Origin of the sequence: Nocardioides baculatus, from assembly GCF_016735675.1 — a bacterium.
GTDB classification, from domain to species: domain Bacteria; phylum Actinomycetota; class Actinomycetes; order Propionibacteriales; family Nocardioidaceae; genus Nocardioides; species Nocardioides baculatus.
Genome location: NZ_JAERSG010000002.1, coordinates 55,254 through 112,098 on the forward strand (window position 1 = coordinate 55,254; position 56,845 = coordinate 112,098).

53 protein-coding genes and 2 tRNA genes (2 of these 55 only partly in view) are annotated in these 56,845 nt (G+C 71.0%); 42 read left to right on the top strand and 13 right to left on the bottom strand.

Annotation, left to right across the window (positions count from 1 at the left end):
• The 4 genes from JI751_RS05960 to ettA all read left to right on the top strand — a co-directional run.
• Nucleotides 1–1,497, top strand: the 3' portion of a protein-coding gene (locus JI751_RS05960) for a dynamin family protein (protein WP_236665812.1). The gene continues 306 nt to the left of window position 1, outside the view; only the last 1,497 of its 1,803 coding nucleotides appear in the window; its start codon lies beyond the left edge, outside the window; its stop codon occupies nt 1,495–1,497.
• 42 nt (nt 1,498–1,539) lie between these two features.
• Entirely contained in the window at nt 1,540–3,195 is a 1,656-nt protein-coding gene (locus JI751_RS05965) for a YfjP family GTPase (protein WP_201934737.1), read from the top strand.
• A 405-nt stretch (nt 3,196–3,600) separates the two neighbouring features.
• The gene (locus JI751_RS05970) at nt 3,601–4,002 is read left to right on the top strand and encodes a single-stranded DNA-binding protein (protein WP_201934739.1); all 402 of its coding nucleotides are present in this window, start codon (nt 3,601–3,603) and stop codon (nt 4,000–4,002) included.
• A 52-nt stretch (nt 4,003–4,054) separates the two neighbouring features.
• On the top strand, nt 4,055–5,737 hold the full coding sequence (ettA, locus tag JI751_RS05975) for an energy-dependent translational throttle protein EttA (protein WP_201934741.1): 1,683 nt from the start codon (nt 4,055–4,057) through the stop codon (nt 5,735–5,737).
• A gap of 29 nt (nt 5,738–5,766) precedes the next feature.
• On the opposite strand, the gene JI751_RS05980 is transcribed toward ettA, so the two are convergent.
• The 5 genes from JI751_RS05980 to JI751_RS06000 all read right to left on the bottom strand — a co-directional run bounded on the left by JI751_RS05980 (nt 5,767) and on the right by JI751_RS06000 (nt 11,090).
• Nucleotides 5,767–6,420: a response regulator transcription factor gene (locus JI751_RS05980; RefSeq protein WP_201934748.1), complete on the bottom strand. Its 654-nt coding sequence runs from the start codon at nt 6,418–6,420 to the stop codon at nt 5,767–5,769.
• Complete coding sequence (locus tag JI751_RS21730) at nt 6,417–8,477, bottom strand: sensor histidine kinase (protein ID WP_201934749.1); 2,061 nt, start codon at nt 8,475–8,477, stop codon at nt 6,417–6,419. Before JI751_RS21730 ends, JI751_RS05980 begins: the two co-directional genes overlap by 4 nt.
• 65 nt (nt 8,478–8,542) lie before the next feature.
• Nucleotides 8,543–9,262 (bottom strand): hypothetical protein, encoded by a 720-nt coding sequence (locus JI751_RS05990; RefSeq protein WP_201934750.1) that lies wholly within the window; start codon nt 9,260–9,262, stop codon nt 8,543–8,545.
• A gap of 109 nt (nt 9,263–9,371) precedes the next feature.
• Nucleotides 9,372–9,860, bottom strand: coding sequence for a MarR family winged helix-turn-helix transcriptional regulator (locus JI751_RS05995; RefSeq protein WP_201934751.1), 489 nt, complete (start codon nt 9,858–9,860; stop codon nt 9,372–9,374).
• Nucleotides 9,861–9,878: 18 nt separating this feature from the next.
• Nucleotides 9,879–11,090, bottom strand: coding sequence for an acetyl-CoA C-acetyltransferase (locus JI751_RS06000; protein ID WP_201934752.1), 1,212 nt, complete (start codon nt 11,088–11,090; stop codon nt 9,879–9,881).
• Nucleotides 11,091–11,164: 74 nt separating this feature from the next.
• Between JI751_RS06000 and JI751_RS06005 the strand changes: the two genes are divergently transcribed.
• Entirely contained in the window at nt 11,165–12,037 is an 873-nt protein-coding gene (locus JI751_RS06005; protein ID WP_201934754.1) for an acyl-CoA thioesterase, read from the top strand.
• Between the two features lie 15 nt (nt 12,038–12,052).
• Here the strand turns inward: JI751_RS06005 and JI751_RS06010 are convergent, their stop codons facing one another.
• Nucleotides 12,053–12,430 (bottom strand): globin, encoded by a 378-nt coding sequence (locus JI751_RS06010; protein WP_201934758.1) that lies wholly within the window; start codon nt 12,428–12,430, stop codon nt 12,053–12,055.
• Nucleotide 12,431: 1 nt separating this feature from the next.
• Complete coding sequence (locus tag JI751_RS06015) at nt 12,432–13,505, bottom strand: mechanosensitive ion channel family protein (protein ID WP_236665813.1); 1,074 nt, start codon at nt 13,503–13,505, stop codon at nt 12,432–12,434.
• Nucleotides 13,506–13,535: 30 nt separating this feature from the next.
• On the opposite strand from JI751_RS06015, the gene JI751_RS06020 reads away from it, so the two are divergent.
• Both JI751_RS06020 and JI751_RS06025 read left to right on the top strand, forming a co-directional pair.
• Nucleotides 13,536–13,922, top strand: a complete 387-nt coding sequence (locus JI751_RS06020) for a hypothetical protein (protein WP_201934759.1) — start codon at nt 13,536–13,538, stop codon at nt 13,920–13,922.
• Nucleotides 13,909–14,289, top strand: coding sequence for a DUF5130 family protein (locus JI751_RS06025; RefSeq protein WP_201934760.1), 381 nt, complete (start codon nt 13,909–13,911; stop codon nt 14,287–14,289). The genes JI751_RS06020 and JI751_RS06025 overlap by 14 nt, the downstream gene beginning before the upstream one ends.
• A 98-nt stretch (nt 14,290–14,387) precedes the next feature.
• On the opposite strand, the gene pepN is transcribed toward JI751_RS06025, so the two are convergent.
• On the bottom strand, nt 14,388–16,955 hold the full coding sequence (pepN, locus tag JI751_RS06030; RefSeq protein ID WP_201934765.1) for an aminopeptidase N: 2,568 nt from the start codon (nt 16,953–16,955) through the stop codon (nt 14,388–14,390).
• 58 nt (nt 16,956–17,013) lie between these two features.
• Here pepN and JI751_RS06035 point away from each other — a divergent pair, with 58 nt between their 5' ends.
• The 10 genes from JI751_RS06035 (at nt 17,014) to tig (ending at nt 25,302) form a co-directional block, all read left to right on the top strand.
• Nucleotides 17,014–17,613, top strand: coding sequence for a mycothiol-dependent nitroreductase Rv2466c family protein (locus tag JI751_RS06035; protein ID WP_201934766.1), 600 nt, complete (start codon nt 17,014–17,016; stop codon nt 17,611–17,613).
• 78 nt (nt 17,614–17,691) lie between these two features.
• Nucleotides 17,692–19,497, top strand: coding sequence for a methionine--tRNA ligase (gene metG, locus JI751_RS06040; RefSeq protein WP_201934771.1), 1,806 nt, complete (start codon nt 17,692–17,694; stop codon nt 19,495–19,497).
• Nucleotides 19,498–19,506: 9 nt separating this feature from the next.
• Complete coding sequence (locus JI751_RS06045) at nt 19,507–20,088, top strand: LURP-one-related family protein (protein ID WP_236665814.1); 582 nt, start codon at nt 19,507–19,509, stop codon at nt 20,086–20,088.
• A 13-nt stretch (nt 20,089–20,101) separates the two neighbouring features.
• Nucleotides 20,102–20,968 (top strand): alpha/beta hydrolase, encoded by an 867-nt coding sequence (locus tag JI751_RS06050; protein ID WP_201935801.1) that lies wholly within the window; start codon nt 20,102–20,104, stop codon nt 20,966–20,968.
• Nucleotides 20,969–20,999: 31 nt separating this feature from the next.
• On the top strand, nt 21,000–21,533 hold the full coding sequence (locus JI751_RS06055) for a ribose-5-phosphate isomerase (RefSeq protein ID WP_201934774.1): 534 nt from the start codon (nt 21,000–21,002) through the stop codon (nt 21,531–21,533).
• On the top strand, nt 21,526–22,431 hold the full coding sequence (locus JI751_RS06060) for an Fpg/Nei family DNA glycosylase (RefSeq protein ID WP_201934775.1): 906 nt from the start codon (nt 21,526–21,528) through the stop codon (nt 22,429–22,431). The genes JI751_RS06055 and JI751_RS06060 overlap by 8 nt, the downstream gene beginning before the upstream one ends.
• Nucleotides 22,428–23,513 (top strand): PP2C family protein-serine/threonine phosphatase, encoded by a 1,086-nt coding sequence (locus tag JI751_RS06065; RefSeq protein ID WP_201934776.1) that lies wholly within the window; start codon nt 22,428–22,430, stop codon nt 23,511–23,513. Before JI751_RS06060 ends, JI751_RS06065 begins: the two co-directional genes overlap by 4 nt.
• Before the next feature lie 108 nt (nt 23,514–23,621).
• A tRNA-Gly gene (locus JI751_RS06070) sits at nt 23,622–23,695 on the top strand.
• 46 nt (nt 23,696–23,741) lie between these two features.
• Nucleotides 23,742–23,814 (top strand) — tRNA-Pro (locus JI751_RS06075).
• 105 nt (nt 23,815–23,919) lie between these two features.
• Entirely contained in the window at nt 23,920–25,302 is a 1,383-nt protein-coding gene (gene tig, locus JI751_RS06080) for a trigger factor (RefSeq protein WP_201934778.1), read from the top strand.
• 70 nt (nt 25,303–25,372) lie between these two features.
• Here tig and JI751_RS06085 read toward each other — a convergent pair whose 3' ends face one another.
• On the bottom strand, nt 25,373–25,885 hold the full coding sequence (locus tag JI751_RS06085) for a hypothetical protein (RefSeq protein WP_201934780.1): 513 nt from the start codon (nt 25,883–25,885) through the stop codon (nt 25,373–25,375).
• 86 nt (nt 25,886–25,971) lie between these two features.
• A complete protein-coding gene (locus JI751_RS06090; RefSeq protein ID WP_201934786.1) occupies nt 25,972–27,141 on the bottom strand; it encodes a phosphotransferase in 1,170 nt (389 codons plus the stop codon).
• A gap of 24 nt (nt 27,142–27,165) precedes the next feature.
• On the opposite strand from JI751_RS06090, the gene JI751_RS06095 reads away from it, so the two are divergent.
• The 5 genes from JI751_RS06095 (at nt 27,166) to JI751_RS06115 (ending at nt 31,269) form a co-directional block, all read left to right on the top strand.
• Entirely contained in the window at nt 27,166–27,594 is a 429-nt protein-coding gene (locus tag JI751_RS06095) for a MarR family winged helix-turn-helix transcriptional regulator (RefSeq protein WP_201934787.1), read from the top strand.
• A 135-nt stretch (nt 27,595–27,729) separates the two neighbouring features.
• Nucleotides 27,730–28,335, top strand: a complete 606-nt coding sequence (locus JI751_RS06100; protein WP_201935802.1) for an ATP-dependent Clp protease proteolytic subunit — start codon at nt 27,730–27,732, stop codon at nt 28,333–28,335.
• Between the two features lie 3 nt (nt 28,336–28,338).
• Nucleotides 28,339–28,947, top strand: coding sequence for an ATP-dependent Clp protease proteolytic subunit (locus JI751_RS06105; RefSeq protein ID WP_129473042.1), 609 nt, complete (start codon nt 28,339–28,341; stop codon nt 28,945–28,947).
• A gap of 148 nt (nt 28,948–29,095) precedes the next feature.
• Nucleotides 29,096–30,376 (top strand): ATP-dependent Clp protease ATP-binding subunit ClpX, encoded by a 1,281-nt coding sequence (gene clpX, locus JI751_RS06110; RefSeq protein ID WP_201934788.1) that lies wholly within the window; start codon nt 29,096–29,098, stop codon nt 30,374–30,376.
• 143 nt (nt 30,377–30,519) lie between these two features.
• Nucleotides 30,520–31,269 carry a hypothetical protein gene (locus tag JI751_RS06115; protein ID WP_201934789.1) on the top strand — a complete coding sequence of 250 codons (750 nt, stop codon included), beginning with the start codon at nt 30,520–30,522 and terminating at the stop codon, nt 31,267–31,269.
• Nucleotides 31,270–31,489: 220 nt separating this feature from the next.
• Here the strand turns inward: JI751_RS06115 and valS are convergent, their stop codons facing one another.
• Complete coding sequence (gene valS / locus JI751_RS06120; protein ID WP_201934793.1) at nt 31,490–34,120, bottom strand: valine--tRNA ligase; 2,631 nt, start codon at nt 34,118–34,120, stop codon at nt 31,490–31,492.
• 40 nt (nt 34,121–34,160) lie between these two features.
• Nucleotides 34,161–34,496, bottom strand: a complete 336-nt coding sequence (locus JI751_RS06125) for a hypothetical protein (protein ID WP_201934794.1) — start codon at nt 34,494–34,496, stop codon at nt 34,161–34,163.
• Here JI751_RS06125 and JI751_RS21735 point away from each other — a divergent pair.
• From JI751_RS21735 to JI751_RS06215, 18 genes are all read left to right on the top strand, one after another.
• Nucleotides 34,491–35,444, top strand: coding sequence for a GNAT family N-acetyltransferase (locus tag JI751_RS21735; protein ID WP_201934796.1), 954 nt, complete (start codon nt 34,491–34,493; stop codon nt 35,442–35,444). The genes JI751_RS06125 and JI751_RS21735 overlap by 6 nt on opposite strands.
• A 9-nt stretch (nt 35,445–35,453) precedes the next feature.
• Entirely contained in the window at nt 35,454–36,452 is a 999-nt protein-coding gene (locus tag JI751_RS06135; RefSeq protein ID WP_201934797.1) for a hypothetical protein, read from the top strand.
• A gap of 20 nt (nt 36,453–36,472) precedes the next feature.
• On the top strand, nt 36,473–37,834 hold the full coding sequence (locus JI751_RS06140) for a bifunctional folylpolyglutamate synthase/dihydrofolate synthase (protein ID WP_201934798.1): 1,362 nt from the start codon (nt 36,473–36,475) through the stop codon (nt 37,832–37,834).
• Nucleotides 37,827–38,225, top strand: a complete 399-nt coding sequence (locus JI751_RS06145) for a DUF4233 domain-containing protein (protein ID WP_307813895.1) — start codon at nt 37,827–37,829, stop codon at nt 38,223–38,225. Before JI751_RS06140 ends, JI751_RS06145 begins: the two co-directional genes overlap by 8 nt.
• A complete protein-coding gene (locus JI751_RS06150) occupies nt 38,222–38,656 on the top strand; it encodes a GNAT family N-acetyltransferase (protein ID WP_201934799.1) in 435 nt (144 codons plus the stop codon). Before JI751_RS06145 ends, JI751_RS06150 begins: the two co-directional genes overlap by 4 nt.
• A 10-nt stretch (nt 38,657–38,666) precedes the next feature.
• Nucleotides 38,667–39,092 (top strand): nucleoside-diphosphate kinase, encoded by a 426-nt coding sequence (ndk, locus tag JI751_RS06155; protein ID WP_201934801.1) that lies wholly within the window; start codon nt 38,667–38,669, stop codon nt 39,090–39,092.
• Between the two features lie 249 nt (nt 39,093–39,341).
• Nucleotides 39,342–40,370: a rod shape-determining protein gene (locus JI751_RS06160; protein WP_201934803.1), complete on the top strand. Its 1,029-nt coding sequence runs from the start codon at nt 39,342–39,344 to the stop codon at nt 40,368–40,370.
• Nucleotides 40,370–41,299 carry a rod shape-determining protein MreC gene (gene mreC / locus JI751_RS06165; RefSeq protein WP_201934805.1) on the top strand — a complete coding sequence of 310 codons (930 nt, stop codon included), beginning with the start codon at nt 40,370–40,372 and terminating at the stop codon, nt 41,297–41,299. The genes JI751_RS06160 and mreC overlap by 1 nt, the downstream gene beginning before the upstream one ends.
• On the top strand, nt 41,296–41,808 hold the full coding sequence (mreD, locus tag JI751_RS06170) for a rod shape-determining protein MreD (protein WP_201934813.1): 513 nt from the start codon (nt 41,296–41,298) through the stop codon (nt 41,806–41,808). The genes mreC and mreD overlap by 4 nt, the downstream gene beginning before the upstream one ends.
• Nucleotides 41,805–43,940 (top strand): penicillin-binding protein 2, encoded by a 2,136-nt coding sequence (mrdA, locus tag JI751_RS06175; protein ID WP_307813897.1) that lies wholly within the window; start codon nt 41,805–41,807, stop codon nt 43,938–43,940. Before mreD ends, mrdA begins: the two co-directional genes overlap by 4 nt.
• A 4-nt stretch (nt 43,941–43,944) precedes the next feature.
• Complete coding sequence (gene rodA / locus JI751_RS06180) at nt 43,945–45,117, top strand: rod shape-determining protein RodA (protein ID WP_201934814.1); 1,173 nt, start codon at nt 43,945–43,947, stop codon at nt 45,115–45,117.
• Between the two features lie 73 nt (nt 45,118–45,190).
• Complete coding sequence (locus JI751_RS06185) at nt 45,191–47,152, top strand: TIGR03960 family B12-binding radical SAM protein (RefSeq protein WP_201934817.1); 1,962 nt, start codon at nt 45,191–45,193, stop codon at nt 47,150–47,152.
• 83 nt (nt 47,153–47,235) lie between these two features.
• A complete protein-coding gene (locus JI751_RS06190; protein WP_201934818.1) occupies nt 47,236–48,330 on the top strand; it encodes a class I SAM-dependent methyltransferase in 1,095 nt (364 codons plus the stop codon).
• On the top strand, nt 48,327–49,997 hold the full coding sequence (locus JI751_RS06195) for a glycosyltransferase family 2 protein (RefSeq protein ID WP_201934819.1): 1,671 nt from the start codon (nt 48,327–48,329) through the stop codon (nt 49,995–49,997). Before JI751_RS06190 ends, JI751_RS06195 begins: the two co-directional genes overlap by 4 nt.
• Nucleotides 49,998–50,228: 231 nt before the next feature.
• Complete coding sequence (locus tag JI751_RS06200; protein WP_236665882.1) at nt 50,229–51,671, top strand: DUF2142 domain-containing protein; 1,443 nt, start codon at nt 50,229–50,231, stop codon at nt 51,669–51,671.
• Complete coding sequence (locus JI751_RS06205) at nt 51,668–52,264, top strand: acyltransferase (protein ID WP_201934823.1); 597 nt, start codon at nt 51,668–51,670, stop codon at nt 52,262–52,264. The genes JI751_RS06200 and JI751_RS06205 overlap by 4 nt, the downstream gene beginning before the upstream one ends.
• Nucleotides 52,264–53,364, top strand: a complete 1,101-nt coding sequence (locus tag JI751_RS06210; protein ID WP_201934825.1) for a DegT/DnrJ/EryC1/StrS family aminotransferase — start codon at nt 52,264–52,266, stop codon at nt 53,362–53,364. Before JI751_RS06205 ends, JI751_RS06210 begins: the two co-directional genes overlap by 1 nt.
• Nucleotides 53,364–54,362: a Gfo/Idh/MocA family protein gene (locus JI751_RS06215; RefSeq protein WP_201934826.1), complete on the top strand. Its 999-nt coding sequence runs from the start codon at nt 53,364–53,366 to the stop codon at nt 54,360–54,362. Before JI751_RS06210 ends, JI751_RS06215 begins: the two co-directional genes overlap by 1 nt.
• On the opposite strand, the gene JI751_RS06220 is transcribed toward JI751_RS06215, so the two are convergent.
• The gene (locus JI751_RS06220; RefSeq protein WP_201934830.1) at nt 54,352–55,470 is read right to left on the bottom strand and encodes a UDP-N-acetylglucosamine 2-epimerase; all 1,119 of its coding nucleotides are present in this window, start codon (nt 55,468–55,470) and stop codon (nt 54,352–54,354) included. The two genes, JI751_RS06215 and JI751_RS06220, sit on opposite strands and share 11 nt — an antisense overlap.
• Nucleotides 55,471–55,637: 167 nt before the next feature.
• On the opposite strand from JI751_RS06220, the gene JI751_RS06225 reads away from it, so the two are divergent.
• Nucleotides 55,638–56,606, top strand: a complete 969-nt coding sequence (locus JI751_RS06225; protein ID WP_201934832.1) for a glycosyltransferase — start codon at nt 55,638–55,640, stop codon at nt 56,604–56,606.
• Nucleotides 56,596–56,845, top strand: the 5' end (the start) of a protein-coding gene (locus JI751_RS06230; protein ID WP_201934834.1) for a hypothetical protein. 1,037 nt of this gene lie beyond the right edge of the window; only the first 250 of its 1,287 coding nucleotides appear in the window; it begins with the start codon at nt 56,596–56,598; the stop codon falls past the right edge of the window. Before JI751_RS06225 ends, JI751_RS06230 begins: the two co-directional genes overlap by 11 nt.

Here is a 56,845-nt window from a genome sequence, read left to right on the forward strand (position 1 = left end):
CCGACGACGCGGTCGCCGGTCCTCGTGCACCACCCCGACGACGCGCAGTGGTTCGGCCAGGAGGGCCTGCTGCCCGATCTCGAACGGGTCAGCCGACAGACCAACGACCCCGCGGCGCTCCAGCTGGTCGCGTCGCCCGCGATGACCCCCGGCCTGGCGATCCTCGACGCCCCCGACATCGACTCCGTCGAGGAGCGCAACCGCGTCCTCGCGTCCCAGCTGCTCGCCGCCGCCGACCTCTGGCTCTTCGTCACCTCGGCGGCCCGCTACGCCGATCAGGTGCCGTGGGACTTCCTGCGCAAGGCGGCCGAGCGCTCGGCCGCCGTCGCGATCGTCCTCGACCGCACGCCGCCCGACGCCGTCGAGACGATCACGACCCACCTCGCGCGGATGCTCGCCAGCCGCGGCCTCAAGGACTCGCCCCTCTTCACGGTGGAGGAGGGCGAGGTCTCCGAGATGGGGCTGCTGAAGTCCTCGGCGGTGATCGAGATCCGGCAGTGGCTCCAGGCGCTCGCCAACGACCAGGAGGCGCGGGCGGCCGTCGTGCAGCAGACCCTCGACGGAGCAGTGCGCACGCTCGCCCGGCGCACCCACCAGGTGGCCGACGCGGCTTCCGAGCAGGCCGACGCCGTACGCCGGCTGCGCGAGGACGCCAACGACGCCTACGACCGCGCCGCCGCCGCGATCACCGAGGCCTCGGCCGACGGCACGCTGCTGCGCGGCGAGGTGCTGGCGCGCTGGCAGGAGTTCGTCGGCACGGGTGAGCTGCTCAAGTCGCTGGAGAACCGCGTCGGCTGGCTGCGCGACCGCGTCGTCAACGCCGTGAAGGGCAAGCCCCAGCAGGCCGAGCGCGTCACCGTCGCCGTCGAGTCGGGGCTCGAGACGCTGATCCTCGAGCACGCCGAGGCGGCCGCCGAGCGCGCCGAGGCGTCGTGGCGCAGCACCGCCGCCGGGCAGATCCTGCTGCGCGACGCGGGGGAGGACCTCGGCCGCGCGTCCCGCGACTTCCGGCGCCGGGCCGAGCGCGTCGTACGCGACTGGCAGTCCGACGTGCTCGAGATGGTCCGCAGCGAGGGCGCCGACAAGCGGTCGACCGCACGCTTCCTCGCCTTCGGCGTCAACGGCCTGTCGGTCGCGCTGATGGTCGTCGTCTTCGCCCACACCGCGGGTGTCACCGGCGCGGAGGCGGGCATCGCCGGCGGCTCCGCCGTGCTCGGGCAGAAGCTGCTCGAGGCCGTCTTCGGAGACCAGGCCGTGCGGTCCCTCGCCGAGCGCGCCAAGCGACTCCTCGAAGCGTCCGTCAGCGAGCTGCTCGACAGCGAGCGCCGCCGCTACACCGACCTGCTCGACAACCTCGGCATCCAGCCCGAGGCCCCTGAGCGGTTGCGCAAGACGGCGCGCAAGGTCGACGACCTGCGCTTCGCGGCCAACCGGGGGCCGCAGGTGTCTCCTCCCGACCCGGAGTCGGTGTCGGACTCGGGTGGCTCCGCCCCCTAGGGTTGGTGGCGCAGCCGCACCACCAAGTTCCGTGAGGGAGTCATGACGTCGTTGCTCGAAGGGGCCAAGAAGCTGGTCACCCGGAGCTCTGACGTCGGCGCACGCGTCGACGGCCTCGAACGCGCCGCAGCTGGTGCGCGCGGCCGGGTCGACGACGCGATCGTGGACGACGCCGCCGCCGTCGCGGCCCGCGCGGCCAGTCGCCTCCGGCTCTCGGCCGACCACACCGTCGTCGCGCTCGCCGGCGCGACCGGCTCGGGCAAGTCCTCCACCTTCAACGCCCTCAGCGGCCTCGAGCTGTCCGCGGTCGGCGTACGCCGTCCCACGACGTCCTGGGCCACCGCCTGCGTGTGGGGCAAGGAGGGCGCCGAGGAGCTGCTCGAGTGGCTCGGCATCCCGGCCCGCCACCAGGTCACCCGCGACTCGATGCTCTCGGCGGCCGACGAGGACGCCGAGCTCCGCGGAGTGGTGCTGCTCGACCTCCCCGACCACGACTCGACCGAGGTGTCGCACCACCTCGAGGTCGACCGGCTGGTGCAGCTCGCCGACATGCTCGTGTGGGTGCTCGATCCGCAGAAGTACGCCGACGCCGCGATCCACGAGCGGTTCCTCAGGCCGCTGGCCGGGCACCGCGACGTCATGCTCGTCGTGCTCAACCACATCGACACCGTCCCCGAGAACCGTCGCGCGAGCATGGTGGAGGACGTACGCCGCCTGCTCGAGGCCGACGGCCTGGCCGGGGTGCCCGTGCTGCCGGTCAGCGCGCGCCACGGCTGGGGCGTCGACGAGCTCCGGGGGATGGTCGCCAAGCGGGTCGCCGAGAAGAAGGTCACCCGGTCGCGGCTCGAGGCCGACGTCCGCGCAGCGGCGGAGCGGCTCCAAGAGGCGACCGGCACCGGGAAGCCGCCGAGCCTGTCCAAGGAGCGGGTGGCCGCGCTCGACGACGCGTTCGCCGAAGCAGCCGCCGTGCCGACCGTCGTGAAGGCCGTCGAGGACTCCACCCGGATGCGCGCCAACCGCGCGACCGGCTGGCCAGTGACGGCCTGGTTCTCCCGGCTCAAGCCCGACCCGCTCAAGCGACTCCACCTCGACCTCGGCTCCTCCGGCAAGGAGCTGACCGGCGCGGCGCGGACCTCCGTCCCCAAGGCGACCGGCGTCCAGCAGGCGCGGGTCGACACCGAGGTGCGCGCCCTGGCCGACCAGGTCGGCGACGGGATGGCCCCCTCGTGGGCCCAGGCCGTACGCGCGGCGTCGGTGTCCCGGCTGCCCGACCTCGGCGACCGGCTCGACAAGGCCGTCGCCTCCACCGACCTCGGCGCCGAGAAGATCCCCGCGTGGGCAGGGCTGGTGAAGGTCCTCCAGTACGTCCTGATCATCTCCGCGCTCGTCGGCGCCGGCTGGCTGGCGCTGCTGGCCTTCGGCTCCTACGCCCGGCTGCCCGAACCGCCGACGCCCGAGGTGCTGGCGTTCCCGCTCCCGACGTTGCTGCTGCTCGGTGGCGTCGGGTTGGGGCTGCTCCTCGCCCTCGTCTGTCGCTGGCTCGTCGCGCTGACCGCTCGGTCGCGGGCGCGCAAGGCCGACAAGCGGCTGCGTGACGCGATCTCCGCGGTGTCGCAGGAGATGGTCGTGACGCCGATCCAGGCGGAGCTGGCGTCCTACGCCGAGGTCCGCGACGGCTTGGCGACCGCCCTGCGCTGACGCCAGACCGGGACACGTGTCCGCGATGTTGCCCTTGTCGGCGCGATTCGAGGGCCATCTCCCGGACACGTGTGGGACCGCTGGGTCGCCAGCCCGCTGGGTGGCGGCATGTGACATCCCCAGCCCGCTGGCTGCCCGTTGGGTGGCGGCATGTGACATCCCCAGCCCGCTGGGTGGCGGCACACGGCATCGGATCGGGCCTGCGACGTGTCGTGTGCCGCCACCCTCGGCGGCAATCACGGCTCAGCGGGCCATCGTCAGGTGAAGGACCGCGAACGGTCCACAGGGCTGCGAGATCCGGTCTTCTCCACAGGGTCGCGTCCTGCCGGGTCCCCCACGTCGGTCGCCCGACCGAGCCTTGGGTGATCGCGGCGGATCCACCGCCGCCTCCCTGAGGAGACGACGATGTACGACACCCAGATCACCCTGGCCGGCTGGATCGGCGGCGAGGTCACCCTCCGCGAGGTCGCGGAGGGCCGCCACGTCGCGTCCTTCCGGATCGCCTGCACGCCCACCCGCTACCGCGACGGCGAGTGGGTCAAGGGCACCACCTCGTGGCACACCGTGAAGGTGTGGAACCGGCTGGCCCGCCACGTCGCCGCCTCGCTGCACAGTGGCGACCCGGTAGTCGTCCACGGCCGGCTCGTCGCGGACGTGTGGGAGCGCGACGGAAAGCCGCAGACGTCCTGGGAGGTGGTGGCCACGTCGGTCGGTCACGACCTCGCACACGGCACGACGTCCTTCACCAAGCCGGAGGTCGTGCAGGTCGCCGTGCCCGACCAGGAAGCCGAGCAGCAGGCCGCGTAGTCCGGGCGGCGCGATTGTCTGCGCAGGAGCGCTTCCCCGTAGGCTCGCCCGCATGGCTGAGTACGTCTTCACACTGCGCAACGTGCGCAAGGCCCACGGTGACAAGGTCGTCCTCGACAACGTCACCCTCTCGTTCCTCCACGGTGCCAAGATCGGCGTCGTCGGACCCAACGGAGCTGGCAAGTCCACGCTCTTCAAGATCATGGCGGGCCTCGAGCACGCCAACAACGGCGACGCGATCAAGGACCCTGAGGCCACGGTCGGGATGCTCCAGCAGGAGCCGCCCCTGACCGAGGGCAAGACCGTCCTGGAGAACGTCGAGGAGGCGGTCGCCGACCTCAAGGCGAAGATGAAGCGCCTCGAGGACGCCTACATGGAGATGGGCGAGCCCGACGCCGACCAGGACGCCCTCATGCAGGAGACCGGCGACCTCCAGACCGAGCTCGACAACGCCAACGCCTGGGACCTCGACAGCCGGCTCGACCAGGCGATGGACGCGCTGCGCTGCCCGCCGCCGGACGTCCTCGTCGACAACCTGTCCGGTGGCGAGCGCCGCCGCGTCGCGCTGTGCAAGCTGCTCCTCGAGCAGCCCGACCTGCTGCTCCTCGACGAGCCCACCAACCACCTCGACGCCGAGTCCGTGCAGTGGCTCGAGGGCCACCTCAAGACCTATCCCGGTGCCGTCATGGCGATCACCCACGACCGCTACTTCCTCGACAACGTCGCCGAGTGGATCGCCGAGGTCGACCGCGGCCAGATCCACGGCTACGAGGGCAACTACTCGACCTACCTCGAGACCAAGCGCGACCGCCTCAAGGTCGAGGGGCAGAAGGACGCCAAGCGCGCCAAGATGCTCGAGAAGGAGCTGGAGTGGGTCCGCTCCAACGCCAAGGCCCGCCAGACCAAGAGCCGGTCGCGTCTCGCGCGCTACGAGGAGATGGCGGCCGAGGCCGACCGGATGCGCAAGATCGACACCTCCGAGATCAACATCCCGGCCGGCCCGCGCCTGGGTGACATCGTGCTGGAGGCCGACGACCTCGAGAAGGGCTTCGAGGGCCGCACCCTCATGCACGACGTCTCCTTCAAGCTCCCGCGCGCCGGCATCGTCGGCGTGATCGGCCCCAACGGCGTCGGCAAGACGACGCTGTTCCGGATGATCACCGGCGAGGAGGAGCCCGACGCGGGCGACCTCAAGGTCGGCCAGACGGTGAAGATCTCCTACGTCGACCAGACCCGGGGCGGCATCGACCCGAACAAGAACGTCTGGGAGGTCGTCTCCGACGGCCTCGACTTCATCAAGGTCGCCAACTTCGAGATGAACTCGCGGGCCTACGTCGCCTCGTTCGGCTTCAAAGGCCCCGACCAGCAGAAGAAGGCCGGCGTGCTCTCCGGTGGTGAGCGCAACCGCCTCAACCTCGCGCTCACGCTGAAGATGGGCGGCAACATGCTGCTCCTCGACGAGCCCACCAACGACCTCGACGTCGAGACCCTGTCCTCGCTCGAGGACGCGCTGCTCGACTTCCCCGGCTGCGCCGTCGTCACCTCCCACGACCGGTGGTTCCTCGACCGCGTCGCGACCCACATCCTCGCGTGGGAGGGCGACGACAAGGACCCCGCCAAGTGGTTCTGGTTCGAGGGCAACTTCGCGGCCTACGAGGAGAACAAGATTGAGCGCCTCGGCATCGACGCCGCCCGCCCGCACCGCGTCACGCACCGCCGCCTGACCCGCGACTGAGCAATCGACGAGCCGGCCGGCCGCGACCTTCAGTCGCGGCCGAAGCCGGCCTCCCGCGCCTTGATGATCGCCTCGGCCCGTCCGGCGGCGTGCAGCTTGGCGTAGATCGACGACACCGCGTTGCGCACGGTCTTGTTGGAGACGTAGAGCTCGCGGGCGATCGCGTCGTTGGTGTGCCCGCGGGCGAGTCGCTCGAGGACGTCCCGCTCGCGCTCGGTGAGCTCGGGGAACGGCGACTCCTCGACCGGTGCGGCGCCGTGCACGAAGAGGCCGGCGACCCGCGCGGCCAGGCTCGCGCCGAACACCATGCCGCCGGCGCGTGCGGCGCGCAGGGCCCCGACGACCTCCTCGGCGCCTGACCCCTTGAGCAGGTAGCCCGAGGCGCCCGCCCGGATCGCGCTGAGGACGGTGTCGTCGTCCTCGTTCATCGTCAGCATCACCACCCGGGTGTCCGGCAGCCTGGTCGTGACCTGGCGGGTGGCCTCGATGCCGTCGAGCTGCGGCATCTGGATGTCCATCACCACGACGTCGGGGCGCTTGCGCAGCACCACGTCGACGGCCTCGCGGCCGTCCGACGCGGTGCCGACCACGGTGAAGCCGTCGAGCGCACCGAGCAGCGCGGTCAGTCCGTCCCGCACGATCTGGTGGTCGTCGGCCAGCACCACCGTGATGTCGTCGCTCATCGCTTCTCCTCGGCTCTGGGGGACGGGACGGGCAGCCACGCGCGTACGACGGTGCCGCCGTCGGGTGGGCAGGTGACCTCGCTGCGACCGCCCAGCTCGGCGGCCCGCTCACGCATCGACATCATGCCGACGCCCGCCTGTGCGTCGTCGGGAATGCCGGCGCCGTCGTCCGAGACCTCGACCAGGAGCACGAGCGGCTCGCGGACCAGCCTGACGGTGCACCGGGTGGCCTCGGCGTAGCGGACCACGTTGGTCATCGCCTCGGACGCGATCCGGTAGGCCGCGACCTCCACGGCTGCCGGCAGGTCGGCGAGGTCGTCGGCGTCGACCTCGACGTCGAGCGGACGGAGCGACTCGGCCAGCTGACGGAGCGCACCGACGAGCCCGCGGTCGTCGAGCGCCGGTGGGCGCAGGTCGTGCACGAGACGGCGTACGTCGGCGACGACCTCCTGCACCTGGTCCCGGGTCGTGGCGAGGTGAGCCTTCACGGCCTCGGGATCGCGGTCGACCAGCAGCCGAGCCGACTCGAGGCCGAAGACCACGCCGCTCAGGGCCGGACCCAGGCCGTCGTGCAGGTCGCGACGGATGCGCCGCCGCTCCTCCTCGCGCGCCACGACCAGTCGTTCGCGGCTCTGCTGGAGCTCGTCGGCGAGACTGCTGGTCCGCGCCGCGGTGGCGGCCTGCCGTACGAGGTCGCCCAGCAGCTGCTCGTCGCTGTGGGACAGCCAACGCAGACCGCGCGCCGGCAGGACGAGCCGGCCGACCGGCTGGTCGCGGTAGGTGATCGGCAGCACGCGGGTCTGCGCAGGACGGGTCCCGTAGGTCGCGGTGAGCACCTCGCCGGCGGGACGGTCCACCTCGACGCTCACGAAGGGCGCGCCGAACGCAGTCGCCACCGACCGAGCCACCGCCGCGAGCTGCTCGGCACCCTCCTCGGCGGTCTCGAGGCTCGTGGCCAGCCCGGCGACGGTGCCGTAGGGGTTGTCCCGCTCGCCGAGCAGCAGCCGGCGCACGACCGCGCGCAACCGGTCGCGGAGGGGGACGTAGAGCAGCACGGCGAGCAGCACCACCGTGAGCACGACCTGCCGCTGGTCCAGGGTGTCGCCGAGCGCCCGGGTGAGGAGGGCGAGGGCAGCGGCGTCGACGGTCAGCAGGGCCGTCCACAGTCCGCCGTAGAGCACGGTGCGCCCGAGCAGGTCCTGGATCGAGACGAGCGACGGGTTCACGACGGCGACGGTCATCGCGACCGGCACCACCGCCACGGTCAGGAACAGCACGGCCGGCTCGAGCGGGCCGAGGTCGACCACCAGCAGCGCGCCGATCAGCATTGCGGCAGCGAGCACACCCCACACGAGCCAGCGCATGCGGTCCCGCTCGACGCCGGCGGACCGGCGGTAGCGCACCAGGACGGTCGCGAGGGGCACCAGGCACGTCACGACGAGAAGCACACGGAGCACGCCGGTGGCCGGACCGACCACGGGAGCGAGGGCGTCGAGCGTCGTGGGGTCGGGGTCGGCACCGGGCGGGACGGGGGTCGACATCCCCGCATCGGAGGGGCCCAGCACGAACAGGAGCGTCCACGCGGCACCGACGGCGATGGTGGACCAGCCGGCGACCCGCCAGCGCCCCGGGAGCATCCGCCCGGTCGGGAAGAGCAGCGGCAGCACGACGACCAGTGGGAGCAGGATCGCGGTGAACCGGAGGAGGAACCACACGGCGAGCGTCATCGCCGGGAGCGGTCGGTCGAGCAGGTAGCCGAGCCGGACGTACGCCTCGGCGACCGCGTCGAGGGACCAGAAGACCGCCGAGGCGGCAAGGACCCAGCCGAAGCGGGCGTAGGCGCCTCGCCGCAGGACGATCGCGGCGAGCACGCCGAAGAGCAGGCCGCTCAGGCCGGTGCCGAGTCCGCTGCCGAAGCCGGACTGGCCGGAGTCGGCCCAGGGCCCGCCCGGGGTGGCGAGGCCGAGCGCGACCGTGACGGCGTACGACGCCAGCGCGACGGCAGGGAACGCCAGAGCGACCGGCAGGGGCTGCCGGTCGGTGGTCGCCTGCCTCACGCGGACATTGTGGCGCCTGGTCCGGCCCCCGAGGGCCGGACCAGGCGGTGAGGCGGAGTTTCGCTTCACGCGGCTCGGCGGTGCGAGCGGTCGCCGAACGCGAAGCCGCTGCCGGTGACCAGCAGCCAGAGAGCTGCGGTGAGGCCGGCCATGTACTGCAGCGGCGAGATCCCCAGCACGACGGTGAGACCGCCGAGCAGAAGTCCGGCGTAGCCGAGCCAGCGGGGGGCACCGCCGCGACGCTGGGCCGCGAAGACGCCCAGCCCGCCCAGGCCCATCAGCATCGTGCAGCCGGGCACGGTGCCGATCCAGTGGCCGTACACGGCTGCTGTGGCCGGCACGAGCGTCTGGGGCGCCGTGGCACCGAAGATGAACTCGGTGTCGAGCGCGCCGGCCATGACCCACACCACGGCGGTGGCGAGCACGCCGGTGCCGGCGACGAGGGGGACCAGGCTGTCGGTGGGCATCGTCGCGCGCAGCCGGCGGACCAGCCCGGCGGCGAAGACGACGAGCAGCACCGCGGCGATGCTGATGGCGACGTGGAAGATCGTCATCGGCACGAGGTCGCCCTCGAGCGAGCCGAGGATCGCGACGTCGTCGCCCATGGTGTCCTCGGCGTAGATGCCGTGGACGAGCCCGGCGCCGACGGTCGCGACGGTCGACGCGACACCTGCGCCGAGACCGGCCAGGGCCCACGCCCGCGACTGCGGGCGGGTCGGCGTGCTCGACGGCTCGGTGGTGACGTCGGAGCGGACGCGGTTGGTGGTGGTGATGGTGGTGGACATCGGGTTCTGCCTTTCGTGGAGTGCGGTGTCCACACAGTGCTGGGCCCGATGTCCCACGGCACAGGGACAGGTGGGCAACACCTGTCCCGGCTCTCCGGTCGTGCTGGTGCTAGCGGATCTCCGCCTCCGGGTGTCGCGTGACGAGGTGGTCGGCGACGCGGTCGAAGACCCGGCCGACGGCGGCGAAGTCGTCGTCGGAGACGAGGTCCACCAGGTTGCGACGCACGCTCTCGACGTGGCAGGGCGCGGCTCTCACCAGCAGGTCGTAGCCCTGCTGGGTCATCGTCGCGACGACCCCGCGACCGTCCTCCGGCGTGGTGCCGCGGGTGATGAACCCCGCCGCCTCCATCCGGGCGACCGTGTGGGTGACCCGGCTGCGCGAGTGCGCCATCGCGTCGGCGAGCTGGGCCATCCGCATCGCCCGGCCCGGCCGCTCGGAGAGCCGCACCATGACCTCGTACTCGGTGAGCGACATGCCAAACTCGCGGCGCAGGTCGTCGTCGAGCCGCTCCTCGAGCAGCGTCATCCCCATCATCAGGGCGCGCCACGAGTGCTGCTGGTCGTCATCGAGCCAACGGGCTTCCCCGGCGTCCGTCATGGCGTGAGCCTAGTGGTCTCAGACGCGCTCGAGGATCATCGCCATGCCCTGACCGCCGCCGACGCACATGGTGATCAGCCCGGTCGACTTGTCGTGCCAGTCGAGGCTGTTGAGCATCGTGTTCTGCAGCCGGGCGCCGGTCATGCCGAAGGGGTGGCCCACGGCGATCGCTCCGCCGTTGACGTTGAGGCGGTCGAGGTCGATGCCGAGGTCCTGGTAGGACGGCACGACCTGGGCGGCGAACGCCTCGTTGATCTCGACGAGGTCGATGTCGCCGATCGACATGCCGGCGTAGCGCAGCGCGTTCTTGGTCGCCTCGACCGGACCGAGGCCCATGATCTCGGGCGAGAGGCCGGACACGCCGGTCGAGACGATCCTGGCGAGCGGCGTGAGGCCGAGCTCGGCGGCCTTGGTGTCGGACATGATCACGACCGCCGCGGCGCCGTCGTTGAGGGCGCAGCAGTTGCCGGCGGTGACCACACCGTCCGGGCGGAACACCGGGTCGAGGCCGGCGATCGCGTCGTACGTCACTCCGGCGCGGGGCCCGTCGTCCTTGGTCACGACCGTGCCGTCGGGCGTGGTGACGGGCGTGATCTCGCGCTCCCAGAAGCCGTCGGCGATGGCCTTCTCGGCGAGGTTCTGCGAGCGGACGGCGAACTCGTCGAGCTCCTTGCGGTCGAGGCCGCGCAGGCGGGCGACGTTCTCGGCCGTCTGGCCCATCGCGATGTAGATGTCGGGCAGCAGGCCGTCCTCGCGCGGGTCGTGCCAGTCCTGGCCGCCCTTCGCGGTCTCGTCGGTGCGGGCGCCCGCCTCCTCGAAGAGCGGGTTGCGGGTGCCGGGGATGTGGTCGGAGGTGCCCTTGGCGAAGCGCGACACGGTCTCGACGCCGGCCGAGACGAAGATGTCGCCCTCGCCGGCCTTGATCGCGTGGAACGCCATGCGCGTGGTCTGCACCGAGGAGGAGCAGTAGCGGGTGACGGTCGCGCCGGGGACCTCCAGCCCGAGCAGCGTGGTGACGACCCGCGCCATGTTGTTGCCGGACTCACCGCCGGGCAGGCCGCAGCCGAGGAGCAGGTCCTCGATCGCGGCGGGATCGAGCCCGGGGATCTTGTCGAGGGCCGCCTGCACGACGAGCGCGGTCAGGTCGTCGGGGCGGAAGTCCTTGAGCGAGCCCTTGTTGGCGCGGCCGATGGGGGAGCGGGCTGCGGAAACGATCACTGCCTCGGGCATGGCGAACTCCGGTTACTGGTCGGTTGCACGGACGTCGAAACCCTAGCCCGGTCCTTTCTGCGACGATCGACGGCGTGCGCCATCTCTACCGCTGTCCGCTGAGGTGGGCCGACCTCGACCTCCTCGGCCACGTCAACAACGTCACGTACGTCGACTACCTCCAGGAGGCGCGCGTCGACATGTTCCGCACGCACGCCCCCGACAGCCGCGGCGACGACCTGGCGGAGGGTGTCGTGGTGGTGCGCCACGAGGTGACCTACGTGTCCTCGCTGACCTTCGGCTTCGAGCCGGTGTCGATCGAGTGCTGGGTCACCGAGATCCGGGGTGCGAGCTTCACGATGGGCTACGAGGTCTTCGCCGAGGACGAGGCCGGCGACCGTACGGTCTACCTCCGGGCGCGCACCCTGCTGACGCCGTACGTCTTCGCCACCGAGCGCCCGCGGCGCCTGCACCCCGAGGAGAAGGAGTCCCTCTCCCGGCTGCTCGAGCCCGACGAGCCCGTCCGCCCGCCGGCCGTCCCCGAGGTGGTGGACGTCCCGGGCGGCCGCTACCCGGTCCACGTCCGCTTCAGCGACGTCGACGTCTACGGCCACGTCAACAACGTGAAGTACTTCGAGTACTTCCAGGAGGCCCGGATCCAGCTGATGGTCGCCCACGGCAGGGAGCTCGGCCAGGAGCGGTCGGACGGCTACCACCTCGTGGTCGCGCAGACCGACGTCGACTACAAGCGGCCGATCCTGTTCCGCCCCGAGCCCTACGACTGCCGCACCTGGGTGTCCCGCATCGGCAGCACGTCGGTCGTGTTCGAGTCCGTCGTCCTCGACGTCCACCCCGACGGCACCAGCCAGGTGCTCGCCCGCGCGAAGGTCGTGGGCGTCTGCATCGACAACGAGAGCGGCCGACCGGCTCCGGTCCCCGACGCGTTCCGCGAGCTCGCCGCCGGCTGACCCCGTCGCACGCGGCTACTGGAGCGTGTTGACCATGAACTGGGCGGCGTGGGTGACGTAGTCCCAGAACCGTTCGTCCTGCTCGGGCGTGAGCTCGGCGGCGTGGAGGCCCGCGCGGAAGTGCGTGAGCCAGTGCTGGGCGGCGGTCGGGGTGACCTCGAACGGCGCGTGGCGCATCCGGAGCCGCGGGTGCCCGCGCGTGTCGCCGTACGTCGTGGGTCCGCCCCAGTACTGCATGAGGAACAGCGCGAAGCGCTCCTCGGCCGGTCCGAGGTCGGCCTCGGGGTACATCGGGCGGAGCACCTCGTCGGAGGCCACGCCCTCGTAGAAGCGGTGCACGATCGTGCGGATCGTCGCCTCGCCGCCGATCTCGTCGTAGAACGTCCCGGTCATCTCACGCCTCCTCGGTCGGCTCGGCGGAGGCGGCAGACGGCGCGCTCTCCTGCCACATCACCCGCTGGGCGACGGCGAGCTCGATGCCCTCGTGCTGGAAGCGTGCCTTGACCCGCTCGCGCATCGCGCGGGCGATGCCCCACTGCTCCATGGGCGCGGTCTTGAGGGTGACCCGGACGACGATGCCGTCCACCCCGAGCGACTCCACGCCCCAGACCTCCGGCTCCTCGATGATCAGGCCCTTGAAGTCCTCGTCCATCCAGAGGTCGTGCGCGACGTCCTCCAGCACGCGGCGCACCTGCGCGAGGTCCTCGGTGTAGCCGACGGTGACGTCGAGGACCGTGCGTGCCCAGTTCTGGCTCATGTTACCGACGCGGAGGATCTCGCCGTTGCGGACGTACCAGACGGTGCCGTTGACGTCGCGCAGGCGGGTCACGCGGAGGCTCACGGCCTCGACCGTCCCGGACGCCTCGCCCAGGTCGACCACGTCGCCCACGCCGTACTGGTCCTCGAAGATCATGAAGATCCCGGACAGGAAGTCCTTCACCAGCGCCTGCGAGCCGAAGCCCAGCGCGACGCCGATGATGCCGGCGCTGGCGATCAGCGGCGCGATGTCGTAGCCGAGCTCGGCGATGAACATCAGCGTGATCACGGTGAAGACGACGCCGCTGACGATGCTCTTGAGCAGCGTGCCCATGGTGGCCGCGCGCTGGACGCGTCGGGTGTAGGTCGCGTCGTCGCGGAGGTTGAGCGCTGCCCCTGCCCTGCTGCCCGAGATGGCGCGGCTGAGCCGGTTGGGAAGCACCCCGACCTCGGCCCGCTTGACGACCCGGTCGATGACGCGGTGGAGCAGCCACCGCGCGAGCAGTCCGATGACGATCAGTCCGATGAGGGCGCTGGGCTTGCCGACGACCCAGTCCGTGACGTTGGCCGCGGTGTCACTGCCGGTCCAGTCGCGGACCAGCGTGCAGAGGTTGCCGTCCGTGCAGGTGGTGAGCGGTGTGGTGAGTGGAACGGTCTCGCTCCCGGAGACCTCGGTCACGTTCATGATCGGGGTGATGAGGGGGTGAGGCATGCCCGCCAGTATGGCGATAGCCTGTCTGCCGTGACCACGCGCCTCAGCCCCCCACGCTCGGCCCGACGGGGTGTCCGCTCCCTCGTCCTGACCAGTGCGGCGGTGCTGGCCCTGCTCGCGGCCCCGGCCCACGCCGACGTGCCCGAGGGCTGGGGCGACCAGACCGAGCACAACAGCCTCGACTTCCTGCACGCGCTGGGCCTCTACCTCGGCGCTCCGCTGCTGCTGTTCGTGCTCATCGTGCTCGCGGTCTACCTCCCCGCCATGACCCGCGGCGAGAAGCTGCTCCCCGACCACGCCGGACCGGGTGGTCACCCCGAGGGCCAGTGGATCGGCGGGCCCCGCCAGGGCGTCGCCGAGCTGCCCGCCCCCGACGGCGACGACTCGCGGGCGGGTGGCGCAAGTGGCAGCTGGTGAGCTGAGCGAGAGCGACCGGCTCGCTCTCGACCGGACCATCCGGCTCGCCGAGGAGTCCTGCCGCTTCGAGTTCTCCGTCTACGTCGGGACCGCCGACTCCGACGACACCCGCGCATGGGCGACCCGGCTGCACAACCGGCTCGTCGTCCCCTCGCGCAGCGTGCTCGTCCTCGTCGACCCTGCCCGCCGCGCCATCGAGGTCGTCACGGGCGGTGACGTACGCCGTCACCTGAGCGACGCCGAGGTCGAGCTGGCCGTGCTGGCGATGTCGTCCGAGCTCGCCGCCGGGAGCCTGCTCTCCGGCCTCCAGCGCGGCATCACGATGCTCGCCGAGCACGCGCGTCCGCAGAACACGCTCCACGCCTGACGCGACCCGGCGATTCCTCGCGCTGAGACGCACCGACCGGGCGCTTCCTCCGCGAGGAAGCGCCCGGTCAGCGTCGTGCAGCGCGAGGAAGCGCCCGGTCAGCGGGCGTCGTGCTCCTGGGCGGCCAGGGCTCGGGCGATGTCGGCGCGCGCCTCGCCGATGTAGCGCTTGGCCTGCTTGGGGGCGGTGCTCGTCTCGAGCCACTCGTCGAGACGGGCGAGCGTGGCGGCCGAGCCGAGCGGCTTCGGGAACGCGTACTCGAGGATCGTCGAGGCCTTGTGGAAGCCGAGCACGTCCACCAGCGTCTCGGCGGCGGTGAGGAACTTCTCGAGGTAGGGCTCGAGGACGTCCTCCTGGCCGAAGCGGAAGATCGAGAACGCGACCTCGCGGGCGGTCTCGTTGGGCGTGGCCGGGTCGATGACGGCGGCCCAGGCAGCCTCCTTCGCCTCTGGCGTCGGCTGCGCCGCGCGGGCTGCTGCAGCCGACTCCTGGCCGGAGATGGTCTTGTCGACCTCGAGCTCGGCGTCGATCTCGGCGTCGCCGAAACGACCGGACTTCGCCAGGGCGGTGATCAGCGTCCAGCGCATGTCCTGGTCGATCGCGAGACCCTCGACCGTGAACGACCCGTCGAGCAGCCCGATCAGGTCGTCGAGCGCGGCGTCGTGGTGGGCGGCGCCGGCGTAGGAGCGGGCGAACGTGAGCTGGTGGTCGCTGCCCGGCTCCGCTGCGAGCAGGAGCTCACGGAGCCCCGACTCCCACGTCGTACGCAGGTCGGCGCGGTGGGCGGGGTCGGAGTAGAAGTTGACCGCCAGCGCCGTCGACGCGGGGATCCGGGTCACGGCCCACGCGTCGGACTCCTGGCCGATGTTGGCGAGCACCAGGTCGGTCCAGTCGCGGGTCCGCATCTCGGCGTCGCGGGTCATGTCCCAGGCGGCGCCCCAGACGAGGGCGCGAGGCAGCGAGTCCTCGAAGGTGGAGAGCGAGGAGATCGCCGTCGCCATCGACCGCTCGTCGAGCCGGATCTTGGCGTAGGCGTGGTCCTCGTCGTTGAGCAGGAGCAGCGCGGGCTGCTTCACGCCGGCGAGCTCGGGGACGTCGGTGGTCGCGCCCTCGACGTCGATCTCGAGGTAGTCGCGCCGGACCAGCCTGCCGTCGCCGTTCTCGTCGGACACCGTGTCGTAGAGGCCGATGCCGAGGCGGTGGCGACGCAGCGTCGGCCAGTCCTCGTGTGCGGTCTGGGTGACGGCGAACGACGAGTAGGTGCCGTCGTCGGACAGCTCGAACGACGGCGCAAGCGTGTTGACGCCGGCGGTCTGGAGCCACTCCTGCGCCCAGCCGTCGAGCTCGCGGCCCGACGCCTTCTCGAGCGTGGCGAGCAGGTCCTTGAACTCCGGGTTCCCGAACGCCCACTCCTTGAAGTAGGCGCGCAGCCCCTCGAGGAACGGCTCGATGCCCACCCACGCGACGAGCTGCTTGAGCACCGAGGCGCCCTTGGCGTAGGTGATCATGTCGAAGTTGACCTCGACCGCGTGGAGGTCGACGTTGTCGGCCGCGATCGGGTGGGTCGAGGGCAGCTGGTCGGCGCGGTAGCCGGTCTGCTTGCGGGCGTTGGCGAACCCGGTCCAGGCGTCGGTGAACTCGGTCGCGTTGGCCTCGCACCAGTAGCAGGCCCACTCGGCGAACGACTCGTTGAGCCAGAGGTCGTCCCACCACTTCATCGTCACGAGGTCGCCGAACCACATGTGCGCCATCTCGTGGGTGATCACCGAGGCGCGGAACTCGAAGAACGAGCGCGGCTGGCGGCTCCGCGGGAGGTACTCGTCGCGCAGCGTGACGCAGCCGGCGTTCTCCATCGCGCCCGCGTTGTACTCGGGGACGTAGAGCTGGTCGTACTTCCCGAAGGGGTAGGGGTAGTCGAACTGCTCCTCGAACCACGCGAAGCTCTGCTTGGTGAGGTCGACGAGCACGGACGTGTCCATGTGCTCCTTGAGCGACTGCCGGCAGTAGTGGCCCAGCGGGATGGTGCCGAACTTGCCCTCGTAGGTGTCGAACTCGCCGTGGTACTCGCCGGCCACGATCGCGGTGATGTAGGTCGACATCCGCTTCGTCTCCGGGAAGTGCCAGACCGACGCGCCGTCGGCGCCCTCGACCGGCTCGGGCGTCGCGGCGTTGGACACCACGACCCAGTGCGACGGGGCGGTCACGTTGAACGTGAAGACCGCCTTGAGGTCGGGCTGCTCGAAGGTGGTGAACACGCGACGGGCGTCGGGCACCTCGAACTGGCTGTAGAGGTAGACGCGGTCGTCGGCCGGGTCCACGAAGCGGTGCAGGCCCTCACCGGTGTTGGAGTAGGCGCAGTCGGCGACGACGACGAGCGTGTTGGTCGCCTCGAGGTCGTCGAGCGCGATGCGGCTGTCGACGTACGCCGTCGCGGGGTCGAGGGTGCGCCCGTTGAGGGTGATCTCGCGGACGCTCGGCGCGACCAGGTCGGCGAAGGTGCTCGACCCGGGCTCGCGGCAGGTGAACTCGAGCGTGGTGACGGAGCCGAACGTGCCCTGGTCGGGCTGTGTGGCGCTCATCAGGTCCAGGTCGACGGTGTACGACGTGACGTCCAGGAGGGAGGCGCGGGTGGCGGCCTCGTCCCGGGTGAGGTTGGTTCCAGGCATGGGCGCATCCTGCCACCGACCGCGGAATACTCAACGGGCGCACATCCTTGGACCAGGTATGGCTACCGCTGACTTCTGGTTCGACCCGCTCTGCCCGTTCGCGTGGATCACCTCCCGGTGGATCAAGGAGGTGGAGCAGGTCCGCGACATCGAGGTGCAGTGGCACGTGATGTCGCTGGCCTACCTCAACAAGGACAAGGACATCCCCGACGGCTACCGCGAGATGCTCGCCGGCAAGGAGAAGCCCGTCCGGGTCGCGATCAGGATCGCCGAGGACTACGACAACGCCACGCTCGGCGAGTGGTACACCGCGATCGGCACCCGCCGTCACAACAACGGCGAGGAGCTCGACCGCGAGATGACGGCCGCCTCGCTCGCCGACGTGGGCCTCCCGGCCGACGTCATCGAGGCCTGGGACGACGCGTCCCTCGACGAGCTCGTCGCCAAGAGCCACCACGAGGGCATGGACGCCGTCGGTGACGACGTCGGCACCCCGACGATCCACATCAACGGCTCGGCCTTCTTCGGTCCGGTGCTGTCGAAGATCCCGCGCGGCGAGGAGGCCGGCGAGCTCTGGGACGGCGCCGTGGCGCTCGCGAAGTTCCCCTACTTCTTCGAGCTCAAGCGCACGCGCACCGGCGACCTCGACTTCTCCTGACCGCCAGCTGATCGCCTGCGTCCCCGACGGGCGCGACCCGCGGAAATCGGGTCGCGCCCGGTCACTAGGGTTGTGCCCATGACTCGTGTCCTGTCCGCCGTCGCCTGGCCGTACGCCAACGGCCCGCGCCACATCGGCCATGTCGCCGGCTTCGGCGTGCCCTCCGACGTGTTCAGCCGCTACATGCGGATGGCCGGCCACGAGGTGCTGATGGTGTCGGGCACCGACGAGCACGGCACGCCGATCCTCGTCACCGCCGACCAGCAGGGCGTCAGCGCGAAGGACCTCGCCGGCAAGTTCAACGCGGTCATCGTCAACGACCTCGCCGACCTCGGCCTGTCCTACGACCTCTTCACCCGCACCACGACCGGGAACCACTACGGCGTCGTGCAGGAGATGTTCCGCACCGTCCTGGCCAACGGCTACATGGTCGAGCAGACCACGCAGGCGGCGATCAGCCCGTCCACGGGTCGCACGCTGCCCGACCGCTACATCGAGGGCACCTGCCCGATCTGCGGCTACGGCGACGCCCGTGGCGACCAGTGCGACAACTGCGGCAACCAGCTCGACGCCACCGACCTGATCAACCCGAGGTCGAAGATCAACGGCGAGACGCCGCAGTTCGTCGACACCCAGCACTTCCTCCTCGACCTGCCCGCCCTGGCCGACGCGCTGGGGGAGTGGCTCGACGAGCGCGAGTCGAGCGGCACGTGGCGGCCCAACGTCATCAAGTTCAGCCAGAACATCCTCAAGGAGATCCGGCCGCGCGCGATGACGCGCGACATCGACTGGGGCATCCCGGTGCCGGGGTGGGAGGACCAGCCGACCAAGCGGCTCTACGTCTGGTTCGACGCGGTGATCGGCTACCTGTCGGCGTCCATCGAGTGGGCGCGACGCTCGGGCGACCCCGACGCGTGGCGTGGCTGGTGGAACGACCCCGACGCCCTGTCCTACTACTTCATGGGCAAGGACAACATCGTCTTCCACTCCCAGATCTGGCCGGCCGAGCTGCTGGCCTACAACGGCCAGGGCTCGCGCGGGGGCCAGCCGGGGTCGTACGGCCTGCTCAACCTGCCCACCGAGGTGGTCTCCTCGGAGTACCTCACGATGGGCGACCAGCAGTTCTCCACCTCGCGCGGCCACGTGCTCTACGTCGGCGACTTCCTCGCCCGCTACGGCCCCGACCCGCTGCGCTACTTCATCTGCGCCGCCGGCCCGGAGACCTCCGACGCCGCCTTCACGTGGGCCGACTTCGTCACCCGCAACAACTCCGAGCTCGTCGCCGGCTGGGGCAACCTGGTCAACCGCACGGCCACGATGGTCGCCAAGAGCTTCGGCGAGATCCCGCCCCTCGGCGAGCTCGAGCCGGTCGACGAGGCCGTCCTCGCCGCCGTACGCGGTGGGTTCGAGAGCGTCGGCAACCTGCTCGGCCACCACCGGCTGCGCGCCGCGACCGCCGAGGCGATGCGCATCGTCGGCGAGGTGAACAAGTACCTGACGGTCACCGAGCCCTACAAGATGAAGGACGAGTCGCAGCGCGAGCGCCTGGCGACCGTGCTGCACGTGGCGGTCCAGTGCGTGAGCGACTGCAACACGCTGCTCGCGCCGTTCCTGCCCCACGCCGCCAACAAGGTGCACCTCGTGCTCGGCGGCGAGGGCGAGTTCGTCCCGATGCCGCGCATCGACCAGGTCGACGAGCTCGACCCCGACAACGGCGCCGGGCTGACGTCGTACCCCGTCATCACGGGCGACTACTCCACCACGCCGCGGTGGGAGTCGCGTCCCGTCACGGTCGGGGCGACGGTCGAGAAGCCGACGCCGGTCTTCACCAAGCTCGACCCCTCGGTGGTCGACGAGGAGCTGGCACGCGTCAGCGCTGGCTAGGGTGCTCGCATGCCTGCCGAGAACGCCGCCGAGATGTACCTGCCGCACTTCGTGGTGAAGCAGAAGCTCACCATGATGATCAACCGCTACGAGGTGTCGGAGTCCGACGAGGCGGGCAACCCGACCCGCCTGATGGCCCTGGCCGAGCAGAAGCGGATGGCGTTCAAGGAGCAGGTGACCTTCTACTCCGACGCAGGCAAGTCGCGCCCGGTCTTCGGCTTCAAGGCCCGCAAGAAGCTCGACCTCAACGCCGGCTACGACATCACCGACGAGGGCGGCGCGCAGATCGGCTTCTTCCGCAAGGACTTCGGCGCCTCGCTGCTGCGCTCGACCTTTCACATCGAGGGGCCCGGCTACACGGGCACCGGTCGCGAGCGCAACCAGGTCGTCGGCATCCTGCGGCGCTTCACCGAGCTCGACTTCATCCCGATCCACTTCGACTTCCTCGACGCCGAGGGCAACGCGCTCTTCTCGGTCGAGCGGAAGATGTCGATCGGCGACCGCTACCGGGTGACCGTGCCCGACGACCGGGTCGACTTCCGGGTCGCCGCGGCCGTCGCCGTCGGCCTCGACGCGCTGATGTCGCGCTGACCCCGCGCGCGTGATGTACCCCGAGGTCCGTGCCGCCGTCGCGGCCGACACCAGTCCCGACCTGACCGCCCCCGGCTTCGACGTCGCGGCGCACCGCGAGGACGTACGCCGGGCCAACCTGCGGCTGCCCCGCGAGGACGTCGCGTCGGTGGTCGACGTCGACGCCGACGGCGTGCCGTGCCGGCTCTTCACGCCGGCCGACGCCCTCCCCGGCCTCGTCGTGCACGCCCACGGCGGTGGCTTCGTGCTCAACGACGTCGACGTCCACGACGGCATCTGCCGTCGGATGGCCAACCGCGGTCGGCGTGCAGTGCTGAGCGTCGAGTACCGACGACCGCCCGAGGACCGGTTCCCGGCAGCCCCCGACGACCTCGACACCGTCGTCGGCTGGCTGCGACAGGGCGGCCTGCCCGGTCCGTACGCCGCCCACGGCGACTCGGCCGGCGCCAACCTCGCCCTCGTCGCCGCCCTCCGCAACCCCGGGTTCTTCTCGGTCGTGGCGCTCGTCTACCCGTTCCTCGACCCGCACTGCGCCTTCCCCTCGTGGGACGAGGCGCGCGACACGGGCTTCGACCCGGCCGAGGCCCACTGGTACTGGGCGCAGTACGCACGCACCGACGCCGACTTCGACGACCCCGACCTCGCGCCCCTGCTGTCGGACCGGCTGCACACGCTGCCGCCCACGTTCGTCGCGAGCGCCGAGGCCGACCCGCTGCGCGACGAGGGGGAGGAGCTCGCCCGGCGGATCGCCGAGGCCGGCGTGGAGACCGTCGGCATCCGCTGCCTCGGCCAGACCCACGGCTTCTGGCGGCACGCCCAGTTCACCGCCTCCGAGCCGCTGGTCCGCACGGTCGCCGGCTGGATCGACATGCACCTCTAGGGTCGTCGGGACGCTCTGCCAGACTTTTCCCATGCGCGTTCACCTGGGCTCCGACCACGCCGGACTCGAGCTGAAGGACCACCTCCTCCACTGGCTGGTCGACCACGGCTACGAGGCCGTCGACCACGGCCCGTTCGTCTACGACGCGGTCGACGACTACCCCGTCTTCTGCCTCCGGGCCGGTGAGGCGGTCGCGTCCGAGCGCGCCGAGGGCCTCGACTCGCTCGGCGTCGTCATCGGCGGCTCGGGCAACGGCGAGCAGATGGCCGCCAACAAGGTCACCGGCATCCGCTGCGCCCTCGCCTGGTCGGAGGAGACCGCCGCGCTCGGTCGCGAGCACAACGACGCCAACGTCGTCTCGGTCGGTGGCCGGATGCACTCGGTCGACGACATGACCCGCTTCGTCGAGGTCTTCCTGACCACCCCGTTCTCGGGCGAGGAGCGCCACGTCCGCCGGATCGGCCAGCTGTCGGTCTACGACGAGTCGCGCGAGCTGCCCCCGCTGCCGGAGTCCGCCCTGCGCGGCCCCGACACCGCGGCCACGCCCGACGACCCGGATGCCTGAGGGGCACACCCTACGGCGGCTCGCCGACGACCTCACCGCAGCGTTCGCCGGGCGGGCCGTCCGCGTCTCCTCGCCGCAGGGTCGCTTCGCCACGGAGGCCGCTCAGCTCGACGGGTCGACCGTCGTCGGCGCGGACTCGGCGGGCAAGCACCTGTTCGTCGACCTCGACCACGACCGGTTCGTGCACGTCCACCTCGGCCTGATCGGGGCGTTCGACGTCCACGCGGAGGTCGAGGAGGTGCCCGCCCCGGTGGGTGCCGTACGACTCCGGCTGGTGACCGTCCCCGACGCCGGCTCCGACAAGCGCGGGACGGCGTACGCCGACCTGCGGGGCGCCATCCTGTGCGACCTCGTCGGGCCGGCGAGACGCGACGAGATCCTCGGCCGGCTCGGCCCCGACCCGCTGAGGAGTGACGCCGAGCCGGACCTGGCCTGGCGGCGCATCTCGCGCAGCCCCCGCCCGATCGGCGACCTGCTGATGGACCAGAAGGTGCTGGCAGGCGTCGGCAACGTCTACCGCGCCGAGGTGCTCTTCCGGCACCGCATCCACCCGCTGCGCCCCGGCAACACGCTGCGCGTCGGGCAGTGGCGCTCGATCTGGGCGGACCTGGTCGGGCTCATGGCCGAGGGTGTGCGCGCCAACCGGATCGACACGGTCCGACCCGAGCACCTGCCGGAAGCCATGGGCCGCGCGCCCCGCCAGGACGACCACGGCGGCGAGGTCTACGTCTACCGCCGTACGGGGATGCCGTGCCACGTGTGCGGGTCGACCGTCCGCACGGGAGAGCTCGTCGGACGCAACATCTTCTGGTGTCCCAGATGTCAGCCCACCTTCCGCTCGCGAGCCGTACAGTCTGCGTCCAAGGATGCCGGCGCATCGGGAGGAGCGCAGACATGAGCGCTGCCCGCGACCGCAGCTCCCGCAGCGCGAGCCAGTGGCTCGAGGCAGTGCTCGACCGGGTGCTGCCGCACGGGTCCCGGATCCTCGTCGCGCTGGTCGTCGCGACCGTCGCCATCGGCCTGGCGATCTTCTTCTTCCCCAGGGACGCGCCCCTCGTGACGCTGCTGGTGCCGCTCGTCGTCTCCAGCCTCGTGCTTGGCCCGCGTCAGCTGCCGTGGTTCGTGGTCTTCGTGCTCTTCGTGCTGGCCGTGGTCGTGCCCTTCCAGGGGCGGCTCAACGTCCGGGTCGTGCTCACCGTCATCATCATCTTCGGGCTGGGGTTCCTCGTCCTCATGTCGTCGTTCCGACGGTCGCGCCTCGGCGTCGCGGGGATCCAGGGCGAGCAGATGTTCGTCGACCTGCGCGACCGGATCCTGCGCCAGGGCGGCATCCCGGCCCTCCCCGACGAGTGGTACGCCGCCGCCGAGCTGAGGTCGGCCGGCGGCACCCCCTTCGCGGGCGACTTCGTGGTCACCTCGCGGACGGGCAACCGCCTCGACGTGGCCGTCGTCGACGTCTCCGGCAAGGGGCAGGGCGCCGGCACCCGCGCGCTCCTCCTGTCGGGCGCGATCGGCGGCCTGCTCAGCGCCCTCCCGCCGAGCGAGTTCCTCACCGGCGCCAACACGTTCCTGCTCCAGCAGGACTGGGACGAGGGGTTCGCCACCGCGATCCACCTCTCGCTCGACCTCGACACCGGCCAGTACGTCATCCGCAGCGCGGGTCATCCTCCCGCGGCTCTCCGTCACGCCGGGTCCGGCCGGTGGGAGGTGCTCGAGTGCGAGGGCCCGGTCCTCGGGCTGATCGAGGGAGCCTCGTTCAGCGCGACCTACGGCGAGATGCGCCGCGGCGACGCCATGCTCCTCTACACCGACGGCATGGTGGAGACCCGCACGCGCGACATCGGCTCGGGGATCGACAAGATGCTCGGGCAGGCCGAGCGCCTGCTCCGCGGTCACTTCGAGGGTGGCGCTGAGCGCCTGATCGACTCACTCGGCTCCCGCAGTGACGACCGCGCGCTGCTGCTCGTGCACCGCCGCTGACCGCCTCGCACGGCGGACCCGACCGATGGGGGACGGGCCGCGCACCTGTGGCACCATGACTCCCGCACCGGCGTCGTACGACCCATGGGGAAGCTGCGCACGGGGCACGCGGATGTAGCTCAATGGTAGAGCCCCAGTCTTCCAAACTGGCTACGCGGGTTCGATTCCCGTCATCCGCTCCAAGCAGGCCCACGGGTCGCCGCTCCGGCGGCCCTGGGGCCCGTTTGGCGGGGCGTAGCGTAGTGGCTAGCGCGCCTGCTTTGGGAGCAGGAGACCGCAGGTTCGAGTCCTGTCGCCCCGACTGATTCGGCCCCTGCGCGCTGCCTCGATAGACTCTCGTGGTTCGCGTCCGCGCCTTCCCCCTCGCGTGGTCGCCCATCCCCATGACCAGCATCAGGAGACATTTGTGAAGAGCGCCGTCGAGACCTTGAGCCCCACCCGGGCCAAGCTGACCGTCGAGGTGCCCTTCGAGGAGCTCAAGCCGAGCCTCGACGCGGCGTACCAGAAGATCGCGAAGCAGATCAACGTCCCCGGCTTCCGCCGCGGCAAGGTCCCGCCGGCGGTCATCGACCGCCAGGTCGGCCGCGGTCCCGTGCTCGACGAGGCGATCAACGCCGTCGTCCCGCAGCAGTACATGGCTGCCCTGCAGGAGCACGACCTCGAGCCGCTGGCCCAGCCGGAGATCGAGGTGACGAAGTTCGAGGACAACGAGTCGCTCGAGTTCACCGCCGAGGTCGACGTCAAGCCCGACTTCGAGCTGCCGTCCTACGACGGCCTCGAGGCCAGCGTCGAGGACATCGAGATCACCGAGGCCGACGTCGACGAGCAGGTCGAGGCGCTCCGTGAGCGCTTCGGCACCCTGGTCCCCGTCGAGCGCGCGGCCGCCGAGGGCGACTTCGTGACGATCGACCTCCTCGCGGCCTCCGACGGCGAGGCCGTCGAGGGTGGCGAGGTCAGCGGCATGTCCTACAAGGTCGGCCGCGGCGGCATGATCGACGGCCTCGACGAGGCCCTGGTCGGCCTGTCGGCCGGTGAGGACAAGACCTTCGACTCCGAGCTCGTCGGCGGCGACCTGGTGGGCGAGGCCGTGCAGGTCACCGTCAAGGTGACGGCCGTGCAGGAGCAGCAGCTGCCCGAGTACGACGACGAGTTCGCGCAGCTCGCCTCCGAGTTCGACACCGCCGAGGAGCTCACCGCCGACGTGCGCGAGCGCCTCGGCCGCGGCAAGCGCCTCGAGCAGGCCGCCGCCGCGCGCGACGCCGTCCTCGAGGCGCTCCTCGAGAAGGTCGAGATCCCGCTCCCCGAGGTGATGGTCACCGACGAGCTCAACGCTCGTCGCCAGAACGTCGAGCAGCAGCTCGGCTTCGCCGGCATCACCATGGAGAAGTACCTCGAGGACGAGGGCCAGACCCAGGAGGAGTTCGAGGCCGACCTCGAGCGCCGGGTCCGTGACGCCGTCGCCGCCCAGTTCATCCTCGACAAGATCGCGAAGAAGGAGGAGTTCGGCATCGACCAGGCCGAGCTCTCCGAGCACCTCGTGCGTCGTGCCCAGCAGTCCGGGCAGGACCCGCAGGAGTTCGCGAACCACATGTTCGAGCACAACCACATCCCCGAGCTCGTGCAGGAGATCATGCGCGGCAAGGCGCTGGCCCAGATCGTCGAGGCCGCGACCGTCAAGGACGCCTCGGGCAACGTGGTCGAGCTGAAGAACCTCCGTCCCGACGGCACCATCGGCGAGCCGGTCGACGAGGCTGCTGCCGAGGAGATGACGGAGTCGGACGAGGCCTGAGCCTCCCGCTCCACGTGCACGCGACGACCGGCGTCCACCTTCGGGTGGGCGCCGGTCGTTCGTCTGCAGGTCAGCCGATGCTGCTGCCGTAGCGCTCGAGGGAGAGGTCGTTGATCAGCCACTCACCGTCGAGCTCCTCGAGGGTCGCCGTGCCGTCCCAGTGAGACTCCTGCGGCTGTCGCATGTCCAGCTGCAGCTCGCCGTCGATGAGGGTGTAGGTGACGCCAGTGCTCTGGAACGCGAAGTCCACCCGGACCTCCTCGCCGGCCGTGCGCGCGTTCGACAGCTCGACGTCGACGGTCTCGTCGGTGATCCCCGACGGCTGGTCGCTCGTGCTCGCGTCGTACGCCGTGGTGGGGTGGACGTCTCGCGACGTCAGGTACGCGGCCTGCTGGTCGATCTGGACGCGGATCGGGTCCTCTGCCCGCCCCTTCACTGCGAAGAAGGCACGCACGGTCGCCTCCGCGGCCGCGATCGCCGCAAGGTCGTCGGTGGGCTCGGGCGATGCGGCGGTCGTCTCGGACGCCCGAGGGGGAGGCCGCTCGCCGCACGCGACGGCGCCGAGCGCCAGTGCAGCCACCACCGCGCAACGCGCCAGGGCGCTGGGTCGGTTCCCCCTCCGGTCCACACGGCCACGGTAGTGAGCCGCGCGGACGGCGTCAGGGAAACCTAGCGATCAGTGCGCTCGAGCACGTCGAGGGCGTAGCGCGCGATCCGGGAGCGCTGGAGCGCCCAGTCGTGCAGCGCGTCGGTGGGCTCGTCGCCCAGCTGCTCGAGCGGCAGGCTCGGCAGTCCGTTGAACAGCATCAGGCTCACGGCGTGCGCCCGGCGGAGCTCCGCGTCGGCGACCTCGACGCCCTCCGCGGCGAGCCCGTCGGCGTACGCCGTCAGGCAGGCCTCGGCCAGCTCCGGCAGGTCGGTCGCGTCGCGCCGGCCGATCTGGATGTCGCCCACGAGGAGCTGGGACAGGTCGAAGCCGACCGGCTGCGGTCGCCAGAAGCCGAAGTCGATGAGCGTGAATCCGCGGCCGGACGGGTGGCGCAGCAGGTTGTTGGGGCAGGCGTCGCCGTGCGCCGTGCGGTGGGGCATCCGGGCGAACTCCTCGCCGAGGGCGTCGACGTGGTGGGCCACGGCCGTCAGCGGTGTGCGCAGGTCGCCGAAGTGCGGTGCGACGAGCTCGTGCTCCCAGGTGGCGTTGTCGAAGAGCCCGGGGAGCACCGTGTGACCGATGCGGCCCACGACGAAGTACTGGATGTGCCACGGCTGCGGGTCGATCGCGGCCAGCTCGGCGACCCGGCTGCTCCCGGACATCCGGCCCAGCAGGCCGGCGGCCTCGACGTACGTCCCCGCGTCCCAGGGCTCGGGGCTCGCCTCCACCGCCTCCATCCAGACGGTGGCGGTGTCGTCGGGGCGCTCGTCGACCCGTACCGCGCGCGGCATGGAGAGGCCGTCGGGGAGGCGGTCGGCCAGGTCGCGGGCGTAGAGGAGGGGCTCGGACCGCCACGGCACGGATGTGGCCGCCCACTCGCCGATCTCCGGCGGCACGGAGGCGAAGGCGGGGGAGTGGCGCCAGCTGTGCACGCGCTTCACGAACAGCGCGAACCCACGAGGGCCGTCGCCGGCGTCGGCGTGCCCGCGCACCCACGTACGGGCGCCGGTCAGGATCGACGGCACGTGGTAGTCCACGACCTCGGCCCCGGAGTCGAGCAGCTCCACGCCCGGCACGTGCCACAGGTCGGCGACCATCGCGGCCAGCTCGACGTCGCTCACGTCGTCGTCGCCCAGCGCCGCGCGGTCGTGCACCCCGATCACCTGCCCAGTCGTGAAAGTTGCTTTCATGACAGGAAAAGGTAAGTTGCTTTCATGACTCACGTCAAGGGGCGGCTGCCGGCCGTCGAGCCGCACCTCCCGATGCTGATGGGGATGGTGTTCGGCAAGATCCGCTCGCGCCTGTCGGACGAGGCCCCCGAGCTGCGGCCCTCCCAGCTGCGGGTGCTCGAGTGGCTGCCTCCGGAGGGGCTGACGATCAGCGAGCTGGCCGTCTGTGCCGAGATGACCACCCAGGGGTGCGGACAGTTCGTGCGGCAGCTGGAGGGCCTCGGGATGGTCGAGGTCGCGGTGGCCGAGCACGACGCGCGCGCCCGTCGCGTACGCATCACGGAGCGCGGCGGTGACGCGATCCGCCGGGCGGCACGGGTGCTGCAGGCCTGCGACGAGGAGTGGTCCGAGCGCGTCGGACCCGAGCGCTACCGCGTCTTCCGCGAGGTCCTGGCCGAGGTCGCCCTCGACTGAGGCTGCACTCGCCGGACGGTCGCGCACCCGAATCCGCTGTGGGCGAACAGGGCGGGTTGTCGCGTGGAACTGTCCGACCTTCCGGCTAATGTCGCCAGCGTGAACCAGAACTCCAGCCCAGCCCTCTCGCCCGAGATGAACGGCGCCGGTGGGATGTATGGCCTCGACGACCACATCTACCAGCGCCTCCTCCGCGAGCGCATCGTCTTCCTCGGCTCGGAGGTGCGCGACCAGAACGCCAACGCGATCTGCGCCCAGCTCCTGCTGCTCTCCGCCGAGGACCCGGAGGCCGACATCTTCCTCCACATCAACAGCCCCGGCGGATCCGTCGACGCCGGCATGGCGATCTACGACACGATGAACTACATCCCCAACGACGTCGCGACGGTCGGCATGGGGCTCGCCGCCTCGATGGGCCAGTTCCTGCTCTGCGCCGGCACCAAGGGCAAGCGCTACGCCCTCCCGCACGCGCGGATCATGATGCACCAGCCCTCCTCGGGCATGGGCGGCTCGGCCTCGGACATCAAGATCCAGGCCCAGCAGTCGCTCCACATCAAGAAGGTGCTGCTCGACCTGATCGCCGAGCACACCGGCCAGTCCGTCGAGCAGGTCGTCGCCGACGCCGACCGTGACCGGTGGTTCACCGCCGACCAGGCCGTGGACTACGGACTGGTCGACCAGGTCATCACCAGCGCCCGCGAGGCCGCAGACGAGGGCCGTCCGGCCCGGAACAAGGACTGAGACATGAACTACTACATCCCCCAGTGGGAAGAGCGCACCTCCTACGGGTTCCGGCGCATCGACCCCTACGCCAAGCTCTTCGAGGACCGCATCATCTACCTCGGCACGCCGATCAGCGACGACGTGGCCAACGCGGTCATCGCGCAGCTGCTGTGCCTGGAGACGATGAACCCCGACAGCGACATCAGCATCTACATCAACAGCCCCGGCGGCTCGTTCACCGCGCTGACCGCGATCTACGACACGATGCGCTTCATCAAGCCCGCCGTGCAGACCGTGTGCCTGGGCCAGGCCGCCTCGGCCGCCGCGATCCTCCTGGCGAGCGGCGCCAAGGGCAAGCGGATGGCGCTGCCCAACAGCCGCATCCTGATCCACCAGCCCTACACCGAGGGCACGTTCGGCCAGACCTCCGACATCGAGATCCAGGCCAACGAGATCCTCCGGATGCGCGAGCTGCTCGAGCGGATGATCTCCGACTCCAGCGGCAAGGACCTCGACCAGGTGAGCGCCGACATCGAGCGCGACAAGATCCTGACCGCCGAGCAGGCCGTCGAGTACGGCCTCATCGACGCGGTGATCGAGTCCCGCAAGGGCGTTCCCGCGCTCGTCTGACGCACGCAAATCATGACCCGCGACATCTCGTGTCCGGCCCCCGCCCGGGGCCGGCACGGGGTACCGTCGTCGGGCCCCTTGCAAGACCGGACAGTGCAAGGTGTTGAACGCCGGGGCCCCCACCCGGCGAGACTGGAGGACACGACTCGTGGCACGTATCGGTGACGGCGGCGACCTGCTGAAGTGCAACTTCTGTGGCAAGAGCCAGAAGCAGGTCAAGAAGCTCATCGCGGGTCCCAACGTCTACATCTGCGACGAGTGCATCGAGCTCTGCAACGAGATCATCGAGGAGGAGCTCGCCGAGGGTTCGGAGGTCAGCCTCGAGGAGCTGCCCAAGCCCAAGGAGATCTTCGAGTTCCTCAACTCTTACGTCATCGGCCAGGAGCACGCGAAGAAGTCCCTCGCCGTCGCGGTCTACAACCACTACAAGCGTGTCCAGTCGGGTCTCCAGCCGGTCAGCGGCAAGGCCAAGGACGACGTCGTCGAGGTCGCCAAGTCCAACATCCTCGTCATCGGGCCCACGGGGTGCGGCAAGACCTACCTCGCCCAGACGCTCGCCCGGATGCTCAACGTCCCCTTCGCGATCGCCGACGCCACGGCCCTGACCGAGGCCGGCTACGTCGGCGAGGACGTGGAGAACATCCTCCTCAAGCTCATCCAGGCCGCCGACTACGACGTCAAGAAGGCCGAGACCGGCATCATCTACATCGACGAGATCGACAAGGTGGCCCGCAAGTCGGAGAACCCCTCGATCACGCGCGACGTCTCCGGCGAGGGCGTGCAGCAGGCGCTGCTCAAGATGCTGGAGGGCACGACCGCGTCGGTGCCCCCGCAGGGCGGTCGCAAGCACCCGCACCAGGAGTTCATCCAGATCGACACCACCAACATCCTCTTCATCGTGGGTGGTGCCTTCGCCGGGCTCGAGCAGATCATCGAGCAGCGCGTCGGCAAGAAGTCGCTGGGCTTCATGGCAGACGTCCGCGGTGCAGCCGAGCGCGAGGCCGACGACTACCTGGCCCAGGTCCGTCCGGAGGACCTCACCAAGTTCGGCCTGATCCCCGAGTTCATCGGCCGCCTGCCGCTCATCGCGAGCGTGTCCAAGCTCGACCGGGCGGCGCTGGTCCAGATCCTCACCGAGCCGCGCAACGCGCTCGTCAAGCAGTACCAGAAGCTCTTCGACCTCGACGGGGTCGAGCTGGAGTTCACCCCCGACGCCATCGACTCGATCGCCGACGCGGCGCTCGAGCGGGGCACCGGTGCTCGCGGGCTGCGCGCCATCATCGAGGAGGTCCTCCTCTACGTGATGTACGACGTCCCCTCGCGCGGTGACGTGGCGAAGGTGATCGTGACCCGCGAGGTCGTCGAGGACGACGTCGCGCCGACCCTCATCCCGCGCGAGGCCGAGGGTCGCAAGAAGAAGTCCGCCTGACGGTCGGCGCGCCCCCTCGGGCCGGATGGCCCGATCGGACCAGGCCGGTCTAGTCATTTCGGACTATTCCGGACCATCGACCATGATCACGCGTCATGACCCGTCCACACTGACGTCTCGTTCACGTGTGGGAAGGAAACCCTGTGCGGGTTGATCCGAAGCGGCCGCTCCTCGGCTTCGCTCTCGTCGCTGTGCTCTGCGCCGTCCTGATGGCACTCTCGGTCGGTCGGGGCTCGAGCTTCGACTTCCTCCAGCCGGGCAAGCCCATCGCAGCGGCCGTGGGTGGCCACGTCGAGCGAGTGAACACACCCACACCCACACCCACGCCCGACGCTCCCGAGCCGACCGCGGTGGGCGTCCCGGTCGAGCTGAGCACGCAGCTGCTCCCCGTACCCGCGGCCGCATCCGCGAAGACTGCGACGGCGACGGGCACGAAGGCCACGTCCCCGAAGTCCGGCGCCGCGGAGCCCGTGACGTCCACGACGACCACGACGACCGCCGACGCCGACCGGGCGCAGGCGAAGGCGGACCGCAAGACCGACCGGTCGGCCGCTCGCGAAGAGCGCAAGCTGGCCAGGAGCGAGGCCAGGGAGCAGCTCAAGGCCGACCGCCAAGCGGCGAAGGCGGAGCGGCGTGCCGAGAGGACGGCCGCGAAGGCCGAGCGTCGCGCGGCCCAGGCCGCCGAGAAGGCGGCCCGCCACGCCGAGCACGCCGCGGCCAGGGCCGCCCGTGACGCCCAGAGGGCCGCCGACAAGGCCGCCCGAGACGCCCAGACGGCCGCCGACAACGCCGCCAGGGACGCCCAGAAGGCCGCCGACAAGGCCGCCAAGGACGCGGAGAAGGCTGCCGACAAGGCGGCGAAGGACGCCGAGAAGGCCGGCCGCAAGGGCTGACCCCGCCTCATCGGCGGCCTCGTGTCGCGATCCCCGGTTACCCGGGGAAACGTGAGCCTCACCCGCGAAACTTCGCACTGGAACCTCCAGTTTCCCCGGGTAACCGGGGAAACTGACAGCCGCGCGATCCCGGGGCAGCGGTGGCCCACCCACGTCCCGAGGATCAGGAACGTGGCTGGACCACCGCTCGCACGGAGGTCACCCAGGGATCAGGCGCGGGTCAGGACGACGGGGCGTCCTCGACCGGCGCGAGCTCGGCGCTCACGCGGAGCTCGGTGGCCGCGTCGTCGGCGACGAAGTCCAGGGAGCCGACGACGTTGCCGACCGCGCGCAGGTCGTCCTCCGCCCGACGCGCCGCGTCGACCAGGGCGGTCGGGCCGGTGATCTCCACGCGGGAGAGCGGGGCGCGCATCTTGGCCTTGGCCTGCGACTTCGCGCCGCGGATGCCGGTGAGGGCGGCGGCGACGGCGTCGAGGACGAGCGGCTGCGAGGCAGCGGCGGAGCCCAGGTCGGCGGCGGTCGGCCAGGCGGCGTGGTGGATCGAGCCGTCCTGCCACCACGACCAGACCTCCTCAGTCGCGTAGGGCAGGATCGGCGCGAGCAGCCGGAGCTGGACGTGGAGCGCGATCGCCAGCGTGGCCCGGGCCGAGTCGGTGCCGGCCCCGCCCTCGGCGTCGTAGGCCCGCTCCTTGACCAGCTCGAGGTAGTCGTCGCAGAACTCCCAGAAGAACTTCTCGGTCACCTCGAGCGCGGTCGTGTAGTCGTACGCGTCGAACGCCTCGGTCGCCCTGCGGACGACGGTCTCGAGCCGGCCCAGCAGGGCGCAGTCGACGGGGTTGCTGACGGCGCTGGGCGACAGCGTGGTCGCACCGACGTTGCCGAGGACGAACTTGGAGGCGTTGAGGACCTTCATGGCCAGGCGGCGGCCGACCTTCATCTGCGACTCGTCGAACGGCGAGTCCATCCCCGGACGGCCGATGGCGGCGCGCCAGCGGACGGCGTCGGCGCCGTACTTGTCGAGGATGTCGGTCGGGACGACGACGTTGCCCTTGGACTTCGACATCTTCTTGCGGTCCGGGTCGACGATGAAGCCGGAGATCATCGCGTGCGACCACGGCGCGACGCCGTTCTCGAAGTCGGCGCGGACGACGCGCGAGAAGAGCCAGGTGCGGATGATGTCGTGCGCCTGGGTCGCGAGGTCGTAGGGGAAGACCCGCGAGAACAGGTCCTCGTCGGCCTCCCACATCCCCGCGATGTGCGGCGTCAGGGACGAGGTCGCCCAGGTGTCCATCACGTCGGGGTCGCCGATGAAGCCGCCGGGCTTGCCGCGCTGGTCCTCGGTGTAGCCGTGCGGCGCCTGCGTCGACGGGTCGACCGGGAGCTGGTCCTCCGAGGGCATCAGCGGGTGGTCGTGGTCGGGCTCGCCGTCGGCGTCGAGCGGGTACCAGACCGGGAACGGGATGCCGAAGAACCGCTGCCGCGAGATCAGCCAGTCACCGTTGAGGCCGCCGACCCAGTTGTCGTAGCGGTGCTTCATGTGGGTCGGGATCCAGGTGATCTCCTCGCCACGGACCAGCATCTCCTTGCGGAGCTGGGCGTCCCGGCCGCCGTTCTTGATGTACCACTGGCGGGTCGCGACGATCTCGAGCGGCTTGTCGCCCTTCTCGTAGAAGTTCGCCATCCGCTGCGTCGGCTTGGGCTCGCCGTCGAGGTCGCCGGACTCGCGGAGCATGGCGACGATCGCCTCGCGGGCGCTGAAGGTCGTCTTGCCCGCCATCTCGGCGTACGCCGTCGATGCGGCGTCGCTGCCGAGCCACTCGGGCGTCTCGCGGAGCAGTCGCCCGTCCCGGCCGACGACCGTGCGGACCGGGAGGCTGAGCTCGCGCCACCACATGACGTCGGTGAGGTCACCGAACGTGCAGCACATCGCGATGCCCGCGCCCTTGTCGGGCTCGGCCGCCGGGTGGGCGAGGACCGGGATCTCGACGCCGAAGACGGGCGAGGTGACCGTGGTTCCGAAGAGCCCCTGGTAGCGCTCGTCGTCGGGGTGCGCGATGAGCGCGACGACGCTCGGGATCAGCTCGGGGCGGGTGGTCTCGATGTGGATCGGCGAGCCGTCAGGCTGGTGGAACGCGACCCGGTGGTAGGCACCCGGGTAGTCGCGCGCCTCGAGCTCGGCCTGGGCGACGGCGGTCTGGAACGTGACGTCCCAGAGCGTCGGGGCCTCGGAGAGGTAGGCCTCGCCGCGGGCGTAGTTGCGCAGGAACGCACGCTGGCTGACGGTGCGCGAGTGGTCGCCGATCGTCGTGTAGGTCGGGTTCCACTGGACCGACAGGCCGAGCTGGCGCCACAGCGCCTCGAAGGCCTGCTCGTCCTCGACGACGAGCTGCTCGCACAGCTCGATGAAGTTCGGCCGGCTGACCGGGACCTGCTTCTTGGGGTCCGGCTTCTCCGGCGGCGTGAACTCGGCGTCGTAGGGCAACGTCGGGTCGCAGCGCACGCCGAAGTAGTTCTGGACGCGACGCTCGGTCGGCAGGCCGTTGTCGTCCCAGCCGATCGGGTAGAAGACGGCCTTGCCCTGCATCCGCTGGTAGCGCGCGATCAGGTCGGTGTGGCTGTAGGAGTAGACGTGCCCGACGTGCAGCGAGCCGCTGACGGTCGGCGGGGGCGTGTCGATCGAGTAGACGTTCTCCCGCGGCTGCGTACGGTCGAACGCGTAGGTGTCGTTGTCGGCCCACGTGCGCGACCACTTGTCCTCGAGCCCCTCCAGCGCCGGACGCTCGGGTACGACGACAGCACGCTGGTCGGTGCTCGTCGTCTCCGGGGCGTGGGTGTCGGGGTTCTCAGTCATGCAGGAAGTCTATTGACGCGCGTCCTGCCTGCGAAAACGACTAATCTTGAGGAGAGGTGTCTGGCACCACGACCCAGGTATCCGTGCAGTCCTGCGCCTGCTCGAGCGGACGGGTCGCCACCACGGGGCCGTCCTCCGAGCCGGAGTGCGCGACGAGCTCGACGAGGTCGCACTTGTCGACGGTGGGGGCCCGGGCCGTCTCGCCCGGCTCGACGGCGACGCGGTAGCCCTGGCCCGGCTTGTCGGGGTCCTCCACGTAGACGCGTTCGTCCGTGTCGTTCACGACCAGCACCCAGTCGCCCTGGCCCATGTCCTCCTCGCAGGCGCTCAGCAGCGCCGCGGCGGCGACGACGACGGCGACGATAAGGCGGTGCATCACCCCAGCATCGCTGACTACCGTGCCGCCATGGAGCTGGAGTTCTTCGACACCCCGCAGCCCTTCCTCGACGCCGCCGGCGACCTGCTCGCCGCGCAGCCGGTGCTCGGCAGCGTGATCGCCAGCGTCAGCGCGCGGACCGCGCGCGAGATCGCCGACGGGATCGACTCGTGGGCCGAGGTCGACGCGCCGTTCCAGCGCTGGTGGGTGGTCGTCCGCGACGACACCGGCGAGGTGACGAGCGCCGCGATGCGGACTGCTCCGTTCAAGCCGTACCCGACCTTCTCGCTGCCGATGTCCGACCAGGCCGCACGCGCGCTCGCCGGCGCGCTCCACGACCGCGGCGAGCACCTGGGCGGCGCCAACGGTGCGCTGCCGGGCGCCGAGGTCCTCGCCCGCACCGCGGCCGGGCTCGCCGGGGGAGAGATGGTCAGCGACAAGTCGACGCGGCTCTGGGAGTGCACCGCTGTCACCGTCCCTCCGGCACCCGAGGGTCGGCTGCGCCTCGCCACCGAGGACGACGCCGGGCTGGTCCTCGCTTGGTTCACCGCCTTCCACGCCGAGGCGGACGAGCAGGCCGGCCGCGAGCCCGACCCGGGGTCCGGCGAGCACAACACCCTCGACAGTGTCCTGATCCGGATCCGCGAGGGCGTCGAGTGGCTGTGGGAGCTCCCCGACGGGACGGTCGCGCACCTCTCCGGCTCCGGTGTGCCGTCCTACGGCGTCGCGCGCATCGGTCCCGTCTACACGCCCAAGGAGCACCGCGGCGCCGGCATCGCGTCGTACGTCGTCGGGGAGCTGACCCGTCGCGGGCTCGAGGCGGGCACCCGGATGTGCCTGTTCACCGACCAGGCCAACCCGACGTCGAACAAGATCTACGCCGGCCTCGGCTACGAGCCCGTCGTCGACATGGCCGAGCACCTCGTCAGGCTGCCCGCGAGCCCCTAGCCTCCAGGGATGCGCAGGACCCTGCTCCTCACCCTGTCCCTGGTCGTCGCCGCGGTCGCGCTCCCCGCAGGCGCCGTCCCGCAGGTGGACCGGCGCGCCGCTCCGGTCCACGCCGTCGGCGGCTGCCGGGTCTTCCCGGCCGACAACCCGTGGAACAGGCGCATCGACGACCGACCGGTCTTCGCGAGGTCGGCGGCGATCGTGGCGAAGCAGGCCGCCGGGCACGACCTGCACCTCGACCTCGGTACCACGGAGGAGTACTACGGCGTCCCGGTCAACGTCGTCGACGAGGACCAGCCGCTGCTGCCGCTGCAGTTCGGCGTCGACGGTGAGGACTACGCCGACGAGAGCGACCGCGGACCGGTGTTCGTCCCGGCCGACGCCGCGATCGAGGGCGGCAGCACCCGCGACCCCGACCCCGACTCGGGCGACCGGCACGTGATCACCGTCCGCCGCGGCACGTGCGAGCTCATCGAGCTGTACGCCGCCGAGCGGGTGCGCGACTCCTCCGGCACCGTCGTCGCCTGGCGGGCCGCGGCGGCCGCCCGTTGGGACCTGTCCTCCAACAGGCTGCGTCCCGCGCGGTGGACGTCCGCCGACGCCGCCGGACTGCCGATCCTGCCCGGGCTCCTGTCCTACGAGGAGGCGGCCACGGGCCGGATCACCCACGCGCTGCGCTTCACCCTGCCGAGCGCTCGCTCCGCCTTCACGTGGCCGGCCCGCCACTGCGGGCCGAGCGGCAACACCGCCGCGGACCTGCCGGCGTACGGCATGCGCTTCCGGTTGACGAGGTCGTTCAGGGCCGGGCGCTACACCGGTGCGGCGAAGGCGATCGTCGTGGCGATAAAGCGCTACGGGCTCGTCTACGCCGACCAGGGCTCGTCGATGTACGTCACCGGCACCGCCGATCCCCGGTGGGCCGATGCCCTCGACCAGTTCCGCGAGCACCCCCTGGACGGGCGGTCGCTGGAGGTCGTCCAGCCGTGGAAGCGGATCGTGCGGTGCTGACTCCCTAGACTCGGTGCGACATGACTGACGCCCTGCCTGAAGCCCGCCCGGCCGAGTCCTTCGACGAGGTCGAGGACGCCCTGCTCTCGCGCTGGCCGGAGACCAAGCTCGAGCCGAGCCTGGACCGGATCCTCGCCTTCACCGAGCTGCTCGGCGAGCCGCAGCGCTCGTTCCGCTCGGTGCACCTGACCGGCACCAACGGCAAGACCAGCACGAGCCGGATGATCGAGACCCTCCTGCGCGCGCTCGACCTGCGCACCGGTCGCTTCACCTCGCCGCACCTCGAGCGGATGAGCGAGCGGATCAGCGTCGACGGCGAGCCGCTGGACGACGAGGCGTTCGTCCGCGCCTTCAACGACGTCGCGCCCTACACGCACCTCGTCGACACCGAGCAGGAGCACCCGCTCAGCTTCTTCGAGACGATCGTCGGGATGGCGTACGCCGCCTTCGCCGACGCCCCGGTCGACGTCGCCGTGGTCGAGGTCGGGATGGGCGGTGCGTGGGACGCGACCAACGTGATCGACTCCGACGTCGCCGTCGTGCTCCCCATCGCGGTCGACCACGAGAAGTACCTCGGCAGCGATGCGGCCACGATCGCGATCGAGAAGGCCGGGATCATCAAGGCCGGCTCGGTCGCCGTGCTCGCGGAGCAGACCCCGGAGGTCGCGGCGGTGCTGCTCGAGCGCGCCACCGAGGTCGGCGTGACCGTGGCGCGCGAGGGGATGGAGTTCGGCGTCATCTCGCGCACGCCCGCCGTCGGTGGCCAGGTCATCTCGATCCAGGGCCTCCGCGCCACGTACGACGACGTGTTCCTGCCCCTCTACGGCGCCCACCAGGCCCAGAACGCCGCCGTCGCCCTCGCCGCCGTCGAGTCCTTCGGGACCGGCGCGCTCGACGAGGACCTGGTCCGTGCGGCCTTCGCCGAGGTCACCTCGCCGGGTCGGCTCGAGATCATCCGGCGCAGCCCGACGATCGTGCTCGACGCCGCGCACAACCCGCACGGTGCCGAGGCGCTCGCCGCGGCGCTCGAGGACTCCTTCTCCTTCAGCCCGCTCGTGGGAGTGATCGGCGTGATGGAGGACAAGGACTACGAGGGTCTGCTCTCCGCCCTCGAGTCGGTGCTCTCCTACGTCGTCGTCACCCAGAACTCGACGCCGCGCTCGATGTCCGCCGCAGCCCTCGGCCGGGTGGCGACCGAGGTCTTCGGCGAGGACCGGGTCTCCGTCGTGCCGGACCTCGCGGAGGCCATCGACCGCGCCGCCACCCTCGCCGAGGCGCAGGGGGCGATCGAGGTGTCGATCGGCTCCGGGGCCGTCCTCGTGACCGGCTCCGTCGTCACGGTCGGCGAGGCGCGCGCGATGCTCAAGGGCCGGCGTGACTGAGTCGTCCGGCACGCCCGCACCCGCCAACACCGAGCGCTCGCCGCGCCGCGGCATGTGCGCCGCGGTGCTGAGCCTGGAGGCGATCGCCCTCGGCCTCACGACCCCGGTGATGATCACCATCGCCGACGTCGACACCTCGACGGCCGTGTCCATCGGCCTCGGCCTGGCGGTCGTGTGCCTGCTGCTCGCCGGCATGCTCCGCGCCGAGTGGGCCTACGTCGCCGGCTACGTCGTCCAGGTGGCGGCGATCGGCCTGGGCTTCGTGGTCCCCGTGATGTTCGGCCTCGGCGCGATCTTCGCCGCGCTCTGGGCGGGCGCCGACCTGCTCGGCCGCAAGATCGAGCGCGAGCGCGCCGCCGCGTGGGCGGCGTACCGCGCCGAGCAACAGTGACCTTCCGGACCCGGGTGGGCGAGGGCGACCAGGCCCTCGACCAGCGCCTGTCCGACGAGCTCGACGCGTACAACGCGGCGGCGATGTCGCACGCCGGTCCGCAGCGCGAGCTCACGGTGCAGATCGACGACGACGCGGGCCTGGCGGCGGGCATCAGCGGCTGGACGTGGGGAACGGCCGCGGGCATCGCCATGACCTGGGTGCGCGCCGACTGTCGCGGGTCGGGCCTCGGGGCGCAGCTCCTCGCGGCCTTCGAGGCCGAGGCCGCCGCACGAGGCGTGCGGGTCGTCTACGTCACCTCGTTCACCTTCCAGGCGCCCGCCTTCTACGAGCGCCACGGGTACGTCGAGCTCGCCCGCTGGGACGCGCTCCCGGTGGCGGGCGAGGCGGATGTGCACCTGCGCAAGGAGCTCGCCGACCCCGCTCGCTAGGCTTCCGGCCATGACCGACGTCCAGCGTTCCCTCGTCCTCGTCAAGCCCGACGGCGTACGCCGCGGCCTCTCGGGCGAGATCCTGCGCCGGATCGAGGCCAAGGGCTACACGCTCGCGGCCGTCGAGCTGCGCAGCGCCACCCCCGAGATCCTCGCCGCCCACTACGCCGAGCACGAGGGCAAGCCGTTCTACGGCCCGCTCGTCGAGTTCATGCTGTCCGGTCCGGTGCTCGCCGTGGTCATCGAGGGCCAGCGCTGCATCGAGGGCTTCCGCTCCCTCGCCGGCGCCACCGACCCGACCGTCGCCGCCCCCGGCACCATCCGCGGCGACCTCGGTCGCGACTGGGGACTCGCGGTCCAGCAGAACCTTGTGCACGGCTCCGACTCCGAGGAGTCCGCGGCCCGCGAGATCGGGATCTGGTTCCCCGCGCTCTGACCCCCCTGTCGAAGTCCCCGCACGTGTGGGGACTCTGACACCTGGAGGCCTTTGCAACCCCCTCCAAGTGTCAGACTCGCCCTCCCAGTCGGCGACCCACGACGCGCGCCCCTGAGATTGCTGGGACTCATGTGACGCGCGTGTCCTACCGGGAACACCCGTCCGCGCTCCTTAACCTGAGCGTGGGTCGGAGCCAGCGCTGACCCCTCTTCCCAGAGCACCACCCGACCTGCAGGGGCAGCAGCGGCAATGGCACACAACCTCATCGGCCGAGACATGGCCGTGGACCTCGGCACTGCCAACACGCTGGTCTATGTCCGCGGCAAGGGGATCGTCCTCGACGAGCCGTCGGTCGTGGCGATGAACACCACCACCGGCGAGGTGCTCGCCGTGGGCCACGAGGCCAAGCGGATGATCGGGCGCACACCCGACAACATCGCCGCCATCCGGCCGCTGAAGGACGGCGTGATCGCCGACTTCGAGGCGACCGAGCAGATGCTGCGCTACTTCATCCACCAGGTGCACCGCCGCCGCTACTTCGCCAAGCCGCGCATGGTGATCTGCGTGCCGAGCGGGATCACCGCCGTCGAGCAGCGTGCGGTGAAGGAGGCCGGCTACCAGGCCGGCGCCCGCCGGGTCTACATCGTCGAGGAGCCGATGGCCGCCGCGATCGGTGCCGGGCTCCCGGTCCACGAGGCGACCGGCAACATGGTCGTCGACGTCGGCGGCGGCACGACCGAGGTCGCGGTGATCAGCCTCGGCGGCATCGTCACGAGCCTGTCGGTCCGCACCGCGGGCGACGACCTCGACCAGGCGATCATCGCGTGGATGAAGAAGGAGTACTCCCTCATGCTGGGGGAGCGCACCGCAGAGGAGATGAAGATGACCCTTGGGTCGGCCTTCCCGCTCCCCAGCGAGCCCGACGCCGAGATCCGCGGCCGTGACATGGTCTCCGGCCTGCCCCGCACGGTCGTCGTGTCGAGCTCCGAGCTGCGCCAGGCGCTCGAGGAGCCGCTCCACAACATCATCGACGCGGTCCGCAGCACCCTCGACCAGACCCCGCCCGAGCTCGCCGGCGACATCATGGACCGCGGCATCGTGCTCACCGGCGGCGGCGCGATGCTGCGCGGCCTCGACGAGCGGCTGCGCCACGAGACCGGCATGCCCGTCCACGTCGCGGAGGACCCGCTGTCCTCCGTGGCCTACGGCGCAGGCAAGTGCGTCGAGGAGTTCGAGGCGCTCCAGCAGGTGCTCGTGTCCGACGTGAGGCGCTTCTGATGGCCTCGCTCGGGGGACGCGAACGCCGCTGGACCGGGCTCGACAGGCTCGAGTCCCGCAACCGCCCGCCGCGCTCGCTGCTCGTCGCGCTCGTGCTGGCCAGCATCACGCTGGTGACCCTGGACGTCTCCGGCGGCGCGAGCTCGCCGCTCGAGCCGGCCCGCCGGGCCGTGGGCGAGGCGTTCGGTCCGGCCGAGTCGGCCGTCGCCACCGCCGTACGCCCGTTCACGTCCGTGCCGGCCTGGTTCCGCAGCAAGGGCGACCTCGCCGACGAGGTGCGCGACCTCGAGGCCAGCAACGCCGACCTCAAGAGCCAGGTCGAGCTCGCCGGCTTCGAGCGCAACCGCCTCGAGCAGTACGACGGCCTCACCGCTGCGGCGACCGACCTGGGCTCGGCCCTGGTGCCCGCCCGGGTGGTGGCCGTCGGGTCGCGCCAGTCGCAGAGCTTCACGGTCACCATCGACGCCGGATCGGCCGCCGGGGTCGGGCCGGACATGACCGTCGTCAACAACGACGGCCTGGTCGGTCGTGTCCTGCGGGTCTCGCGCAGCACCGCGACGGTGCTGCTGATCGTGGACCCCGACTCGACGGTCGGCGGTCGCGTCGGCTCGAGCATGGAGATCGGCTTCGTCAACGGCAGCGGTTCGCTCGACCAGGCGGCCGGTCTCGACCTGCGCCTCGTGGACGACGCGTCGGTCCCGGCGCGCGACGACACGGTCGTGACGTGGGGGAGCGCGAGCGGTCCCTACGAGCCGGGCGTGCCGATCGGCAGGATCACCGAGGTCTACTCCTCGCTGCGCGAGGCGTCCCAGCGGGCCGTGGTCGAGCCGTTCGTCGACTTCTCCTCCCTCGACGTGGTCGGGGTGATGGTGCCGAGCGGCTCGCAGAGCGACCGCGCCCTGGTCGAGGCCGACGGGACCCTCCGATGAAGGGGCTGAGGTGGGCGGTCGCCGTCGCCGCCGTCGTGGTCGCCCTCGTCGTGCAGGTCTCGCTCTTCCCGCACCTCGCGTGGCACGGCATCGTGCCCAACCTCTGCCTGCTCGTCGTGGTCGCGGCCGCGCTCACGGTCGAGGCGCCGTTCGCGCTGGTGCTCGGCTTCGTCGCCGGCCTCACGCTCGACCTCGCGCCCCCGGCCGACCACGTCGCCGGACGCTGGGCGCTGGCGCTGACGATCGCGGCGTTCCTCGCCGCCCGCGTGCGACAGGACCAGAAGCCGAGCGCGATGGCCGTGGTCGGCACCGTCGCCGCGGCGTCGTTCGTCGCGACCTCGCTGTTCGCGCTGTCCGGCATCGTCCTCGACGACCCCGGCACGTCCGTCGTCGGCCTGCTCGAGGTCGTCCTGGTCGCCGTCGTCTGGGACGTGCTGCTGACGCCGTTCGTGCTGCCGCCGCTGATGCGGCTCTTCGCTCGCCTGAGCCCGCAGTGGGCGACGACGTGAGCACGGGCTCCCGGGCCGCGAGCAGCAGGAGCCGGATGCGCCTCGTCGTCGTGCAGGCGCTCGCGTTCGCGCTCTTCTCGACGCTCTTCGTCCGGCTCTACTACCTCCAGGTCATCGGCGGCGAGGGCTACCAGGCCCAGGCCGCCAACCAGTCGGTCCGCGACATCGTCGTGCAGCCCCAGCGCGGCCTCATCGTCGACAGCCAGGGCCGGCCGCTGGTCGCCAACCGCACGTCGTGGGTGGTCTCGGTCGACCGCACTCTCCTCGGCAAGCTCGACGCCGACCAGCGCACCGAGCTCGTCCGCCGCGTCGCCGTCGCGGTCGAGTCCACGCCCGAGGACGTCGAGGCCCGACTGGTCACCTGCGGTGACCCCGGCAGCGTCCGTGGCACCTGCTGGAACGGCTCGCCCTACCAGCCGGTGCCCGTCGCCTCCGACGTCTCCAAGGACGTCGCCCTCCGCGTGCTCGAGCAGCCCGAGGACTACCCGGGCGTCCTCGCCGAGCAGCAGAGCGTGCGCTCCTACCCGCGCCCCTACGGCATCAACCTGGCCCACGTCCTGGGCTACCTCAGCCCGGTGACCGAGGACGAGTACGACCTCGCCGCCGAGCGCGACGACCGCTCGCTCAACGGCGCCTCGGTCGTCGGTCGCGCCGGCGTCGAGAAGCAGTACGACGAGTGGCTGCGCGGACTGCCCGGCTACCGCCGCGTCGCCGTGGACTCGATGGGCCGGGTGCTCGGTGACGACTCGATGGTCGAGAGCACGCCCGGCGACACGCTCGTCACCTCGATCGACGCCAAGGTGCAGTCGGTCGTCGAGAAGCAGCTCGCCGCGCGGATCGCCTACCAGCGCACCCAGGTCGACCCGGTCACCGGACGCAAGTACGTCGCCGACTCGGGCGCCGCGGTCGTCCTCGACGCCAAGACGGGCCGGGTGGTCGCGATGGCCAGCCAGCCGACGTACGACCCCGATGTCTGGACGGGCGGCATCAGCGAGGCACAGCTCGCGCACCTCTACTCCGAGAAGGCCGGCACCCCGCTGCTCTCGCGCGCCACCCAGGGCCAGTTCGCCCCCGGCTCGACGTGGAAGCCGTTCATGACCGCGGGCGCGCTGACCAACGGCTACTCGATGGACACGACCCTGCCGTGCTCGTCGGGCTTCCAGGTCGGCAACCGGGTGTTCAAGAACTACGAGTCCGGCGCCTACGGCAACATCGGCTTCGCCAAGGCGCTCGAGGTCTCCTGCAACACGTTCTTCTACCGGATCGGCTTCAACTTCTGGCAGAAGTTCGGGAGCGACCCGGCCGATGTCGACGCCAAGGACCCGCTGGTCGAGGAGGCCAAGGAGTTCGGCTTCGGCTCGCGCACCGGTATCGACCTGCCCGGCGAGGCCCCCGGCCGCATCGCCGACCGCCAGTGGAAGCTCGACTACTACCGGTCGCAGAAGGACTACTACTGCGACCTCAGCGCCAAGCCGCAGACCGCGGAGACCAGCGACTTCGTCTACAAGTTCGCGCGCGAGTTCTGCCTCGAGGGCAACCTCTACCGCGCCGGCGACGCCGTGAACTTCTCGATCGGCCAGGGCGACACGATCGTCACGCCGCTCCAGCTCGCCCGGGCCTACGCCGCCCTCAGCAACGGCGGCACGCTCTGGGCGCCGACCGTGGCCAAGGCGCTGGTCAGCCCGGACGGCGACGTCCTGCGCCGGATCGCCCCGCGCAAGGTCGCCCAGGTCGACGTCCCGAAGAAGTACCTCGACTACATCGACAGCGCGCTCCAGAACGTCGCCAGCGTCGGCACGATGGCGTGGAAGCTCGTCGGGTTCCCCCTCGACGACGTGACGATCCGCGCGAAGACCGGGTCGGCCGAGGTCTACGGCAAGCAGACGACCGGATGGGTCGCGTCCTACACCAAGGACTACGTGGTCGTGATGATGATCAGCCAGGCCGGCACCGGCTCGGGCTCGACCGGCGACGGCATCCGGGCGATCTGGGAGGCGCTGTACGGCGTCGACGGCGAGACCGTCAGGCCGGCGCGCGCCGCGACCCCTGGAACGGTTCCGCCCGAGCGGCTGCCGCAGTTCCTCGACGACGGATCGATCATGCCGCCGCTGGTCCGCAAGACGGAGGACTGAGCCGATGACCATCACCTCCGCCCGCCCGGGGCGGCCGTCACAGGCCACGCCCACGCTGCGCGCGCCCGGCCTCGACTGGCTGCTGATGCTCGCCTCGCTCGCCCTCATCACGATGGGCACGCTGCTGGTCTGGTCGGCGACCTCCACGCGCGCCGACCTCACCGGCGGCGACCCCAACACCTACCTCCGCAAGCAGCTGGTCAACATCGCGATCGGCCTCGTGCTGATGGTCGCGGTGATGGCGACCGACCACCGCTGGGTGCGGATCCTCGCCCCGCTGGCCTACGTCGCCAGCATCGGTGGGCTGGCGATGGTGCTGGTCGCCGGCAGCACCATCAACGGGTCCCGCTCGTGGCTCCAGGTCGGCGGGATGTCGATCCAGCCCTCGGAGTTCGCCAAGCTCGCGGTGGTCATCGGGATGGCCCTCGTCGTCGCCGAGCGCACCGAGCGCCGCTGGGGCAGGGGAGTGGGCAGCCTGGAGGTCGTCGGGATGCTGCTCATCGCCGGCATCCCCGCGGTGCTGATCCTGCTCCAGCCCGACCTCGGCACCATGCTCGTGCTCTCCGCGACCGTCTTCGGCGTCCTCGCGGTCGCCGGCGCCGGCCGGACCTGGCTGGCAGGCCTGACCCTGGGTGCGGTCGTCGGGGCGATCGGGGCGGTGTCGGCGGGGGTGCTCAAGCCCTACCAGGTCGACCGCTTCCTGGCCTTCATGGACCCGACGCTCGACCCTCGCGGCGCCGGCTACAACGTCGAGCAGGCGCGCATCGCGGTCGGCAACGGCGGCCTCCTCGGCCAGGGCCTCTTCGACGGCTCGCAGACCCGCTCGGGGTTCGTCCCCGAGCAGCACACCGACTTCATCTTCACCGTCGCGGGCGAGGAGCTCGGCCTGGTCGGCGCCGGCATCCTGATCCTGCTGCTCGCCGTGGTGATCTGGCGCGCGCTCGCGATCTCCGCCGAGGCGGGTGACCTCTTCGGCCGGGTCGCGGCCGCCGGCATCGCCTGCTGGTTCGGCTTCCAGGCCTTCCAGAACATCGGCATGTGCCTGGGCATCATGCCCGTCACCGGCGTCCCGCTGCCGTTCGTGTCCTACGGCGGCAGCTCGCTCTTCGCGGGGATGCTCGCGCTCGGCCTGCTCCAGAACATCCACCTGAGGTCGACCGCGACCACCCGCCGCTGAGTAGGCGGCGCCCGCGCGCCCGACGTACCCTTGGCGGTCGGCTCTTCCCCTAGTCACCCGAGGTGTTTCGCTCATGTCCGTCGCGTCGGTCTTCCCGCGCCTGGAGTCCAGGCTCCCCTCGGTGCAGAAGCCCATCCAGTACGTCGGCGGCGAGCTGAACTCCGTCGTCAAGGAGTGGGACTGCGCCCTCGAGGGCCCGACCGTGCGCTGGGCGCTCATGTACCCCGACGCCTACGAGGTCGGCCTGCCCAACCAGGGCGTCCAGATCCTCTACGAGGTGCTCAACGAGCGCGACTGGATCCTCGCCGAGCGCACCTACTCGGTGTGGCCCGACATGGAGCAGGTGATGCGCACCGGTGACGAGCACGGCCCGATCCCGCAGTTCACCGTCGACAGCCACCGCCCGGTCGGCGCCTTCGACCTCTTCGGCCTGAGCTTCTCCACCGAGCTCGGCTACACCAACATGCTCAACGCCCTCGACCTCGCCGGGATCCCGCTCCACGCGGCCGACCGCGGCAAGGACGACCCGATCGTGATCGCCGGCGGCCACGCCGCCTTCAACCCCGAGCCCATCGCCGACTTCATCGACGCGGCCGTCCTCGGGGACGGCGAGGAGGTCGTCCTCGCGATCTCCGAGGTCGTCCGCGAGTGGAAGACCGAGGGCGAGCCGGGCGGCCGCGACGAGCTGCTGCGCCGCCTCGCCGTCACCGGCAACATCTACGTCCCCCGCTTCTACGACGTGGCCTACGCCGCCGACGGCTCGATCGAGGCCGTCGTGCCCAACCGCCCGGGCATCCCGTTCCGGGTCCGCAAGCACACGCTGATGGACCTCGACCAGTGGCCCTACCCGGCCAATCCGCTGGTGCCGCTCGCCGAGACCGTCCACGAGCGCTTCTCCGTGGAGATCTTCCGTGGCTGCACGCGTGGCTGCCGCTTCTGCCAGGCCGGGATGATCACCCGCCCGGTGCGCGAGCGCTCGCTCGAGACCATCGGCGCGATGGTCGAGAACGGCATCCGCAAGACCGGGTTCGAGGAGGTCGGCCTGCTCTCGCTCTCCAGCGCCGACCACACCGAGATCGCCGACGTCGCCACGGGCCTTGCCGACCGCTACGAGGGCTCCAACGTCTCCCTGTCGCTGCCCAGCACGCGCGTCGACGCCTTCAACATCACCCTCGCCAACGAGTTCTCCCGCAACGGCCGACGGTCGGGCCTGACCTTCGCCCCCGAGGGCGGCTCGGAGCGGATGCGCAAGGTGATCAACAAGATGGTGAGCGAGGAGGACCTGATCCGCACCGTCGCGACGGCGTACTCCCACGGCTGGCGCCAGGTGAAGCTCTACTTCATGGTCGGCCTGCCCACCGAGACCGACGAGGACGTGCTGCAGGTCGCCGACCTCGCCAAGCGCGTGATCGCCAAGGGCCGCGAGGTCACCGGCCGCAACGACATCCGCTGCACGGTGTCGATCGGCGGGTTCGTGCCGAAGCCGCACACGCCCTTCCAGTGGGCCGCGCAGCTCGACCACCAGACCACCGACGACCGGCTCAAGAAGCTGCGCGACGTCGTGCGCGACGACAAGAAGTTCGCCCGCGCCATCGGCTTCCGCTACCACGACGGCAAGCCCGGGATCGTCGAGGGACTGCTGTCCCGCGGCGACCGCCGTGTCGGTCGCGTGATCGAGGAGGTCTGGCGCGACGGCGGCCGGTTCGACGGCTGGAGCGAGCACTTCTCCTACGACCGGTGGATGGAGTCCGCCGAGCGCGGGCTGGCCGGCACCGGGGTGGACGTCGACTGGTACACGATCCGTGAGCGCGACTACGACGAGGTGCTGCCGTGGGAGCACCTCGACTCCGGCCTCGACAAGGACTGGCTGTGGGGCGACTGGGAGGACGCCCTCGCGGCCGCCGACGGCGCCGACATCGAGATCGAGGACTGCCGCTGGACGCCGTGCTACGACTGCGGCGTGTGCCCCGAGATGCAGACCGAGATCCAGATCGGCCCCACCGGCCAGAAGCTGCTGCCGCTGTCGGTCGTCTGAGGCGGCCACGTCCCGGGCACCATCCCCGGGACGACGTTGGATAACCTGTGGCGCGCCGTGGCGCCGTTGAGGAGGAGACACGCATGTCGGAGTCGAGCTCGAGCCCCACCGCCGGCCTGACGACCTCGTCGGAGGACTACGGCGGTGCCTACTACGCCTCGCACCTCGGTGGTGCCGACGCGTACTCGTGGGAGAGCGAGTCCTGGCGCGAGTTCTTCACCCGGATGGCTCGCCGGATCCTCGCCATCAGCCCGGCGTCGTCGGTGCTCGACGTCGGGTGCGCCAAGGGGCTGCTGGTCCAGGCGTTCGTCGAGGCCGGCGCGGACGCCCACGGGGTCGACATCTCGCAGCACGCCGTGGAGTCGTCCCACCCGGACGTGCGCGACCGGTTGCGGGTCGGGTCCGCGACCGAGCCCATCGAGGGCCGCTACGACCTCATCACCTGCATCGAGGTCCTCGAGCACATGGAGTCGAGCCAGGCGCTCGACGCGATGGACGAGATGTGTCGGGCGACCGACCGCATCGTGTTCTCGTCCAGCCCCCTCGACCTGGCCGAGCCCACGCACATCAACGTCCACGAGACCGCGCAGTGGATGGCCTGGTTCGCCGACCGCGGCTTCTACCGCCGCACGGACGCCGACCTCGGGTTCATCACGCCGTGGGCGGTGATGCTCGAGCGCAGCACCCTGACGGCGCGTGAGGTGGTCAGCCGCTACGAGGCGGTCGTCGGCCCGCTCATCGGCGAGACGCTCGCCAAGAGGGAGGCGCTGCTCGCGGCGCACCGGGAGATCTCCCGGCTCGAGGAGGACGGCGGGGCGACGGCCGCCCTCACCGAGCAGGTCGAGCTCGTCAAGAAGTTCGAGGCAGAGGTGCTCGAGGCACGTCACGCGCAGCTCCTCCAGCGCGACCACATCGTGGGGATCGAGGCGGAGATCGGTCGGCAGAACGACGACATCCTCCGCCTCCACGGCGCGCTCAGGAAGGTCACCGCGCGTGCGGAGCGCCTCGCCGAGCGCAAGAAGGCCCAGGGCAAGCGCATCTCCGGCCTGCAGTCCCGCTTGACCACCGCCCGCGACCGCAACGCGCGGCTCGAGCGGCGGGTCGCCGAGCTCGAGGGTGCAGGGTCCCGGTCGCTCGCGGCTCGCGTGGCACGGAGGCTGCGGGGCCCTGCCCGATGACCTCCCCGCTGTTCTCCATCGTCACTCCTGTCTACGACCCGCCGCTGCGGATCTTCGAGGAGACCTTCGCCTCGGTGCTCGAGCAGGAGCACCAGGACTGGGAGTGGGTGCTCGTCGACGACCACTCGCCGACCGACGACGTACGCGCGTTCATCCGGGCACACGCGGCCACGGATCCTCGCGTCCGGCTCATCGAGCGTGCCGACAACGGTCACATCGTCAAGGCCTCCAACGACGGCGTCGCCGCGGCGCAGGGCGAGTTCCTCGTGTTCCTCGACCATGACGACCTGCTCGTGCCCACCGCCCTCAAGGCGATGGCGCGACACATCGCGCTGCACGACGACACCGACTACCTCTACTCCGACGAGGACAAGGCAGACGAGGACGGCACGCTCCACTCGCCGTTCCGCAAGCCGAGGTGGTCACCCGAGCGGCTCCGCGGCCAGATGTACACCTCGCACCTGTCGGTGATGCGCACGTCGCTGGTGCGTGAGGTGGGCTCGTTCCGCGAGGGCTACGACGGGTCGCAGGACCACGACCTCGCGCTCCGCGTGAGCGAGCGCGCGCGACGTGTCGTCCACGTGCCGCAGGTGCTCTACCACTGGCGCGCCATCGCCGGCTCGGCGGCGGCCGACATCGACGCCAAGCCCTACGCGACCATCGCCGGCCAGCGCGCCGTCCAGGACCAGCTCGACCGCCTCGGCATCGCGGGACGGGTCGAGCAGGGACGCGAGCCAGGTCGCTACGTCATCCAACGTGACCTCGATCCGGATGTCCGGGTGTCGGTGATCATCCCCACACTGGGTGGGTCGGCGCTCGTCTTCGGCGAACGTCGGGTGCTCGTCGAGGAGACGGTGCGCTCGCTGCTGGCCAAGACGGACCACGACAACGTCGAGGTCGTCGTGGTCCACGACGAACCGACTCCGAGCTCGGTCCTGGAGGTGTTGCGCGACATCGCCGGGGACAAGCTGGTGCTCGAGCCCTACGACAAGCCGTTCAACTTCTCCGAGAAGTGCAACGTGGGCGCACTGCGAGCCACGGGCGACCGGCTGGTCTTCCTCAACGACGACGTGGAGGTCATCAGCGACCGGTGGCTGGAGAACCTGGTCGGTCCGCTCGACGAGCCCGACGTGGGTCTGACCGGCGCGAAGCTCTACTTCAGCGACGGCTCCATCCAGCACGCCGGCCACGGTTACTGGGGCAAGCACTACCACCACCCCTTCCGCTTCCGCACCCGCGACGATGCCGGCCCGTTCGGGGAGCTCGCGGTCAACCGCGAGGTCACGGGCGTCACCGCCGCCTGCGCCGCGATCAGGCGTGACGTGTTCATCGGCATCGGCGGCTTCAGCGAGGCGCTGCCCTCCAACTTCAACGACGTGGACTTCTGCTACAAGGTGACGCACCACGGCTACCGCACGGTGTGGGTCGCCAACTGTGAGCTGTTCCACTTCGAGTCCCAGACGCGCGACAGCGCGGTCCAGCCGTGGGAGCGACACCTCGTCGTACGACGGTGGGGCATCCCGGACAAGGACCTCTACACCCCGGCCGCGATCGCTTCGCCGATGGTGGACCCGCACCGTCTCCTCGACCAGCAGATCAACCAGCCCGCGCGCTCGAGGCCCACCCGCGGAACCGCGTCGCGGGCGAACAGGACCGCGAAGGACTGAGCTGGCCGGGCCGAGCGGTCTCGTGCGCTTGCTGGATGCGGCGCCGCCGAGGGAGTCAGGCGTCGGGCGCTCGCTCGGCCTGCTCGTTCGCGGGCGGGCTCGCCGAGGCGGGCTTTGGGCCACGAAGTGACTAGGGTGTGTCGCCGACATGGTGTCGGTCAGAGAGCAGGGGGCATGATTCGGGTCGGGTCTGTGGTGGCGGTCGTGGTGGCCGCCATCGTGTGCGGAGCCATGTGGGCGCTGTCGTCGCCCCTGGGGTCCTCGCCTGACGACAACTACCACCAGACAACGATCTGGTGCGTGGGTGCGTCGTCGTCCACGTCGCCCGACACGTGCCGGGTCACGGGGACCTCCGCGACCACCGGTGGTCGCGTCGTCGAGGTGCCGGCCCTGGTGGGCACGCCCAACTGCTACGCCTTCGTCCCGACCGAGTCGGGAGCCTGCCAGCGTCCGCTCGAGGGGCAGGAGGTCTCGACCGAGGCGATCGACAACGGCACCTATCCCGGTGGGTTCTACCGGGTGATGCACCTGCTCGTGCAGGACAGCATCCCCGAGTCCGTCCTGGCCATGCGCATGCTCAACGTGACCCTGGCCGCGCTCCTGATGGGCGCGATCGCCCTCGTGTCCACGACGGCCGTGAGGCGGTTGATGGCTCTCACGTTCGCAGTCGTGCTGATGCCGCTGGGCTGGTTCATCCTCGCTTCCGTCAACCCCAGCAGCTGGGCGCTGAGCGGGCTCACCGCGTACGGCTTCGCCCTGCACACGGTGCTCCTGCTCGACGGCCGCGAGGACCGCGTACGACGCATCGTCGCCGGCGTCCTCGGGGTGCTCGCCCTGGCGATGGCGCTCGCGGCCCGCGGTGACGCACCCGCCTACGCCGGCGTGATCACCGTGGCCCTGTGTGCGCTCCACGCGCGCACGATCCTGGCCCACAAGAAGCTGCTGGTGATCCCGGCAGTGGTTGCCGCGGTGTGCCTGTGGCGGGTGCTCGTCGCTGCCCAGGTGGCCAGCATCGCCGGTGCGTCGGCGGAGACCGACCGCACGCTGAGCGAGGTCGTCCCCAACCTGCTGCTGGAGTTCCCCGCCCTGTTCAGCGGGATGTTCGGCTATGCCTTCGGCCTCGGCTGGCTCGACACGGCTGTGCACTCGATCACCGCCTACCCGGTGGCGCTCATCGTCGGCTTCCTCGGTCTGACCGGCCTGGGCCGGATGGCGTGGCCGAAGGCTGTCGCGGCGGCGATCGTGTTCACCCCCATGCTCGCGCTGCCGATGCTCACCCTCGTCCGCACCCGGCTCATCGTGGGGGAGAGCGTCCAGCCGCGCTACATCCTCCCGCTGATGCCGATGCTGCTGGCGATCCTCCTGCTCGATCGGACGGCCGACCGGGTCGTCGGGCTCAGCCGGGTCCAGTCCGTGATGATCGCGTTGGCCCTCACCGTGGCCAACGCTGCTGCTGTGTACGCCAACATCCGCCGCTACGTCACCGGCACCGACGGCCCGACCATGATCGACTCGCTCGAGTGGTGGTGGCAGTCGGCGCCGTCCCCGGACACCGTGACGATCGCCGCAGGCGTGTCCTTCGCCGTGTTCGTCGCGCCGATCGTCGTCATGCACTGGCGGCGCCTGCCGCAGGAGGCACCCCCGTCGAGCCCCGTCACCGAGGAGATCGCATGAGCTACCGCGTCGTCGAGTCCGCCGAGGTGTCGCCCCAGGCGACGATCGGCGACGGCAGCAGCATCTGGCACCTCTGCCAGATCCGTGAGAACGCCGTGCTGGGCACCGGGTGCGTCATCGGTCGAGGTGCCTACATCGGTTCGGGCGTCGTGATGGGTGACAACTGCAAGGTGCAGAACCACGCGCTCGTCTACGAGCCGGCACGGCTCGGCAACGGTGTCTTCATCGGCCCTGCGGTCGTCCTGACGAACGACACCTATCCGCGTGCAGTGAACCCGGACGGCTCGCTGAAGTCCGGTGACGACTGGGAGGCGGTTGGCGTCACCATCGAGGACGGTGCGGCGATCGGCGCTCGCGCCGTGTGCGTCGCCCCGGTGACGGTCGGGGCGTGGGCGATGGTCGCCGCCGGAGCGGTGGTCACGTCCGACGTGCCCGCACACGCCCTCGTCGTCGGCGTGCCCGCCCGACGGATCGGTTGGGTCTCCCGCGCGGGCAACAGGCTGCAGGACCGCGGCGACGGCACGTGGGTGGACCCCGTGACCGGAGCCGTGCACGACGAGACAGATGGAAAACTGACAGAGAGGGCGTCCTGATGGACCTCGCATTCATCCCACCCGCCAAGCCGATCATCGGCGACGAGGAGCGCGCGGCCGTCGACGCCGTGCTCGCCACGGGCCAGGTCGCCCAGGGGCCCCAGGTGGCCGCCTTCGAGCAGGAGTTCGGTGACCAGCTGGTCGACGGACGCGCCTGCGTGGCGGTCAACTCCGGCACGTCGGGGCTCCACCTCGGTCTGCTCGCGGCGGGCGTCGGTCCGGGTGACGAGGTCATCGTCCCGTCCTTCACCTTCGCCGCGACCGCGAACTCGGTCGCGCTCACCGGTGCCACGCCGGTCTTCGTCGACATCGAGCCCACGTTCTTCTGCCTGGACCCCGTCGCCGTCGAAGCCGCGATCACCGAGCGGACCAAGGCGATCATGCCGGTCCACCTCTTCGGGCACCCGGCCGACATGACTGCTCTCGGTGAGGTCGCGGCACGTCACGACGTGATGCTCTTCGAGGACGCGGCGCAGGCCCACGGCGCCACCTGGAACGGCGCGAGCGTCGGCTCGTTCGGCTCCTTCGCCATGTTCTCGCTGTATCCGACCAAGAACATGACGTCGGGCGAGGGCGGCATGGTCTCCTGCGCCGACGACGAGCTCGTCCGCCGGGTGAAGCTGCTGCGCAACCAGGGCATGGAGCGCCAGTACGCCAACGAGGTCATCGGCCTCAACAACCGGATGACCGACATCCACGCGGCCATCGGCCGCGTCCAGCTGACCAAGGTCGGCGCCTGGACCGAGACGCGCCGGGCCAACGCGGCCTTCCTCGACGCCCACCTCGAGGGCGTCGTCACGCCTGCCGTGGCCGACGCCGCCACGCACGTCTACCACCAGTACACGATCCGGGTCGCCGAGGACCGCGACGAGGTCGTACGACGTCTCCGTGAGGAGTTCCAGGTCGGGTCGGGCGTCTACTACCCCATCCCCAACCACCGGCTGGAGTCGCTGACCCGGTTCGCGCCGGGGCTGGACCTGCCGGAGACCGAGCGGGCCGCGGCCGAGGTGCTCTCGCTCCCCGTCCACCCCTCGCTCGACCAGTCCGACCTCGACCGCATCGTCGAGGCCGTCAACGTCGTGGTGAAGGCGGGCGCCTGATGAGCACCGACAGGACTCTCCGCACCGGGGTCATCGGCCTCGGCTCGATGGGCCGCCACCACGCGCGGGTGATCCGCGCAACGCCGGGCATGGAGCTCGTCGCGGTCGCGGACCCCATCGGCGACAAGTTCGGCGTGGCCGAGGACCTGCCGGTCCACGCCGACGTCGACGCGTTCATCGCGGCCGGCCTCGACGCGGCCGTGGTGGCGGTGCCCACCGTCCACCACGAGGAGGTCGCCCTGGCGCTGGCCGCCGCTGGTGTCGCCACGATGGTCGAGAAGCCGATCGCGCACTCGGTCGAGGCGGGGGAGCGCGTGGGCGCGGCCTTCGAGGATGCCGGCGTCGTCGGCTGCGTGGGCTACGTCGAGCGGTGCAACCCTGCCGTCATCGCGATGCGCGAGCGCATCCAGCAGGGGGTGCTGGGCGAGATCTACCAGATCACCACCTCGCGTCAGGGCCCGTTCCCGCCCCGCATCACCGACGTGGGTGTCGTGCAGGACCTCGCCACCCACGACTTCGACCTGACCCCGTGGATCGCCGACTCGACCTACGTCCGGCTCACCGCGCACACCCAGCACCGATCGGGCCGTGACAAGGAGGACATGGTGGTCGCCACCGGTCGCCTCGCCAACGGTGTGATCGTCAACCACCTCGTCAACTGGCTCTCGCCGCGCAAGGAGCGCCAGTGCATCGCCACCGGCGAGCGCGGCGCGCTCGTGGCCGACACCCTGACCGGTGACCTGACGTTCTACGCCAACGGCACGTTCGAGAGCGAGTGGGACGCCGTCGCCACCTTCCGGGGCGTCAACGAGGGCGACGTGACGCGGTTCGCCATCCAGAAGCGGGAGCCGCTCGCCGTCGAGCAGGCCCACTTCCGCGACGCCGTGCTCGGCACGGACAGCGCCGGCATCGTGCCGATGACGGAGGGCGTGCAGACCCTGCGCGTCGTCGACGCCTGCCTGCGCTCGGCCGAGGAGGGCCGGGAGATCACGTTGTGAGGTGACCCGTGCGTCCCAGCTCCGCGACGATCGCGGCGGTGGGGTGGAACTGGTCGAGCAGCGAGGGGCGGGCGTAGTCCCGCCAGCCGTCGAGGAAGCCGCGCAGGACCTCCATGTCCAGCCCGGTCAGCAGCAGGTTGTCGCCGATGCCCTGCTGCGACTCGACGGCCTCGCGGTGGATCGCGGCCGGCTTGCCGAGGATGCCGCACTCCTGCTGGAGCCCACCGGAGTCGGTGACGACGAAGCTCGCCCTGGCCAGCAGCGGCATGAAACGTGCGTAGGGCTGCTTGTCGACCAGCCGGAACCGGTCGCCGAACAGGTGACCCAGGCCGAGCTCGTCGATCCGGTTGCGCTCGGTGTTGCCTGCCGGCATGACGAGCGGCATCGCGTCGGTCGACCGGGTCGACTCGGCCAGCACCTCCAGCGTCCGGGAGAAGACGGGGCCGTTGCGCAGCATCTCGAAGCGGTGCAGCGTGACCAGACCGAACTCGTCGGGCAGGTCGATCGCGGGGGCGTCTCCGTCGATGGCCATGCGGAGCGCGTCGATCACCGTGTTGGCCCCGGTGTCGACGATCGAGCCTTTTGCCTTCTCCCGGCGCAGGTGACCCACCTCGAGCTGGGTCGGAGCGAAGTGCAGGGTGGCGATCTTCGCCACGACGCGACGGTTGATCTCCTCGGGCATCGGGTGCCAGATGTCCCCGGTGCGCATCCCGGCCTCCACGTGGGCCACCTCGGCGCGCAGGACGCGCCCGATCAGGGCTCCGAGGACGGTGCTGAACGTGTCGCCGTGCACCACGACGAGCGGGGACGCCTCACCACGCGCCAGTCGACGACGCAGCTCGCGCCGACGGCGTACGACGGTCCAGGCGATGCGCGCGGCCCACCCGGGCACCTGGGTGACGCGTACGACGTCGCTCTGCCGCCCCTCCGGCACGAGGTCGATGCTCGGCTGGGGGAGACCTAGGTCGGCGAGCGTCGCGGGCAGACCGCCGACGTGGAACGCCGTGTTCCAGAGCTCGACCGCCTCGCCCCGCTCCTCCAGCGCGCGGATGACCGGCGCCAGCTTGATGATCTCGGCGGTCGTCCCGGCGATGAAGGCGATCGTCACTGGTTCTCCCTGCCCGACCATCCGGTCGGGACTCGTCTAGGCGTTGCAGTATCGTCTGCTCGCGGATCGAGCGAGCAACGAAAGGGTGGTCCACCACCGTGCAGGACAGCCCGACACGGCCCGCCGGAGACGACCCCGCGCAGGCGTACGCCCGTCTCGGTGTGGTGATGCCAGCCTACAACGAGGGAACGTGGGTGCGGCGGGCGCTCGATGCCCTCGAGGTCGCCGCCTCTCGAGCCGACTGGCCGCTCGAGGTCGTCGTCGTGGATGACGGCGCCACGGATCCCGAGAGCCTCGAGGTGCTGGCCGAGGTCGACGCGCGACCCCACGTCACGGTCGTCCACCAGGCCAACGAGGGACGCTTCGCTGCCCGCAGCCGTGGGCTCGACCTCGTCACCACCGAGCTCGTCCTCCTCCTCGACGCCCGCGTGCAGGTCGACCCGGAGTCGCTGGGCCGGATCCGCGCGGCGGTGTCGCGCGGCGAGCGTGTGTGGAACTACGACGTCACGCCCGCGTCCACCGAGCTCGCGGCCCTGTTCTGGACAGGCATCACCAAGGTGTGGTGGCGCGACTACTTCCGCGACCGCAGGGCCGTCGCGTTCGGTCCGGACGACTTCGACCGCTACCCGAAGGGCACCACGGCGTTCCTCGCGCCCGCACAGCTGCTGCGCGACGCCGCGGCCGGCTTCGAGTCGCACTTCGACAACCGCGCGCTCGCGTCCGACGACACTCGGTTGCTCCGAGCCGTCGCCGAGGTCGAGCACATCCACCTCTCGCCCGACGTGATGTGTCGCCACCACGTGAAGTCGGGGCGTACGGCCTGGATGAGGCAGTGCTACTACCGAGGGACCACCTTCGTCGACGGCTACCTGGGCGACCCCGGCCGCGCGGGCAGCATGCTGGCAGGTGCGGCGGGTGCCGGTGCGCTCGGCCTCGTCGTGACGTGGTCGGCCCCGCGCGCGACCGCGGCCGCCGCCGTGGTCGGGTGCGCCTCGACCGCGTCGGTGACCCGCTGGGCGGGCGGCACGCCGCGGGAGTCGGTGGCGGTCGGCCTGCTGACCCCCGCGTTCGGCGTGCTCTTCGGCGCGGGAGTGGTGCGCGGCCTGCGCATGGCTGCCGGACGACGTGGCCGATAGCGCCGGGGCGCCCGAGGCCGGCGCCGTCGCCGGCTCCCACCTCGGGTTGCTGTCGAGCGCGTTCTTCGCCTCGAGCGGGCTCGGCCTGCTGCTGCTGGTGGTCATCGCGCGGTGGCTCACACCCGCGGACAACGCTCACTTCCAGGCCGTGTGGGGCCTGATCTTCGCCTTCGCCAGCGTCATGGGGGCCTTGGAGCAGGAGGTCACGCGACGCGCCACGTCGGCCCACCTGGACGGCC

Bases quoted from the DNA above. Each gene is read 5' to 3' on its own strand.
- ndk (WP_201934801.1), top strand. From the start codon at position 38,667: ATGACCGACGTCCAGCGTTCCCTCGTCCTCGTCAAGCCCGACGGCGTA.
- metG (WP_201934771.1), top strand. From the start codon at position 17,692: ATGACTCGTGTCCTGTCCGCCGTCGCCTGGCCGTACGCCAACGGCCCG.
- JI751_RS06225 (WP_201934832.1), top strand. From the start codon at position 55,638: ATGCCAGCCTACAACGAGGGAACGTGGGTGCGGCGGGCGCTCGATGCC.
- JI751_RS06105 (WP_129473042.1), top strand. From the start codon at position 28,339: ATGAACTACTACATCCCCCAGTGGGAAGAGCGCACCTCCTACGGGTTC.
- JI751_RS05995 (WP_201934751.1), bottom strand. From the start codon at position 9,860: ATGACGGACGCCGGGGAAGCCCGTTGGCTCGATGACGACCAGCAGCAC.
- mreC (WP_201934805.1), top strand. From the start codon at position 40,370: ATGGCCTCGCTCGGGGGACGCGAACGCCGCTGGACCGGGCTCGACAGG.
- JI751_RS06135 (WP_201934797.1), top strand. From the start codon at position 35,454: ATGCGCAGGACCCTGCTCCTCACCCTGTCCCTGGTCGTCGCCGCGGTC.
- JI751_RS06185 (WP_201934817.1), top strand. From the start codon at position 45,191: ATGTCCGTCGCGTCGGTCTTCCCGCGCCTGGAGTCCAGGCTCCCCTCG.
- JI751_RS06215 (WP_201934826.1), top strand. From the start codon at position 53,364: ATGAGCACCGACAGGACTCTCCGCACCGGGGTCATCGGCCTCGGCTCG.
- JI751_RS06015 (WP_236665813.1), bottom strand. From the start codon at position 13,505: ATGCCTCACCCCCTCATCACCCCGATCATGAACGTGACCGAGGTCTCC.
- ettA (WP_201934741.1), top strand. From the start codon at position 4,055: ATGGCTGAGTACGTCTTCACACTGCGCAACGTGCGCAAGGCCCACGGT.
- JI751_RS06125 (WP_201934794.1), bottom strand. From the start codon at position 34,496: ATGCACCGCCTTATCGTCGCCGTCGTCGTCGCCGCCGCGGCGCTGCTG.
- JI751_RS06050 (WP_201935801.1), top strand. From the start codon at position 20,102: ATGTACCCCGAGGTCCGTGCCGCCGTCGCGGCCGACACCAGTCCCGAC.
- JI751_RS05965 (WP_201934737.1), top strand. From the start codon at position 1,540: ATGACGTCGTTGCTCGAAGGGGCCAAGAAGCTGGTCACCCGGAGCTCT.
- pepN (WP_201934765.1), bottom strand. From the start codon at position 16,955: ATGCCTGGAACCAACCTCACCCGGGACGAGGCCGCCACCCGCGCCTCC.
- JI751_RS06195 (WP_201934819.1), top strand. From the start codon at position 48,327: ATGACCTCCCCGCTGTTCTCCATCGTCACTCCTGTCTACGACCCGCCG.
- valS (WP_201934793.1), bottom strand. From the start codon at position 34,120: ATGACTGAGAACCCCGACACCCACGCCCCGGAGACGACGAGCACCGAC.
- mreD (WP_201934813.1), top strand. From the start codon at position 41,296: ATGAAGGGGCTGAGGTGGGCGGTCGCCGTCGCCGCCGTCGTGGTCGCC.
- JI751_RS06160 (WP_201934803.1), top strand. From the start codon at position 39,342: ATGGCACACAACCTCATCGGCCGAGACATGGCCGTGGACCTCGGCACT.
- JI751_RS06100 (WP_201935802.1), top strand. From the start codon at position 27,730: ATGAACGGCGCCGGTGGGATGTATGGCCTCGACGACCACATCTACCAG.
- JI751_RS05990 (WP_201934750.1), bottom strand. From the start codon at position 9,262: ATGTCCACCACCATCACCACCACCAACCGCGTCCGCTCCGACGTCACC.
- JI751_RS06190 (WP_201934818.1), top strand. From the start codon at position 47,236: ATGTCGGAGTCGAGCTCGAGCCCCACCGCCGGCCTGACGACCTCGTCG.
- JI751_RS06055 (WP_201934774.1), top strand. From the start codon at position 21,000: ATGCGCGTTCACCTGGGCTCCGACCACGCCGGACTCGAGCTGAAGGAC.
- JI751_RS06095 (WP_201934787.1), top strand. From the start codon at position 27,166: ATGACTCACGTCAAGGGGCGGCTGCCGGCCGTCGAGCCGCACCTCCCG.
- JI751_RS06140 (WP_201934798.1), top strand. From the start codon at position 36,473: ATGACTGACGCCCTGCCTGAAGCCCGCCCGGCCGAGTCCTTCGACGAG.
- JI751_RS05980 (WP_201934748.1), bottom strand. From the start codon at position 6,420: ATGAGCGACGACATCACGGTGGTGCTGGCCGACGACCACCAGATCGTG.
- JI751_RS06205 (WP_201934823.1), top strand. From the start codon at position 51,668: ATGAGCTACCGCGTCGTCGAGTCCGCCGAGGTGTCGCCCCAGGCGACG.
- JI751_RS06210 (WP_201934825.1), top strand. From the start codon at position 52,264: ATGGACCTCGCATTCATCCCACCCGCCAAGCCGATCATCGGCGACGAG.
- JI751_RS06045 (WP_236665814.1), top strand. From the start codon at position 19,507: ATGCCTGCCGAGAACGCCGCCGAGATGTACCTGCCGCACTTCGTGGTG.
- JI751_RS06090 (WP_201934786.1), bottom strand. From the start codon at position 27,141: ATGAAAGCAACTTTCACGACTGGGCAGGTGATCGGGGTGCACGACCGC.
- JI751_RS06000 (WP_201934752.1), bottom strand. From the start codon at position 11,090: ATGCCCGAGGCAGTGATCGTTTCCGCAGCCCGCTCCCCCATCGGCCGC.
- JI751_RS06060 (WP_201934775.1), top strand. From the start codon at position 21,526: ATGCCTGAGGGGCACACCCTACGGCGGCTCGCCGACGACCTCACCGCA.
- JI751_RS06010 (WP_201934758.1), bottom strand. From the start codon at position 12,430: ATGACCGGGACGTTCTACGACGAGATCGGCGGCGAGGCGACGATCCGC.
- JI751_RS06035 (WP_201934766.1), top strand. From the start codon at position 17,014: ATGGCTACCGCTGACTTCTGGTTCGACCCGCTCTGCCCGTTCGCGTGG.
- JI751_RS05970 (WP_201934739.1), top strand. From the start codon at position 3,601: ATGTACGACACCCAGATCACCCTGGCCGGCTGGATCGGCGGCGAGGTC.
- rodA (WP_201934814.1), top strand. From the start codon at position 43,945: ATGACCATCACCTCCGCCCGCCCGGGGCGGCCGTCACAGGCCACGCCC.
- JI751_RS06065 (WP_201934776.1), top strand. From the start codon at position 22,428: ATGAGCGCTGCCCGCGACCGCAGCTCCCGCAGCGCGAGCCAGTGGCTC.
- JI751_RS06200 (WP_236665882.1), top strand. From the start codon at position 50,229: ATGTGGGCGCTGTCGTCGCCCCTGGGGTCCTCGCCTGACGACAACTAC.